Source organism: Pseudoalteromonas sp. Cn5-37, assembly GCF_021532495.1.
GTDB lineage: Bacteria > Pseudomonadota > Gammaproteobacteria > Enterobacterales > Alteromonadaceae > Pseudoalteromonas > Pseudoalteromonas simplex.
Genome location: NZ_JAKGBA010000004.1, coordinates 115,344 through 173,014, shown reverse-complemented (window position 1 = coordinate 173,014; position 57,671 = coordinate 115,344). Strand labels below are relative to the sequence as shown.

General features: G+C 40.8%; 38 protein-coding genes (2 of these 38 cut by a window edge). 18 read left to right on the top strand and 20 right to left on the bottom strand.

Going from position 1 to position 57,671, the window contains the following annotated elements; translation table 11 throughout:
- The 3 genes from L1266_RS08555 to L1266_RS08545 all read left to right on the top strand — a co-directional run.
- Positions 1–867, top strand: partial view of an efflux RND transporter periplasmic adaptor subunit gene (locus tag L1266_RS08555; RefSeq protein WP_235377308.1) — the 3' portion only. Its footprint begins 219 nt before the window's first position; 867 of the gene's 1,086 nt are visible here — the last part of the coding sequence; its start codon lies off the left edge, out of view; it ends in the stop codon at positions 865–867.
- Complete coding sequence (locus L1266_RS08550) at positions 867–3,938, top strand: efflux RND transporter permease subunit (protein ID WP_199529503.1); 3,072 nt, start codon at positions 867–869, stop codon at positions 3,936–3,938. The genes L1266_RS08555 and L1266_RS08550 overlap by 1 nt, the downstream gene beginning before the upstream one ends.
- Before the next feature lie 732 nt (positions 3,939–4,670).
- Positions 4,671–5,087: a hypothetical protein gene (locus L1266_RS08545; RefSeq protein WP_235377307.1), complete on the top strand. Its 417-nt coding sequence runs from the start codon at positions 4,671–4,673 to the stop codon at positions 5,085–5,087.
- Positions 5,088–5,267: 180 nt separating this feature from the next.
- Here L1266_RS08545 and rluF read toward each other — a convergent pair whose 3' ends face one another.
- The 11 genes from rluF to L1266_RS08490 all read right to left on the bottom strand — a co-directional run bounded on the left by rluF (position 5,268) and on the right by L1266_RS08490 (position 21,895).
- A complete protein-coding gene (gene rluF, locus L1266_RS08540) occupies positions 5,268–6,212 on the bottom strand; it encodes a 23S rRNA pseudouridine(2604) synthase RluF (RefSeq protein ID WP_209328034.1) in 945 nt (314 codons plus the stop codon).
- A gap of 89 nt (positions 6,213–6,301) precedes the next feature.
- The gene (locus tag L1266_RS08535; protein ID WP_235377306.1) at positions 6,302–7,366 is read right to left on the bottom strand and encodes an ABC transporter substrate-binding protein; all 1,065 of its coding nucleotides are present in this window, start codon (positions 7,364–7,366) and stop codon (positions 6,302–6,304) included.
- Between the two features lie 70 nt (positions 7,367–7,436).
- Entirely contained in the window at positions 7,437–8,519 is a 1,083-nt protein-coding gene (locus L1266_RS08530; RefSeq protein WP_235377305.1) for a DUF418 domain-containing protein, read from the bottom strand.
- 7 nt (positions 8,520–8,526) lie between these two features.
- The gene (locus tag L1266_RS08525) at positions 8,527–9,741 is read right to left on the bottom strand and encodes an EAL and HDOD domain-containing protein (protein WP_235377304.1); all 1,215 of its coding nucleotides are present in this window, start codon (positions 9,739–9,741) and stop codon (positions 8,527–8,529) included.
- Between the two features lie 91 nt (positions 9,742–9,832).
- Positions 9,833–11,371 carry a glycogen synthase gene (locus L1266_RS08520; protein ID WP_138599468.1) on the bottom strand — a complete coding sequence of 513 codons (1,539 nt, stop codon included), beginning with the start codon at positions 11,369–11,371 and terminating at the stop codon, positions 9,833–9,835.
- Between the two features lie 123 nt (positions 11,372–11,494).
- Positions 11,495–12,793 carry a glucose-1-phosphate adenylyltransferase gene (glgC, locus tag L1266_RS08515; protein ID WP_054551973.1) on the bottom strand — a complete coding sequence of 433 codons (1,299 nt, stop codon included), beginning with the start codon at positions 12,791–12,793 and terminating at the stop codon, positions 11,495–11,497.
- Between the two features lie 18 nt (positions 12,794–12,811).
- Positions 12,812–15,334 carry a glycogen/starch/alpha-glucan phosphorylase gene (locus tag L1266_RS08510; RefSeq protein WP_138616555.1) on the bottom strand — a complete coding sequence of 841 codons (2,523 nt, stop codon included), beginning with the start codon at positions 15,332–15,334 and terminating at the stop codon, positions 12,812–12,814.
- A complete protein-coding gene (gene glgX, locus L1266_RS08505) occupies positions 15,327–17,384 on the bottom strand; it encodes a glycogen debranching protein GlgX (RefSeq protein WP_235377303.1) in 2,058 nt (685 codons plus the stop codon). The genes L1266_RS08510 and glgX overlap by 8 nt, the downstream gene beginning before the upstream one ends.
- Complete coding sequence (gene glgB / locus L1266_RS08500) at positions 17,374–19,611, bottom strand: 1,4-alpha-glucan branching protein GlgB (protein ID WP_235377302.1); 2,238 nt, start codon at positions 19,609–19,611, stop codon at positions 17,374–17,376. Before glgB ends, glgX begins: the two co-directional genes overlap by 11 nt.
- Entirely contained in the window at positions 19,611–21,587 is a 1,977-nt protein-coding gene (gene malQ / locus L1266_RS08495) for a 4-alpha-glucanotransferase (RefSeq protein WP_166340807.1), read from the bottom strand. The genes glgB and malQ overlap by 1 nt, the downstream gene beginning before the upstream one ends.
- 8 nt (positions 21,588–21,595) lie before the next feature.
- The gene (locus tag L1266_RS08490; RefSeq protein ID WP_054551968.1) at positions 21,596–21,895 is read right to left on the bottom strand and encodes an isoamylase early set domain-containing protein; all 300 of its coding nucleotides are present in this window, start codon (positions 21,893–21,895) and stop codon (positions 21,596–21,598) included.
- A 941-nt stretch (positions 21,896–22,836) separates the two neighbouring features.
- On the opposite strand from L1266_RS08490, the gene L1266_RS08485 reads away from it, so the two are divergent.
- Entirely contained in the window at positions 22,837–24,750 is a 1,914-nt protein-coding gene (locus L1266_RS08485; RefSeq protein ID WP_166340806.1) for a putative bifunctional diguanylate cyclase/phosphodiesterase, read from the top strand.
- A 48-nt stretch (positions 24,751–24,798) separates the two neighbouring features.
- A complete protein-coding gene (locus L1266_RS08480; protein ID WP_235377301.1) occupies positions 24,799–25,725 on the top strand; it encodes a hypothetical protein in 927 nt (308 codons plus the stop codon).
- Positions 25,726–25,759: 34 nt separating this feature from the next.
- On the opposite strand, the gene L1266_RS08475 is transcribed toward L1266_RS08480, so the two are convergent.
- Positions 25,760–26,188: an Lrp/AsnC family transcriptional regulator gene (locus L1266_RS08475; protein ID WP_054554593.1), complete on the bottom strand. Its 429-nt coding sequence runs from the start codon at positions 26,186–26,188 to the stop codon at positions 25,760–25,762.
- A gap of 204 nt (positions 26,189–26,392) precedes the next feature.
- Between L1266_RS08475 and L1266_RS08470 the strand changes: the two genes are divergently transcribed.
- The 6 genes from L1266_RS08470 (at position 26,393) to L1266_RS08445 (ending at position 32,551) form a co-directional block, all read left to right on the top strand.
- Positions 26,393–27,598, top strand: coding sequence for an aspartate aminotransferase family protein (locus L1266_RS08470; protein ID WP_138616543.1), 1,206 nt, complete (start codon positions 26,393–26,395; stop codon positions 27,596–27,598).
- 46 nt (positions 27,599–27,644) lie between these two features.
- The gene (astA, locus tag L1266_RS08465) at positions 27,645–28,679 is read left to right on the top strand and encodes an arginine N-succinyltransferase (RefSeq protein ID WP_062565696.1); all 1,035 of its coding nucleotides are present in this window, start codon (positions 27,645–27,647) and stop codon (positions 28,677–28,679) included.
- Between the two features lie 18 nt (positions 28,680–28,697).
- Positions 28,698–30,170: a succinylglutamate-semialdehyde dehydrogenase gene (gene astD, locus L1266_RS08460; protein ID WP_138616541.1), complete on the top strand. Its 1,473-nt coding sequence runs from the start codon at positions 28,698–28,700 to the stop codon at positions 30,168–30,170.
- A gap of 40 nt (positions 30,171–30,210) precedes the next feature.
- The gene (locus L1266_RS08455; RefSeq protein WP_235377300.1) at positions 30,211–31,014 is read left to right on the top strand and encodes a DUF1338 domain-containing protein; all 804 of its coding nucleotides are present in this window, start codon (positions 30,211–30,213) and stop codon (positions 31,012–31,014) included.
- Between the two features lie 17 nt (positions 31,015–31,031).
- Positions 31,032–31,859, top strand: coding sequence for a hypothetical protein (locus L1266_RS08450; protein WP_166340804.1), 828 nt, complete (start codon positions 31,032–31,034; stop codon positions 31,857–31,859).
- A gap of 260 nt (positions 31,860–32,119) precedes the next feature.
- Positions 32,120–32,551 (top strand): hypothetical protein, encoded by a 432-nt coding sequence (locus L1266_RS08445; RefSeq protein WP_235377299.1) that lies wholly within the window; start codon positions 32,120–32,122, stop codon positions 32,549–32,551.
- Here the strand turns inward: L1266_RS08445 and L1266_RS08440 are convergent.
- Positions 32,548–34,079 (bottom strand): IS3 family transposase gene (locus L1266_RS08440; RefSeq protein WP_442960598.1). Its coding sequence is split into 2 segments (ribosomal slippage): positions 32,548–33,617 and positions 33,617–34,079, totalling 1,533 coding nucleotides; the frame shifts between segments, so codons are not numbered across the junction. The two genes, L1266_RS08445 and L1266_RS08440, sit on opposite strands and share 4 nt — an antisense overlap.
- Before the next feature lie 54 nt (positions 34,080–34,133).
- Here L1266_RS08440 and L1266_RS08435 point away from each other — a divergent pair.
- Positions 34,134–34,976: a type III PLP-dependent enzyme gene (locus L1266_RS08435; RefSeq protein WP_328260052.1), complete on the top strand. Its 843-nt coding sequence runs from the start codon at positions 34,134–34,136 to the stop codon at positions 34,974–34,976.
- A gap of 83 nt (positions 34,977–35,059) precedes the next feature.
- Here the strand turns inward: L1266_RS08435 and L1266_RS08430 are convergent, their stop codons facing one another.
- Together L1266_RS08430 and L1266_RS08425 are read right to left on the bottom strand one after the other, a co-directional pair.
- On the bottom strand, positions 35,060–36,340 hold the full coding sequence (locus tag L1266_RS08430) for a flavohemoglobin expression-modulating QEGLA motif protein (protein WP_166340802.1): 1,281 nt from the start codon (positions 36,338–36,340) through the stop codon (positions 35,060–35,062).
- Positions 36,341–36,418: 78 nt separating this feature from the next.
- Positions 36,419–37,285 carry a TlpA family protein disulfide reductase gene (locus tag L1266_RS08425; RefSeq protein WP_290440872.1) on the bottom strand — a complete coding sequence of 289 codons (867 nt, stop codon included), beginning with the start codon at positions 37,283–37,285 and terminating at the stop codon, positions 36,419–36,421.
- A gap of 201 nt (positions 37,286–37,486) precedes the next feature.
- On the opposite strand from L1266_RS08425, the gene L1266_RS08420 reads away from it, so the two are divergent.
- From L1266_RS08420 to L1266_RS08410, 3 genes are all read left to right on the top strand, one after another.
- A complete protein-coding gene (locus L1266_RS08420) occupies positions 37,487–37,747 on the top strand; it encodes a DUF3081 domain-containing protein (RefSeq protein WP_054554528.1) in 261 nt (86 codons plus the stop codon).
- A 7-nt stretch (positions 37,748–37,754) separates the two neighbouring features.
- Entirely contained in the window at positions 37,755–38,054 is a 300-nt protein-coding gene (locus tag L1266_RS08415) for a hypothetical protein (protein ID WP_138616527.1), read from the top strand.
- A gap of 77 nt (positions 38,055–38,131) precedes the next feature.
- Entirely contained in the window at positions 38,132–39,727 is a 1,596-nt protein-coding gene (locus tag L1266_RS08410; protein WP_135926342.1) for an AbgT family transporter, read from the top strand.
- A gap of 54 nt (positions 39,728–39,781) precedes the next feature.
- Here L1266_RS08410 and L1266_RS08405 read toward each other — a convergent pair whose 3' ends face one another.
- Positions 39,782–49,072, bottom strand: a complete 9,291-nt coding sequence (locus L1266_RS08405; RefSeq protein WP_235377297.1) for an Ig-like domain-containing protein — start codon at positions 49,070–49,072, stop codon at positions 39,782–39,784.
- Positions 49,073–49,196: 124 nt separating this feature from the next.
- Positions 49,197–49,871, bottom strand: a complete 675-nt coding sequence (locus L1266_RS08400; RefSeq protein WP_235377296.1) for an outer membrane beta-barrel protein — start codon at positions 49,869–49,871, stop codon at positions 49,197–49,199.
- A 296-nt stretch (positions 49,872–50,167) separates the two neighbouring features.
- On the opposite strand from L1266_RS08400, the gene L1266_RS08395 reads away from it, so the two are divergent.
- The 3 genes from L1266_RS08395 to L1266_RS08385 all read left to right on the top strand — a co-directional run bounded on the left by L1266_RS08395 (position 50,168) and on the right by L1266_RS08385 (position 53,492).
- On the top strand, positions 50,168–51,145 hold the full coding sequence (locus tag L1266_RS08395; RefSeq protein ID WP_235377295.1) for a Solitary outer membrane autotransporter beta-barrel domain: 978 nt from the start codon (positions 50,168–50,170) through the stop codon (positions 51,143–51,145).
- 72 nt (positions 51,146–51,217) lie between these two features.
- A complete protein-coding gene (locus L1266_RS08390; RefSeq protein ID WP_235377294.1) occupies positions 51,218–52,954 on the top strand; it encodes an amidohydrolase in 1,737 nt (578 codons plus the stop codon).
- Between the two features lie 19 nt (positions 52,955–52,973).
- Positions 52,974–53,492: a protein tyrosine phosphatase family protein gene (locus tag L1266_RS08385; protein WP_138599450.1), complete on the top strand. Its 519-nt coding sequence runs from the start codon at positions 52,974–52,976 to the stop codon at positions 53,490–53,492.
- Positions 53,493–53,510: 18 nt separating this feature from the next.
- Here L1266_RS08385 and L1266_RS08380 read toward each other — a convergent pair whose 3' ends face one another.
- The 3 genes from L1266_RS08380 to L1266_RS08370 form a co-directional block, all read right to left on the bottom strand.
- A complete protein-coding gene (locus tag L1266_RS08380; RefSeq protein WP_054554535.1) occupies positions 53,511–54,017 on the bottom strand; it encodes an Sbal_3080 family lipoprotein in 507 nt (168 codons plus the stop codon).
- Positions 54,018–54,042: 25 nt separating this feature from the next.
- Positions 54,043–56,289, bottom strand: a complete 2,247-nt coding sequence (locus L1266_RS08375) for a carbohydrate binding family 9 domain-containing protein (RefSeq protein ID WP_235377293.1) — start codon at positions 56,287–56,289, stop codon at positions 54,043–54,045.
- A 219-nt stretch (positions 56,290–56,508) separates the two neighbouring features.
- Positions 56,509–57,671, bottom strand: partial view of a DEAD/DEAH box helicase gene (locus L1266_RS08370; protein ID WP_138599447.1) — the 3' portion only. Its footprint extends 139 nt past the window's final position; only the last 1,163 of its 1,302 coding nucleotides appear in the window; the start codon falls outside the window, past its right edge; it ends in the stop codon at positions 56,509–56,511.

Here is a 57,671-nt window from a genome sequence, read left to right as displayed (position 1 = left end):
TTCCCTGCTCTTGCGGGCCAACACGTTGAGAAAGACCAGCTTTTAGCCAAACTCGATCCTGAAGATTTTCAACTGCAATATGATGAGCGCAAAGCACGTTATGAACTTGCAGCGTCTCAACTTGAACGTGTGCAAAAGCTATTTAACCGCTCAATTGCCAGCCAATCTGAGTTAGACCAAGCCCTTGCTAATAAACAGGTTGCTGAGTCAGCGCTTAAAATTGCCAAAACCAACCTAGATAATAGCGAATTACGCGCGCCGTTCGCCGGTACTGTGGCAAAAGTGTTTGTAAAAAACTTTGAAAACATTCAAGCAAAACAAAACATCCTTCGCCTTGAAACCCGCGACCTAATGGATGTGGTTATTCAAGTGCCTGAAAAACTCATTGCACGCATTGATAAAGACGTTCACTACCAACCTGATGTTGTATTTGATGGTTACCCAAACAAGTCATATCAATTAACAGTTAAAGAGTTTGATACCCAAGCCGACCCGATTACTTTAACGTATAAAGTTGTGTTTTCTTTACCTGTGCCAGAAGATTTTAATCTACTTGCCGGTATGACTGGCCGCGTTGATATAGATTTAAGCAAAATCACCAGCTCACAATCACCTTATACATTGCTGCCAGTTGAGGCGGTATTCTCAGAGCCTACCAAGTCTGAAAACAACAACAGCTATGTGTGGCTTTATGACGAAAACACCGGTTTAGTGCACAAACAAGCTGTTGAAGTTGGCCAATTACATCGTGATGGTATCGAAGTACTCTCAGGTATTAAAGAAGGCCAAATCGTTGTGGCTGCTGGTGTGCACTTTTTAGAAGAAGGCATGAAAGTGCGTCCATGGCAAAAAGAGCGAGGCTTATAATGAGCTTTGCAGCACTTGCTATTGAAAGAAAAGTCATTAGCTGGATGTTTGCGCTGTTTTTACTGATTGGTGGAACGGTCGCTTACTTTGGCTTAGGACAATTAGAAGACCCTGAATTCACCCTAAAAAAAGCCATGGTGATCACCCTTTATCCTGGCGCGTCACCACAGCAGGTTGAAGAAGAAGTCACCTTCCCTATTGAAAATGCAATTCAACAGCTACCGTATGTTGATTACGTAACCAGTATTTCATCACCGGGTAAATCGCAAATTACCGTCGAGATGAAAAGCAATTATCGTAAACAAGACTTACGTCAAATATGGGACGAGTTGCGTCGGAAAATCAATGATCAGGCATCGTCTATGCCCTCTGGTGTTTATCCAAGCAAGATTATGGACGACTTTGGTGATGTATACGGGGTGATGTATGCAGTCACTGGCGATGGTTATTCTTACGATGAGCTTAAAGATTACGTTGATTATTTAAAACGTGAACTTGTTTTGGTTGATGGCGTTAGTAAAGTAACAGTGGGTGGCGAGCAACAAGCACAAGTCATGGTTGAGATTTCAACCCGCAAGCTTGCCCAGTTAGGTATTTCGCCTAATCGTATTTATCAACTTTTACAAACTCAAAATAGCGTGTCGAACGCTGGTAAAGTGCGTGTTGGCGATGAATCAATTCGCTTACACCCAACCGGTGAATTTAAAGACGTAAAAGAGCTCGAAAATTTACTTATTTCTAAGCCTGGTGAAAATGAGCTTATTTACTTAGGTGACGTTGCCACCGTTTTTCGTGAGTACGCAGAAGTCCCTAACAATATTATTCGCTATAACCAGCAGCAAGCACTACTGGTAGGTGTGTCGTTTAGCACTGGCGTTAACGTTGTTGATGTAGGTGCAAATATTGATGCCCATTTAGCGTCACTAGAGTATCAACGACCACATGGTATGGAAATTAACAGCGTTTATAACCAACCAGAAGAGGTTGAGAAGTCAGTTAGTGGCTTTATTATCAGCCTACTTGAAGCTGTTGCCATCGTTATTATTGTACTTTTAATATTTATGGGCTTTAAAAGTGGCGTACTGATTGGTGTAATACTGCTACTGACCGTATTAGGTACCTTCATTTTCATGAAGTTGTTTGCCATTGATTTACAGCGGATTTCGCTTGGCGCCTTGATTATAGCTTTAGGGATGCTGGTAGATAATGCCATTGTAGTAACCGAAGGCATATTAATAAACCTCAAACGCGGTCAAACAAAACTGCAAGCGGCGACTAACATCGTTAATCAAACCAAGTGGCCATTACTGGGGGCTACGGTTATTGCAATTACTGCCTTTGCGCCGATTGGCTTGAGTTCAGATGCCAGTGGTGAGTTTGCTGGCAGCTTGTTCTGGGTGTTGTTTATTTCCTTGTTACTAAGCTGGATCACCGCCATTACCTTAACGCCTTTTTTCGCTGATTTAATGTTTAAACAAGCCACTGAAAAACAGCCGCATCACGATGAAGACCCTTATCAAGGTGTTATTTTTAATGTTTATAAAGGCGTGTTACATACAGCAATGCGGTACCGTAAAACTACGCTACTGCTGATGGTGATCATGCTTGTTAGCTCAGTTTATGGCTTTAAATTTATCAAGCAGTCGTTCTTCCCAGCATCGAATACTCCTATGTTTTATGTTGATTATTGGCATACACAAGGCGCTGATATTCATACCACTATGGATGGTGTTGCAAAGCTCGAAAAATTCTTACAAGCCGACCCACTGGTTGAAGAAATAACCACAACGGTTGGTCAAGGTGCACCGCGTTTCATGCTGACTTACGCACCTGAGAAATCATACCCAGCCTATGGGCAATTGATTATTCGAGTAAAAGACCGCGAAGCTGTTACAACCATGATTAAAAAAGTACGCGATTACCAACATGAACATGTACTTGATGCTCAGCTTAAAGTTAAACGTATGGAAATTGGCCCATCAACAGATGCAAAAATTGAAGCGCGCTTTTCTGGTGCTGATCCTGTGGTACTTCGCCAATTAGCAAAAGAAGCGAAAGACATTCTGCATCAAGATGCGGGGGCATTTAATATTCGTGACGATTGGCGTGCTCGCTCGAAGTTAATTCGTCCACAATTTAACGAGCAAAAAGCCCGTCGTTTAGGGATTGCTAAATCAGACCTTGATCAGCTGCTGTTAACTAGCTTATCGGGTAAACAAGTGGGCGTATATAAAGACGGCACGCAAATGCTGCCTATTATTGCTCGCTCACCTGCTGAAGAGCGCTTAAACGTTGAAAGCTTGCGCGACTTACAAATTTACAGCCCAGTGTTAGGAGTGTTTGTTCCGGTGACACAAGTGGTTGATGATTTTGTTGTTGAGTGGGAAGACAGCTTGATCATGCGACGTGACCGTAAGCGTACCATCACTGTAATGGCCGACCACGATGTTATTGGCGATGAAACTCCAGCGAAGCTGTTTGCACGTGTTCGCAAAGACATAGAAGCTATTGAACTACCTCGTGGCTATGAATTGCAATGGGGCGGCGAATATGAGTCATCAACAGATGCGCAAAAAGCGATTTTTGGCTCATTACCTCTTGGTTACTTAGCCATGTTCGCTATAACTGTATTGCTGTTCAATTCAGTTAAAAAGCCTCTAGTGATTTGGGCAACAGTGCCACTTGCCATTGTGGGTGTATCAGCTGGTTTATTACTAATGAATGCAGCATTTAGCTTCATGGCATTGCTTGGCTTACTGAGCTTAAGCGGTATGCTCATCAAAAACGGCATTGTATTAGTTGATCAAATTAACCTTGAACTTGATAGCGGCAAAGCCCCTTACAAAGCAGTATTTGACTCAGGTGTAAGCCGTGTTCGCCCTGTAGCGATGGCAGCAATTACCACCATTTTAGGCATGATCCCACTGCTATTTGACGTATTCTTCCAGTCAATGGCGGTAACCATTATGTTTGGTCTTGGTTTTGCGACAGTGCTAACACTGATTGTTGTGCCTGTGCTCTATACCATGCTGTTTAAGATCAAAGTACCTAAACAGCGTCACGCCAATTAATACAGATTGACTCTCAACCAAAAGCCCTACCAGCAAACTGTTAGGGCTTTTTCTTTATTACCTATTATTTTAAAAGGTAATAAAATCCGCCACAGCCAGCAAATAAAAATAAGCAACACCAAAAATAAAAGCGCACTGGTTCTTGGTGCTTATGGGTGGTGCTAATGCTCCCTGTATAGCTTCGGCTACCTATACGAATGTTATTCGTAAGTAACCCCAACACCCCATATCCAACAAACAATAGAGATGTAATAAAGATAAATACATTCTGAAAGCTAGCCATTGATAACCCAGTTTATTAGTCGTGAAACATTGGTCAGCTATCAATCATTAACTTATTTATTATTCTCGGTAAAGTCGGGTGCCGAGAGCTCGCCAGTGTCTAGTATAAATTTTTGTTATTTAAGGTGGGTTAAGGTGGGTGTCTAGTTAACGTTATTTAAGATGGGTGTCTAGTTACTTTTAAAGTGGATTTCCATTTAAAGTGGGTGTCCATTTTTGGGGAAGCGCACTAGCTTTCGTGAAATTTATTTAACGTGGCTGTCCATTTTGATGATCTGGTTATGGCTCTAAATAAAGTGGGTGTCTATTTAATGATTTTTTGATGATCTTGTTATGGTTATTAATAAAGTGGGTGTCTATTTAATGCTTAACCTATCAGCTTGTGTGCTAACCTATTTCTGCTGATTTAGTACTTGAAGAATTAAGCTGTTTAGAAGTGGTTTTTACTTATTGATTGCAATACTCAGTGGTACTTTAAGTGCCAATGAAAAAGCATACTATCAGCATGAGTCTAATGTGGCTTTTCACGTTGCCGTTGAAAGTTTATCCGATGCTGTTTTAGCAATTGAAGGACAAAATGGATTGATATTTAACTCAAGATGGATTTTTGGGGAAATAGGCACACCAGTCGCAGATATTTGTGAAGGGCAACAATCAGCCGATTTTGAGTTCGGGTGTGATTCTGTTTCAAACCGCGCTGTTGAATCTCATTACGACTTTCCACAACACAGTCAAATTGCTCTGTATTTTAGACCTAACTTGATTGTGAATGGACTCAAATTGATTGAAGCAAGTGTTAAAAACAATAAAGTAGCGCTATTACATTACTATTTGAAGATGACCATACAAAAGAGCTATTCTTTGTAATAAAACATCAACTTATCGATATTATCGCGAAAAAACTCACTAAAAAAGAATTTAAACAGAAAAGAGACCGTCTTGAAGCTGATGCCATTGCCCCTAATAAAGGCTAGGGTTGAAATCAGTATCATTTAGAACCCTGAAGGGAACCAGTAAAGACTAGTCAGGGCTCTAATGTGCTGAAGCTTACTTTTTCAGACTTAATGTGCCGGTGCGTTTAGTACTGCTTCGCTTCGTTTGATTTGGTTTTGATGAGTGAGAATTGCCAGCCTTTGCTCTTGATTGACCTTGCTTGGCATCACTGCGTGCTTTTTTCACGTATTTAGAAAAGTCGCGCTTTTTTTCTTCTTCATTGCGTGGCTTTTGCTTAGCACGAGCTTGCGTTGGCTGTTTGTTTTCATCAATTGAACGCTCTTCCGTTTTACCTGAATCTGCAATTGAGTTATTGATCTCAGCCATTTCTTGTTCGGTTAAGTGACGCCACTGCCCTACTTTTAAACCCTTTAGGGTCACGTTCATAATTCGTGTGCGCTTTAAAGTCACCACTTCATAGCCTAAATATTCACACATACGACGTATTTGGCGGTTTAAGCCTTGTGTTAGCACGATGGTAAATTGCTGCGGGCCGGTTTGTTTAACCTTACACTTTTTAGTAACGGTATCGAGGATAGGAATGCCATTTGCCATCTTATTCACGAACTGGCGATTAAGTGGTTTATCAACCGTTACTACGTATTCTTTTTCATGATTATTACCAGCGCGAAGAATTTTATTAACGATGTCGCCTTCGTTAGTTAAGAAAATTAAGCCTTCTGAAGGTCTATCTAAGCGTCCAATTGGGAAAATACGCTCGGGGTAATTAACTGCTTTAACAATATTGCTTTGGATTTTTCGCTCAGTCGTACAAGTAATACCAACAGGTTTGTTATAGGCAATATAAACCAGCTTAGGCTTTGCTTTTAAAGGTTTGCCATCAATAAGTACATCATCGGCGTCACTGACTTTTACGCCCATTTCAGGCAAGCTGCCGTTAACAGTAACACGACCTTCTTCAATATATTTATCTGCCTCACGGCGTGAACAAAAACCTGTTTCACTGATAAATTTATTTAATCGCTTTAACTCTGTCATGGCACACTTCTGTCTGGATTTTAAAGCCGCTAGTTTATACCAGAAGCCTTTACCAAGCTAGGTAGAATCTAGGCTCTTTGACTACACTTTTAGTGTTGCGCTGCGTTTTTGGGCTTTTCGCTCAATAAACTATGTAGCGTATCAAAATCGAAGGCGTACTCAGTGCTTTTACTGTTTTGCAGTAAGAAGGCTTCAAAAGGGATAACCGACCAATCTTTGATATTTCTCAGCCAGCGATAACTTTGAATATTGTGCTTTGTGATCACCCCAAGCTGAAACTTAATCGCATCGTGATTTTGCCAATAAGGGTTGCCATTATGATGATCGACCACGCTAATTAGTGCCCACGCTCCCATCATAAAATGCCCGCCAACACTGGCCGTGAGTTTTTGTTGTTCAATTAAGTCTAAATTATCATCAAGCCAGTCTATGCCACCTATGAAATAGGCTTTATCTGTTTTACCTTTCACAGCTTCTAGGGCGCCTTGCGCCATTAAATCAGATGCACACCAAATCACATTGCTATCAGGGTGTCGTTGCAATAATCGGCTTACTTTATTCGCAGCCTCCTGCTTACTCCAATTTGCATAGACAACTTGCTCAAGCTCAACATCTTGTTTACGTAAATAATGAACGAGGCCATCACTGCGGGTGTCAGATTCAGTACCATAATGGCCATTAATAGCAACAAAATGAGGCGTTTGCTTTGTATTTATTGCCTCATCAAGTAAGGCTTTGCCAAGTTGCTCACCGGCTTTGAAGTTATCGTGAAATACTTCACCTAACCAATACTTAAAGCGCTGACGGGGTTTACCGACTTCGTCTCGCTCTACGCCAACAATCGTTTCTTCAAGGGTGATAAATTTAATTTTGTGCTGCTCAAGCAAGGTCATTGACTGCTCTGCACCACCTGGGTAATTAATTAAAATTGCGTAGTCGGGTTTAGCGTTATATTGCAGGTATTGTTTCAGCTCAGCTAATTGAATGTGGCGATTTCCACCGCCATAAATTGTTGTAAGGGCGACATTATTTTGCTTGGCAGCAACCTGCATCACATTAGTCACTCTTTGCCAAAATAAATCACTTTTAACTGAGGGGTTAACTAACAGCACAGAGAATTGCTCGCCAGCATAAAGTGGTGAACAGCAAAGCATTGTAAAAACCAACAAGCAAACTCGCATTACCACTCCGCTTTGTTTTTCTTTGATTGTAGTATACGAGGAATTATCTAGACAATTTTCGCCAAATTAATTCACACGGACCATGTGTAAAGTACTGACTATACACTTTACAAAAAAACAATTGAAAAACAAGCACAAAAGCAATCACCAACCAATAATCTAAGCGATCAAAATTAAGTGCTGCGGTTGGGTATGCGACTTTAAAAAACAGGATAAAAATCACTGTTTGCATTAGATATAGCGTTAATGACATGCGTCCAGCTTGCTGTAGTAGTAACCAGTTACTTGGGGAATTTTTAACTATTTTCACAATGATGTGGCAATAACAAATGGCCATAGCTAAAGCAGCAAGCCAATTAATCGGTTCAGCAATCGCGTACATGAATACACTTTGGTCAGGCTCTATCATCAACCTCAGAGCCGTAAAACTGATCGCTGCAGCAGTAATCAACTTAAGCTGAGAGTGTGTTAAACCCTGAACAAATACCCCTTGTTTATATAAATAAACGCCCACCAGCATTAACCCAGCAGCCATCCACACAGTGATAAGCGGTACAGCAATAAGCATTATGATAAATATCAAAAAGTTACTGACGAATCCTGCGAAGTAAGAAGAATACGCTGCATCATACGCCATTAAAAAGCTCTCAGAGCTTCTCGTTACAGGGTTAAAATCTGGCTCTACAAAGGCAAGTAAGAATGAAATAAAGGCGCCGAGAAGTAAAAACAACATACCCATACGCAAGTTTTTTTCTTCATCTTGCTGACTAAATTTAAGCGTTAACCAGCCTGCACAAGCATAAATAAACAAAATATCACCAGCCCATAATAAAAAACCATGGGCAAGGCCTATAAATGCCAAAACTTTTAGCCGTTTATGTTGTTTTTCAACATTTTGCCAAAGCTGCCATTGAATAACTAAAGATGCTCCGAATAACAAGCAAAAAAGGCTTCTAAAACGCCCATCAATAAACACGGTATTAATAGTGAAAATTAGCGAGTCTGAAAAGGGTGGCGTAGCACTTGGGGTATAGTCATACTCAAACACAGCAAAGGTGTAGATGTTCATAAACATCAAGCCGAGTACCGCAATACCCCGTAACACATCCATATTTATATTGCGCATAAATCCCTTATAGGTTTTGCCTGCAGCTATCACTCCAATTTACTGCATTTTCGTATATCTTGGGAAGATCTGCGCTTTCAATACTTAGATAGGCAACAGCCTGTTCAAGCGCCCACCAGCTACCAGTTTCGTACGCTTTAACCGTTTCAAGTATGTAATAGAGGATATTTTTTTCTTGCATGAGAGCAGCATGAATTTCGTCAGGAAATGGCAATCTATCCAATAACTTTTCCATAGGTTGATCTAATATGGCATCAAGTAATGAAAATAGCCCTGTTAAAAATGCCTCACCAGTTTGCTGTTTAGCAACACGCTGAGCGATTAATTCACAAAAACGGGCTCTTACAACACAAAGCCGAGTCAACTCGGCTGGTTTTGACTGGGCACTGTGAGCAGTAATAATTAGGCTAACAAACTTTTTAAGTCGTTCATGACCTAAATAAACAAGCACTTGTTTTAATGAGCCAATTTTACTCTTTATAGGAAAAACACCGCTATTTATTAAACGTAACAGTTTATAAGCAAGTGCAGTATCTAAAGAAAACAAACCAGCGATTTCACTGATATCTGGATCTGGGCGCATGACTTGTGCATAAATCGATAATACCAGCGCATAATTGTAATCAATATCACGATGCTGAATCATCTTCGGTTTAGCAAAAAAATAACCCTGAAAAAAATCAAAGCCCATTTTATGCGCTTTTTCGTAATCATCAGCTGTTTCGAGTTTTTCAGCTAATAGCTTTATCTTTTGATACTTTTTTAGTTTATGAACAATCGGGGCCAATTCTTCAAAAGGGGTTTGCTGAACATCAAACTTTATTAAACGAATAAGTTTTAAAAAACGGTCCCATTCGGGTTGGTAAACAAAATCATCCAACGCTAATTTATAGTTGTTATGAAATAACTCACGGCAATATTCGTAATTTTCGTCCGTTGGCTCAATGGTTTCAAGTAACTCAATCACGACATCATTTGTTGGCAAAAATGCGCAAAGGTCCAGCTTCAAAGACTCTGGACCAATATTAATCAATGCTTTTTTACCCGACGTTATATGACGAGTACCTAAATTGAGCTGGTTTTCCATAATTAGACGAGCCGTTGCCGTGCTCTCTGACACATCAGGAAAACTATTTTGTAAACTATCTCTAAATAGTAGCTCATAGGCGACAACTTGTTGACGACGATTAAAGACCGCTTGCCTAGCAACAAATACAGCCACTTTACCTACTTTTCTTATTTTATATCACACTAAGTAATTAATAGCTGAAATTGGTAAAAAAGTCACCTAATTACCATGAATCACTTACTTTTTATTGATATAAGCCAGATAAATAGCCTTCTGCAACGGATTGCCACGTAAAACGGGCATTTCGAGCCTGTTCACATATTGAGCACCATTTTTCTGGTTGCGATTTTTTAAGCTCAAGCGCATCACTAAAACTAGTAACAAGTTCGTAGCTTTGTGATGCCAAACTCTCGCCTTGGAAACTAAAACCACTCACATGATGTTCTACTGTATCACGTAAACCACCTACACCATGTACTAAGCACGGCTGTCCTGCTCGCATTGCTAACATCTGGCTAATACCGCACGGCTCAAATGAACTTGGCATTAAAAATAAATCGCCTAAGTGGTACATGTATTCACCAACATAATGCGCATAACCTTTTAAAAATAGCAGGTTATCTTGACGTGCCATAACTGATGTCATGATGTGCTCAAGTTCAGTATCCCCTGAGCCTAAAATAACCATGTAGCCGTTATGTTGTTTTAAACGCTGACATAACTCATCTAACACAAGCCCTTTATCATAAGGCTGACGAAGTAACAGTGCTTTTTGGTCCGTTAAACGACCCACACTGGTTACTAATGGCCCTGAAAACGGCCGTGTTTTAAATTGAAGTAATCGTTGATGCGCTATGTAATAGCTTGAATCTAATACTGGGCTTTTTGCCATCCATTGAAATAACGCATTTTCGGCATGTTGATAAAGACTCGCTAAGCTGATGTTTTCAAGCTTCATTCCTGGGTACTCGCAACCATTAAGAATGCCCACTACACGCCCTTGTTCATAGGCAGCCTGCAAGTCAGCTTCAAGTCCCTCACCACCAAAAAAGCCTTTTTCAGCATCACTTGGACGCAGTACTTCTTGGCAATAAGTTGGCGAAACAAGGTGTACTTTATCAACCAGGTTAATAGCAGTACGCATTGGGTTAAAGCAATCAAAATAGCGCGGATCGCATAACCTTTCGCCGTTATAACCTAAACTTGGGAACCAGGCTTCTAGGCTTGAGCTATCACCTTTGAAAGGACGTATCCCTTGCAATGCAAGGTTATGTACTGTGTAAGCTAAAAATAAGTGCGCTAGTTTTCTATAGCGGCTATCTGATTTAAGTAATAGAGCAACACAAGCACTGTGCCAATCATGTAAGTGAACAACATCCGGCGTGCGAATAAGCCCTTGTAATAAGGCTTCGCAAACAGCAGCGTTAAAAAGAGCAAACTTACTTGCATCGGTTGCAAACGGACGGCCCGGTTCATCATTACAATAAACAGCGCCGTTATGGCGGCTAAATTCCCAATGAGAAATAAGCAGTTGCGTTATACCTTCTTCACTTTTAGCAAGCTTCCACACATCCAGTTTTTGCATTTGACCTGCAAAAGGCACGTGCACTACACCTATGTGATGCCGCTCTAAATACTCAAAGCCATAATCTGGGATCACCACATCAACACTAAGGCCTTTTTCTACTAACGCTTTAGGGCAATCTCTAACAACATCCGCTACACCACCGACTTTTGCATTCGGTAATGCATCATTCTCTGCAGCTACCATCAATACATGCATGCTTTGCAGTACTCCATAAAACTTTTATACCAATTGGCAATAATACTTAATTAAGCAAACTGGTATTATTCAAATATAAATAAAGGAGGGACATGCCCTCCCTTTTTGTCTTAGCGCGATTGCTTAAGCAAGGCGTTTATTATCTTGCTCTTGTTGCTCTAACTTCTTTGCAAGCTCATTCAACATATCACGAGTGACCAGCACAATCCCTTTTTTCGAGACTCTAAAGCCATTTTCTTTGTCGACTTTGTTATCGTAACCGATTTCAAGTCCTTCGGGGATCTCACAATTACGGTCAATAATAGCACGCCTAATCTTACAATTTCGGTTGATCTTAACACCTGGTAATATTACGGATTCTTCGATTTCACAGAATGAATGAACATATACATTTGAGAAAAGTAGTGACTTCTTAACTTTAGAACCAGAAATAATACAGCCACCTGATACTGTTGAATCAACAGCCATACCACGTCTGTCATCATCATCAAAAATGAATTTAGCAGGTGGTAACTGCTCTTGGTAAGTCCAAATTGGCCATTTTGGATCATAAAGGTCAAGCTGTGGCTGTGGCATTACCAGCTCCATGTTGGCTTCCCAGAATGAGTCAAGTGTACCCACATCGCGCCAGTATGGCTGACCATCATGTACATCTCTAAACGGGTATGCAAATACGTTATGCTCTTCGATGATAGCAGGGATAATATCGTGACCGAAATCTCGGCCAGAACCTTCAGTTTCTGCGTCTTTTTTCAATTGTTCAAATAAGAACTCAGTATTGAAAATATAGTTACCCATTGATGCTAAACAGGTCCCTGGCTTACCAGGCACAGAAGTAGGCTCAGCAGGTTTTTCATCAAAACGACGAACACGATTGCTTTCATCAACTGTCATTACACCAAATGTATCTGCCGCTTCTTCGCAAGGTACCTCAATACAACATACCGTCATATCAGCACCTGTCTCAACGTGTTTAGCCAACAAACCACCGTAGTCCATACAATAAACGTGGTCACCCGAGAGGATCATCACATACTTAGGCAGCTCATGGCGGATAATATCCATATTTTGGAATACCGCATCAGCTGTACCACAATACCAGTCATCTCCATTTCGCTGAGAGGCAGGAAGTATTTCAACTGATTCTCCCAATTCTTTTTTGAAATGGCCCCATGCACGATTTACGTGACGAATTAACGAGTGCGACTTATATTGAGTAGCAATACCAACTCGACGAATACCTGAATTTATACAGTTCGACAGTGGAAAGTCGATGATTCGGTGTTTGCCACCAAAATAGACTGCTGGTTTAGCACGCCAGTCTGTTAATTCATGTAAACGTGAACCTCGCCCTCCTGCTAGGATGAGGGCATACGTTTCTCTTGTTAAACTACTTATATATCGGTTTGCATAACTTGGCATAACTCTCTCCGTCTTAAGCTAGCTGCTTTTCTTCTGTGTGTTTTGCTGTGCACTAGTATCCATTAATGGCTCCAAATGCCAGATGTCATCACTGTATTGACTAATGGTTCTATCGCTCGAAAACATGCCACTGGCTGCAGTGTTCAAAATACTCATTTTTGTCCAGTGAGCAGTATCTAAGTAGGCTTGTTCAACTTGCTCTTGCGCTTCTACAAAGCTGGCAAAATCATGAGCGACTAACCATGGATCGTGCGGGCTCTTAATCGCCGCAATAATGTCGTCAAATAAATTAGGCTCAAACAGGTTAAAATGACCGCTCTCAAGTAATTGCATTACTTTATAGAGGCTGTCAGTTTGGTGAATAATCTGCTCAGGATTATAGTGTGCTTTGATATCGTCAATTTGCTCTGCACGTGCACCAAATAAGAAGAAGTTATCAGCACCCACTGCATCACGAATTTCAATGTTAGCGCCATCTAACGTACCTATAGTCAAAGCACCGTTCATCATGAACTTCATGTTACCTGTGCCAGATGCTTCTTTACCTGCTGTAGAAATTTGCTCAGATAAATCAGTTGCTGGGCAAATAGTTTCCATGGCTGTTACGTTGTAGTTAGGTAAAAAAGCAACTCTTAAATACGGTTTAGCAAGCGGATCTTTATTGATCACTTCTGCTACGTTATTAATTAATTTAATAATTTTCTTCGCCATGTAGTAACCTGGTGCAGCTTTACCGCCCAGTAGCACGCAACGAGGAACAATGTTTGCTGTATCGCCTTGGCGAATACGATCGTAAAGGTGAATAACGTGCAGTACGTTTAATAGCTGACGCTTATATTCGTGAATACGTTTAACTTGCACGTCAAACATCATTTCAGCGTCAAACTGTACACCACAGCGGTTTTTTACTAATTCAACAAGGCGTTGCTTATTAGTGTGCTTTACAGCTTGCCATTGTTTATGGAATTTAGGGTCGTCATATAGACGGCGTAACTGGCTAATTTTGCTAAAGTCAGCAACCCATTCATCACCAATGTGTTGATTAAGCAGTTTAGCCAACTCTGGGTTACAATGTGCTAACCAACGACGCGGTGTTACACCATTGGTTTTATTATTGAATTTATCTGGCCATAGCTGATAAAACTCGTTAAATAAGCCAGCTTTAAGCAGCTCAGTGTGAAGTGCAGCCACACCATTAACCGAATAACTACCTACAATCGCTAAATATGCCATGCGAATTTGCGGCTCAGGGCCTTCTTCGATAAGCGATAGCGCACGCTGTTTTTCAACATCACCAGGCCAAGCTAACGCAACTTCGGCTAAGAAACGCGCATTGATTTCATAAATAATTTCTAAGATACGCGGTAGTAATCGGGCAAATAAAGATACTGACCACTTCTCTAATGCTTCAGGAAGTAAAGTGTGGTTTGTATAAGCCATGGTCTTAGTCGTGATAGACCACGCTTCTTGCCAATCTAGCTCATACTCATCAACCAAAATACGCATAAGCTCAGCAACAGCAATACTTGGGTGCGTATCGTTTAATTGAAAAACATGGTAATCAGCAAAGTCAGAGAAGTCTTCGCCATGTTTGCTAACCCAGGTATCAATGATGTCTTGTAGACTCGCCGATGATAAGAAGTATTGCTGACGTAAACGCAGCTCTTTACCGTTCTCGCTACTATCATTTGGGTAAAGTACCATTGTGATTTGTTCAGCTAAGTTTTTACGCGCTACAGCTTCTGAGTAACTACCCGCATTGAACTCGCTTAAATCAAATTCGTCAGTGGCTTCTGATTTCCATAAACGTAGGGTGTTTACAATATCGTTCTTGTAACCCGGAATCGGCACATCATAAGGAACAGCTAACACATCATGAGAATCTAGCCATTGACGGTGTTCACGACCCTGTTTATCAGTATAGCTTTCAACATGACCGAAGAATTTTACGCGTTTTGATTGCTCAGGTGCACTCAGCTCCCACGGGTGCCCTTCGCGTAACCAATTATCTGGTTGTTCAATTTGATGACCATTTTCAATAGCTTGATTAAACATGCCATATTCATAACGAATACCATAGCCAACCACTGGTAATGCAAGACTTGCACAGCTATCTAAAAAACATGCAGCTAAGCGCCCTAAGCCACCATTACCTAGACCTGCATCATGCTCAGCCTCCGCAACTTGCTCAAGTTCGGTGCAGTATTCTTGCAACGCCTTAGCTACTTGCTCATCTAAATCTAAGTTTAAAATCGCATTGCCAAGGGCGCGGCCCATTAAAAATTCAAGTGACAAGTAAGCTGTTTTACGGCGTTTTTGTTCATGAATTTGCTGTTTTGTTATTCGGCAACGAGCAACTAATCGGTCACGAATAGTTAATGCTAATGCATGGTATAAATACAGTTGTGATTTACCTACTTTGTCACGTCCAAGGGTGTAATAAAAATGGCGTGATAAATCATCGTCTAAGGTACTTTCATCAACTGTAGGCGCATCCTGCCAGCCCTTAACAACACATACTTGATCGGCATTTTTAGCCATGATTAAGATCCTCTGAATTGGCGGTAAAAACCCAGCTGCTCATTGCAGCAATCTCGTGTTCCTTGTCAACAAACTGAGTTGACATTGGATGAATGCTGGTCAGCGCTAACTGCCATTTTCCTTTATCTAAGTTAGGAAGTTGGCAAGTTACAGGCTCTGATCCTGCATTTAATATGATCAATAAAGCTTGATTTGTGTGCTTGTCAGTCAGGCTGTATATCAGCACCTGGCGATCGCCTTGATGCCAATCATCTTGTTGCATATTGGTGCCTGATTCAGTGAACCACGCGACGTCATAACGCGGGTCATTGTCGTGAACAAAAAAGCGGTGTTTAAAAATGCTGAACTGCTTACGAATGCGCAAAACATCGTCAATAAAACGTGTAAGAGGATGACTAAATTGTGAGTCTTTCCATGCAAGCCAACTTGTGCGATTGTTTTGACAATAGGCGTTGTTGTTACCACCTTGTGAGTGTGCCATTTCGCTTCCTAATGAAAGCATAGGCACGCCTTTAGAAAGCAACAAAGTTAACAGCATATTTTTTTGTTGCTGTAAGCGTAATTTGCTCACTTGTGGGTCATTGGTAAACCCTTCAACGCCACAATTGAATGAGTGATTGTCACTGTGTCCATCACGATTTTGCTCGCCATTGGCTTCGTTATGTTTATTCTCGTAACTAACTAAATCAGCAAGCGTAAAACCATCATGACTAGTGATAAAATTGATACTGTTAAGTGGCCCACGTAGGTTATGCTCAAACAAGTCAAACGAACCATGTAAACGTTTTGCAAGCTCACCAATTACGCCCTGTTCTTGTTTCCAAAAGCGTCTTATCGTATCGCGATATTTATCATTCCATTCACGCCACGGTGCCGGAAAAGCCCCTAATTGGTAACCTCCTGGGCCTATATCCCAAGGCTCTGCAATGAGTTTAACTTGGCTTAATACAGGGTCTTGATTAATCGCTTGGAAAAACGCATGCGCCTGATTAAAACCATTCGGGTTACGCGCTAAAATGGTTGCTAAGTCAAAACGAAAACCATCAACCCCCATCACTTCAACCCAATAACGCAAGCTATCAAGTACCAGCTGTAAAGAACGAGGCGAATCAATATTTACCGTGTTACCACAGCCGGTATCATTAATATAATGCTGAGGTTTGTCAGCAACAGTGCGGTAATAACCTAAATTGTCTAAACCACGTAGTGATAAAATAGGCCCATCTGTGCCCGCCTCTGCAGTGTGGTTATAAACCACGTCGAGTATTACTTCTATGTCCGCTTTGTGAAGCGCTGCCACCATTTCTTGAAACTCACTAATATCATCATTAACGAGATACTCTTTATGTGGAGTAAAGAAATTAAGTGTGTTGTAGCCCCAGTAATTTTGTAAACCTTTAGCGGTAAGAAACTGCTCGCTGATAAATGCATGAATAGGTAATAATTCTAGGCAAGTCACCCCAATAGTGCGTAAATGCTCAATAAAGCTAGGATGGCTTAAACCTATAAACTTACCTTGTAACGATTTTGGGATCTCAGGATGACGACAGGTTGCACCAACTACATGACATTCGTAAATAACCGTTTTACCCCAGCTGTGATTCGGCTTTTTACCTGTGTAAGGTGACAGCTCCCGGACTCGAGATTTTGGCATATCAATGGCATTATTAACCTGACTTAACTTTCCTACAGGCATTTGCCCATAGTGACGCTCACTCCACGTAAACTCGCCATATAAATCACGCGCATAAGGGTCTAACAGCAATTTGTGATTATTAAAAAATAGTCCTTTTTCGGGTGCGTACTCACCATCAGCGCGAAAACCATACAAGGCGCCACTTTTCAGAGGGCTCACTTTTAGTGTCCAGATACCGCCTTCGTTCATATGCATCGCTAGGGTGAGAATTTCTGAATGACCACTGCTATCAAATAAGCACAGAGACATATGTTGTGCTTGTGGTGCGTACACAGCAAAGTTTACGCCCTCACCAACAACAGATGCCCCTAAAGGCGAGCTCACCCCAACTTCGAGTTCAACACTATGACTCATCGCTCACCTTCTTAAGGTAAATTGTCGCAAGACCAGGCAAAGACACACTGATGCTTTGATTAAAGCCATGGCTTTCAATCGCTTGGCTTACGATGATTTGCTCTGCGTGACTAGTTGCATCAACGCCAGAACCAAAATAGTCCGCTTTATCTGTGTTCAAAATAACTTGATAAGTACCAGCTTTTGGCACACCTATCACGTAGTCGTGATACACCTGTGGCGTTAAATTACATATCACAACCACAAAATCTTCTGCTTTCTTTGCATAGCGAATAAAGCTAAACATACTTTGCTCAGCATTGTTGCTGTCTAGCCAAGCAAAACCTGCTGGGCTGGTATCTTGCTCGTATAAAGCTGGCGTACTAGTGTAAACAGCATTTAAATCTTTAATCGTTTGCTGCATGCCACTGTGGCTAATATGCTCAAGTAAATGCCAATCAAGCGATTGGTCATGATTCCACTCTTTACGCTGGGCGATTTCAGCACCCATAAACAATAATTTTTTACCTGGATGCGCCCACATAAAGGCATAATATGCACGTAAGTTTGCAAACTTTTGCCAGTCGTCCCCTGGCATTTTTTCAATTAATGAGCCTTTACCATGCACCACTTCATCATGGCTAAGCGGTAAAATATAGTTCTCGCTGTAGGCGTAAACCATCGAAAAGGTCATTTCGTGGTGGTGATGCGAACGGTAAAGGGAATCGCGCTGCATATAATGCAAACTGTCATTCATCCACCCCATATTCCACTTATAACCAAAACCTAAACCATCATGGTCAACTTGGCGCGTAACACCCGGCCACGCAGTTGACTCTTCAGCCACCATCATAATGCCCGGATTTTTTGCATAGCAGCGCATATTGACTTGTTTTAAGCACTCAATAGCGCCTAAGTTTTCTCTGCCGCCGTATTGATTTGCAACCCACTGCCCTTCTTCACGGCTGTAGTCTAAATAAAGCATTGAAGCAACCGCATCCACACGTAAGCCATCAATACCAAATTCATGTAGCCAGTACATTGCATTCGCAATCAGAAAGCTACGAACCTCTGCGCGGTCATAATTGTAGATATAGGTATTCCAATCAGGGTGAAAACCTTGTCTCACATCAGCGTGTTCGTAAAGATGGGTGCCATCAAAACGATGTAAACCATGAGGATCACTTGGGAAATGACCAGGTACCCAGTCAAGAATAAGGCCAATATCGGCTTCGTGACATTGCTCGACGAAGTAAACAAAATCTTCAAAGCTGCCATAGCGACTGGTCGGGGCAAATAATCCAACGGGTTGATAACCCCAAGAACCATCAAATGGGTACTCGCTGATTGGCATTAATTGTAGATGCGTAAAGCCAAGCTCTTTTGTGTAAGGAATAAGATTATCAGCAAGTTCACGCCATGTGAGATAGCGCTCGCCGTCATCTCGCCTTTGCCAAGAACCCGCATGCACTTCATAAATACTAACAGGCGCATCAACACTGTTTCGTTTTGCACGATTTGCTAACGCCCTTTCAGAAAGCTGAATACCCGTTTTTAGCTTTTGCAGTACTGACGCCGTACCCGGTGCTTGTTGCATCTTAAACGCAAATGGATCGGCTTTATCAAGCACTTCTCCTGTTAGAGTGGTGATAGCAAATTTATAGCATTGATGCTCTTTAAGCCCAGGAATAAATAACTCCCATACCCCACTGGCAGGATGAAAACGCATAAAATGATGATTACGCTGCCAATAATTAAATTCACCAATAACCGATACACTACTGGCATTCGGCGCCCACACTGTAAAGCGAACACCATCAACCCCTTGTTGAGTCACAAAATGTGCACCAAAATGTTGATAAGCATGCTCTAAACTGCCTTCATTAAACAGATACATTGCCTGTTCATCTAAGCTGCTTTCAAAGCTATACTCATCATATTGTTGATGAGTAAATTCATTGCTATAGCTAACATCCAGCTGGTAGTCAGGTTTCGTTTTTGATTTGATATTTGCGACAAATAAATGACTATCACCTTGTTGCTGAGCAACGATTTTTTCTGTGCCAAGCAGAATCGAAACACTGCTTGCGCCAGGCAAAAAGCAACGAATTTCATAGCTTGTAGGGCCACTTTTATGCGCCCCAAGAAAGCTGAAAGGATCTCTAAAACAACCACTGGCTAATGCATCGATTTGTTTTTGATAAATAACAGATTGTGCACTTTGCTCTTGACGAACACGACTTCGCATTATTGATTCCTTATCGAAATTAAATTGGCTAAGAATGACTGTTGCGCTTCGATAATCTGCGCAGCTGGACGCGACAATAAACGCCGCCAATTTGGGTACTCTTTATCAGTACCGGGGATATTTACAGGCAGTATTTGCTGGTCTAAGTCATCTATTTGAATAGTAAATAGCTTTGCTGGTGCTGCCGCTAATGAGGATGCCAACGCTTCATAAACCGTAAAGGCATCTGTTTCTAACGATAAATGCTGGTGTGACTCTCGTGCGATAAAATTAAGCATACGATGCTTTTCAATGTTTCTCGCATCGAATTGAGCCCGAGTTTGCTCATCATCAAGCAAACCATATTGTTGTTTAATCGTAATATCGTGGCCAATCCACCAGCCTTTGAATGGTGGTACATCATGGTTGGCTATCATTAAAAGGCTATGAGGCGCAAAATGCTCAGCCGCTAAAAACTCGCCTTGATAATCTTTTTCAAAGTAGAACAACCCATTTGAATAGATTGCACTTGCTTTTAATGCTTCACGCACTTCATTAGGTACCACACCTAAATCTTCACCAATTACGACGCATTGATTAAGATGAGATTCAATTTTAAGCACTGCTAATAACTGTTCAAACGGATAATAAACATAACAACCATCTTGCTGGGAATTATTCTCAAAACACCACCAAAGACGGCGAATTGCCATTACATGGTCAATTCTAAGACCACCCACATCTTCCATATTGGCGCGGATAAGTGAGCGATAAAAAGCAAAGTTGTCTTTACTTAACTTTTGTGGATTCAGTGCCGGCAAGCCCCAATTCTGACCATGTTCAGCCCAAGGATCAGGCGGAGCCCCAACATGTGCATTTTCGGCAAATAGCTCATTTTGGCTCTTGAACTCACTGCCATCACCTGCACAGCCAACGGCTAAGTCATTAATAAGGCCAATTGCCATACCGCTATCACGGGCAGCTTGCTGGCAGATATTTAATTGAAGGTGAGCTTGCCATTGTAAATAGCTAGCATAATCACGGTCGCCAACCAACATGGTCGACAGGCTGTGTTTATGGGTTTCACAAAAACGAGCGAACTGCTGTTTTCGCTCTTCTGAAGCAAACTCACAAAATTGTTGATATAAACAGCTAAACACTTGATATTTAAAATCACTAACCGATGTATAATCAATGTAAGTCGCATCGGTTTGCGGTTTATTTGCCAATAATTTATCAAGTGCATTATTATTTTTAGCGTCTTCGCATAATGACACAGCAATATACAGCGGGTTCAATAACGCTCGGCTATTTGGACTATAAGGACTCGCCCTCTCAGGACTGTGTTCAAACAGTAAATGCAGCGGATTAAGCAACACATAATCCATATTGTTAGTCGCGGCTGCTTTAATAAGTTTTGTTAAATCAGCGAAATCACCAATTCCTAACCCCTCTTCATTGCATAAGCTATAAAGCTGAATGGATAAGCCCAAACGCTTTTTATCATCAATAGAAAAGCTTTCTTTAGGTGTGATCCATAGCTGACTGTGAGCTTGCTGATCTGCCACTGTAATGAGTGCGTCATGGTAACCGATTGGCATTTCAGGAACTGGCAATGCAAGCTCAAGATAACGAATGCCGTTTAGGCCGTAATCACCTAGTACAGCTAAACCTTGCAAGTTTTCACAAGTAAAATGAATATCAAGCGAAGGCACGCTTAGAGTACATGAGCGTGTTAATAAACGCTCATCAACGCGTACTTTCAAAATTGGATGGTGTGCCTCAATAATGCTTGTATGAGGCAACAAGTTCAGCCAAGTACCTGCATCTAATGCAAAATTAAGTTGGTTTATTACATCAGAATCTTGGGTATTTATACCGCAACAACTAAGCGCCTGCTTGCGTGTACTTTCATCGAAAATAACATGCTCACCAGTGTATTTAGTATATTCATAGCCTATGCCATGCAGGTAATATAACTGAGATAGTGAGTGCATCAAAACACCTAAGCGCGCTGGGTATTAACAATGCTGTTATCAGTACCAAAACCGTTAGGAATATAACCATCAGCTTGGTGGTCGTTGTCCCATGTCTCGCCATTGATTAGATAACGGAAGTGAAACTCTTGATCAAGTGGTAAACGCTGCTTGCATTTGAAAACTTGCTCTTTTTTATTGAACTTCATTGGCACAGGCTGCCAATCTGTAAACTCCGCAACTAATTGCACATCTTCAGCATCAGGATGCTTAAATTCAAAAGTAACTTCGGTTTCGTCTTTAGTTTTAAAAAAGCGTTTGCTTAGCATAGTGGGCTCCAATTCAACCAATTGGTAAATTAATCCTTGCCACAGTACCGCATTCAACGACTCTATAAGCGGAGGCTGTGCGTTCCAGGTTTCATAAACTTGATTACCAAATCATCAAGTTCATTAAGTAAATCAAACCTATATTTACGCATTATGACAGTGCAACTGTTTATTTTTCGCACCAAGATAGTGCATAAATTAAACAAAAATTACAACAATCATATTGCTGTATTATTACGAGCAATAACTGAACCAAGTTGATGATAAAATACACTTTAATTTCAGTATGTTTTATCTACTCTCGTAATGACTTATAAAAAGTAGATAACAAATTGGGTTGGGTAAAGTGAATTAAATTGAAGTGAACAATTAGAGCAAAAACACTAAAAAGACACTATTTCATTTCGTAAAAAATATAAGCATATAATTTACAAAAGTAAATTACATTGTTTCTGTAAGGTAAATTATATAAATCTATATGAGACATATATAAATCGTTATTCCTTCCAGAAAAAACCTACAAAACAAAGCAAAACCAACCGTTAATTTTTACTACCCAATTAACTTATTTAAAAACTACCCAAGCAGAAAGACAAAAACAATAAGTACAAAATCGTAAATTTAAAATTTAAAACTAGTTATCAAACAAACATCAGACCCAGCTTTAAAATAAAAATAAAAAACCTTTTAAAAATTTAAAACCGGACGTTTTTCCAGTGAAGTAAATTTATTTTACATCGTAAACGCTAAGCGAATATTATTAGCTCACTACCACCCCACAAATAGAGCTTATACTCTAAACAATGTGAATTTTCACATTTTGTACCAATCTAAACACCATTATCAATAAAACGCTTTTGCTAACTTATCTGTAACAATATAATTACTGACATTATAAAGGTGAGCACAACTTATAAAAATGCACCAAAATGGTACTCTAGATGACAAATGCAATACGAACTTCATTCACGATTATTATTACTATAATTGCTTTCGCTTATGGGATGAGTATCTTATTAACAAAAAAAATTAATGATTTAAATTATATTGATAGCGGAATAGAGCTGTACTATTTAACTGGTGTAGAATCGCAGATAACAAAAACGGCTTGGTATAATATTTTATTAAGTGGGCAAAACATAATAAGAAAAGAGAATGAAACCTATATAGTAATAAATTCTGAGCAAGGGCTGACTGTCGCGGCACTTTCATCAGATATAATATTATCTACACTGTTAGCTCCAATAAATATAATTATACTATTATTATTGATAATGGCAGTAAGCTGGATAGTTAATATAAGAGTACAAACTCGAAATGAGAGTTACACTCTCAAATTGCTTAATACTCAAGCATCTGATTTACTTAAAAGTCTCAACTTAGCTACCAGCTCTACAGCTAAACAACCGCATATTGAGCAACTCCGCGTCAACTATGACGCTCTTCGCACGCATATCACTAACTACACTAAAGAGTCTGAAATAAGTATATTTCAAGATAAGCTCACTCACCTGCTTGACCGCCACGCATACATAGAGCATTTAGCCAAACAACTTAGAATAGCAGAGCGACAAAAATATCGTTGCGCATTACTTTTTATCGACTTAGATGGTTTTAAACAAGTAAATGATTCTTTTGGTCATAGTTTTGGGGATGAAATTCTAATGCAAGTCGCATCACGCTTAAGTAGCATAATGCGACACCATAAGTTATCTAACTTATCTCCGACGAGCCAACTAGATCAAAACTTAGCCCGACTAGGTGGTGATGAATTTTCGATATTTATTGACCTTAAAGAATGTAAAAATAGAGCCTTAGATGTAGCGCAAAATGTTTTACACGAAATAGAACGTGACTTCGTTTTAGGTAATAAACTAATAAAAATTAGTGCAAGTATAGGCATTGCGGTTTACCCAGATAGTGCAGCCACACCACAATCACTGTTACAGATGGCTGATGTTGCTATGTATAGAGCAAAAACCGATGGTCGAGGCATTTTTAAAGTCTATTCACCTGATATGGGCAAGAAGATTAGGCGATATCATTATTTACTTGACGAAATGCGTCTTGCAATTGCAAGCGAAAATTTTCATTTATCGTTTCAACCTATTGTTGATGTTGATGACTGCGCCATTGATTATTTTGAAGCGCTTGTTAGGTGGGAGCACCCAAAAGAAGGACTTATTTCTCCTGAGGAGTTTATTCCGATCGCAGAAGAGTCGAATATTATTCTAGAACTTGGAGACTGGATAATGCTCGAATCATGTAGGCAAATGTCGGCATGGTACAACGCTGGTATGAGAAAAGTTAAAATATCTGTAAATATCTCAGGAGTACAGTTAAAGCATTGCAATATCTATGATTGGGTTATGGATAAACTATCAAAAACAGGCCTCCCTGCCCACGCATTAATGCTTGAAATCACTGAATCTACTTTTATTGAAGCAAGCAATAAGATTATTCAAACACTCGAACAATTGCGTGCAGAAGGTATTACTATCGCAATTGATGACTTTGGGACTGGCTTTAGCTCGTTAAGTACGCTTGCAGATCTTCCAATTGATGTTATTAAATTAGATCGTCTATTCGTATCGCAAGCTAAAGATAACGCTAAATACCATAAAATAATGCACTCTGTGAGCGAGCTAGGTGCTAAGCTCGGTTTAAAAGTCGTGGCTGAAGGTGTTGAAGATGTAAAACAATTTGAATTGGTAAAATCTATGGGTATCAACAGTATTCAAGGTTATTTGATAAGTCACCCAGAGTCATCTTTAAATGTGGGGCACAAAGTTTTGCAAGATAACTTAAACTTTATATCAGCCACCGGCCGTGGTGTTTGGAATATACAAAAATAGCATAAACCGCTATAATCCCAGCTATTAATCTGTACTTTTACCCAGTTGATGTTAAAAAAAAGCCTATTAACCATTTTTTTAGTTTCCTTCGCGATCACTAGCCTACTCATTGGTTCATCTATTTACACTCTCTATAGTAAGAAAAGATTGTCTGTAGACCCCAAAGTCAAAGAAATCTCAGGGATTGAATTTGATAAATTTAATCGACTTTGGGCCATAAACGACAGTGGCGATCAACCCAAGTTGTACCGCCTTAATCAAGATGGGTCTATTGCAAAAGAAATCTTGGTAACCAATGCTAAAAACATTGATTGGGAAGATATGACGCAAAATAAATTTGGTCATTTCTTTTTGGGTGATTTTGGCAATAACAAAAACGACCGAAAATGGTTAACCATTTATAAAATCGAAAATCCAATCGATATTAAAGGCGACACCACTGAAGCAGAGATTATCAAGTTTACATACCCCGAAATGGATGGTCGCCCCATCCAACCTGATCAGCGAAATTTTGATTTAGAAGCCTTTGTAGCCTTAGGGCGACATTTGTATCTATTTACCAAAAATCGAACTGAGCCATTTGATGGCATTACTAAAGTTTACAAAGTTGGCGATCATGCAGCTAATTTTGATGCTGAATTAATTGATTCGTTCAAAACTTGCACCACCATGGAAAAGCTGTGTTGGATCACTTCCGCGGCGCTTAGCCCAGATAGAACTAAGTTGGTTCTACTTGATTCCACCAGTATTTGGTTATTTGAGAACTTTCGGGGTGATAAGTTTTTTTCTGGGGATGTATCACGTATTGATTTAGGTATTGTTACGCAAAAAGAAGCCATCACTTTTTACGATGACAACACGATTGTTTTTACAGACGAAGAGTTTAAAGGCATTGGTGGTAATGCCTATGTTATAAAGCTTGATGAAGTCGAAAAGAAGGTCATCCGCAAAGCGCCTCAAGCTGATACAAATTAAGTTCTATAGGCAAAAACTAAATCAAAGGTTAAGGTTAACGCTTAAACTTCGTTTCTAAAATCACCGACGACGTTGTTCGCTCAACACCATCTAAGTTACCAATGTCATCTAACAAGTGGCTTAACTTTTCAAGGTTTTGAGCTTGCACAACGGCGATCAAATCAAATTCACCGCTAATTGCATAGAGCTGTGAAATAGCATCAATCTGCTTTAGTTCAAGGTTCGTTTTGGTGGTCAGTTTTTGTTTCACTTTAATCGAAACGTGGGCTGATACCATTTGGCTCAAATAAGCATCTCCATAGTCTACGCTGTAGCCTTTGATCACCCCTGTTTCTTCTAATTTTAACATTCGGCTTTGAACTGTTGAGCGCGATAAGTTAAGCGCCCTCGCTAGGTCTGAAATACTCGCACGCGCGTTGGTTCTTAAGATAGCTAATAGTTTTTCATCTTGTGAAGTTATCACTTTGACTACTCTTTTCGTTAATTTGCTTTTTATTTTAGTCATTTTTCACAAAATAGCACTGCAAATTTAAGTTCCTAACCCAGATAATAAGAAAAATAGATAAGAAAAATAATCTCATCGTGCTTAATTAGGCAGGAACGGCTTAACTGACCTATTTTTTGCAATTTAACTTTTTTCATACTAAGCCAGATTTAGGTGTAATAAATGCAAGTAACAAGAGAACTTTTTAACGACGTAATGGTACCAAACTACAACCCATCAGAGGTTATTCCTGTTCGCGGTGAAGGCTCACGTGTTTGGGATCAAAACGGTAAAGAATTTATCGATTTTGCAGGTGGTATTGCCGTTAATTGTTTAGGCCATTGTCACCCAGCGCTTGTCAATGCCCTAAAAGAGCAAGGCGAAAAAATTTGGCACTTATCAAACGTAATGACAAACGAACCTGCGCTTCGCCTAGCTAAAAAGTTAACTGATGCTACATTTGCAGATAAAGTATATTTTGCAAACTCAGGTGCAGAAGCTAACGAAGCGGCATTAAAATTAGCGCGTCGTTGGGCATTAGATGTACATGGCGAGCAAAAGAACCAAATCATCGCGTTTAACAAAGGTTTCCACGGTCGTACATTCTTCACTGTTACCGTAGGTGGTCAAGCGGCTTACTCAGACGGTTTTGGTCCTAAGCCTGCTGCTGTTGATCACTGTGATTATAACGATTTAGCTGCGTTTGAAGCACTTATCAGTGACAACACCTGTGCCGTAATGATGGAACCACTACAAGGTGAAGGCGGTATCATTTCGCCAACGAGCGATTTTATCAAAGGTGTTCGCGCATTATGTGATAAACACAATGCTTTACTTATTTTTGATGAAGTACAAACAGGTGTTGGCCGTACAGGTGATTTATATGCATACCAAGGCTTAGATGTAACACCAGATATCCTAACAACAGCAAAAGCGTTAGGCGGTGGTTTCCCAATTGGTGCGATGATCACAACAGCAAGCATTGCAGCGCATTTAAAAGTAGGTACACATGGTTCTACTTACGGCGGTAACCCACTTGCATGTGCGGTAGCTGAAGCTGCTTTTGATACTGTTAACACAGCAGAAGTACTAGCCGGTGTTAAAGAGCGCGAACAGCTGTTACGCGATGGCTTTGCTGCAATCAACGAAAAATACGACGTATTTAGTGAAGTACGTGGTAAAGGTCTATTATTAGGTGCAGTACTTAACAGCAAATTTGAAGGCCGTGCACGTGATTTCCTAGTAGCAAGCACTAAGCACGGTTTAATGAGCCTTGTTGCTGGTACAAACGTTGTGCGCTTTACGCCATCTTTAGTTATTCCATTAGAGGATATCAAAGAAGGGTTAGCTCGCTTTGAAAAAGCGGTTGCAGACGTTGTAAACGGTTAATCCTAGTTGGCGCATGCTTAAAGCATGCGCCATTGGAGTGCACTTAATGCAAGTATTACGTCCTATAACAGCAAATGATTTTGCTGCGTTAAAACAAATTGCTGTTGAATCTGGTCATGGTTTTACCTCGTTACCAGTTGACGACAATTTACTACAAGAAAAAATTGAACGCGCTGAACGCAGTTTTGCAAAAGATATTAATAAACCACAAGACGAAACCTATTTATTTGTATTAGAAGACAGTGAAACGGGTGACGTTATCGGCACAACGGCTATCGAAGCTGCTGTAGGAATGTCGGTTCCTTTATATCATTACCACCAAGGTAAAACTGTTCACCATTCACCTACTCTCAATGTATATAACACGGTTGATATTCTGAGTATGTGTAATGACTACACTGGTTGCTCTGAAATTTGTACCTTGTTCTTACGTGAGCAAAACCGCAAAGGTTTAACAGGTCGCTTTTTATCGCGTTCTCGCTTTTTATTTATGGCCCAGCATAGCGAGCGTTTTGCTGACACCATTATCGCAGAAATGCGTGGTGTAAGTGATGAAGATGGCCATTCACCTTTTTGGCAGTGGTTACAAGAACACTTTTTTAGCATTGAGTTCCCACAGGCTGACCATTTAGTCGGTTTAGGCGATAAAGTCTTCATCAGCGAGTTGATGCCGAAGTACCCTATTTATGCCAACTTACTGAGCAAAAAAGCACAAGCTGTGATTGGTAAGGTTCATGAAAAAACCAAGCCTGCGCTTAAACTTTTGGAAAAAGAAGGGTTTGAGCACCGTGGTTATGTCGACCTATTCGATGCAGGGCCAACGGTAGAAGCAAAGCTTGGCAATATTCGCAGTGTCCGTGAGTCACAAGTTTGCCCTATCAGCATTGGTGAGCTTGCGCATATCAATGAGCAAAGCTCAGATACATTAGCTATTTGCAACCAAGGCGTGAATGATTTTAGAGCCACATTCACCAAGCATGCTCATTATAACCACGCTAAGCACACATTAATCGTCAGCCAAGAAGTGGCAGATGCACTTAAATTAAAACAAGGGGATGCAGCACGGTTTTTCCGTTTGTAACCACTTAAGGAGTTTAAAATGAGTGTCACAACTCAACTTATCGATAACCAATGGCAAGCAGGCCTTGGTCATGATTTTAGTTCAATCAACCCAAGTAATGGCGAGGTTGTTTGGCAAGGTAAAACAGCCACAGCTGAACAAGTCGCTGATGCAATCAAAGCAGCTCGTAGTGCGCAGTTAGGCTGGGCTGATATGACTCTTGAAGAGCGTATCGTTATTCTTGAAAACTTTGCAGCAGAGCTTAAAGAGCATAGCGAAGAATTTGCAACGATCATTGCCCGCGAAACAGGTAAACCGCTTTGGGAAACACGTACTGAAGTAGGTGCAATGACGGGTAAAATCGCCATTTCAATCAGAGCCTATAACGAACGTACGGGTACCACAGAAAACCCAATGCCTGGCGCCAAAGCATTTATTCGTCATAAGCCACATGGTGTTGTTGCAGTGTTTGGTCCTTATAACTTCCCGGGTCACTTACCAAATGGTCATATTGTGCCAGCTATTTTAGCAGGTAATACCGTTGTATTTAAGCCATCAGAACTAACACCACATGTTGCTGAATTCACCTTAAAACTTTGGCTTAAAGCAGGCTTACCAGCCGGTGTCATCAACCTTGTTCAAGGTGAAGTAGACACAGGTATTGCACTTGCCTCTCATCAAGATATTGATGGCTTATTCTTTACGGGTAGCTCAAATACAGGTCACCTATTACATAAGCAATTTGCAGGTCACCCAGGTAAAATTTTAGCGCTGGAAATGGGGGGTAATAACCCACTGATCGTAAAAGATGTCGCAGATGTAAGTGCCGCTGTTCACGACATTATCCAGTCTGGTTTCATTACTTCTGGCCAACGTTGTACCTGTTCTCGTCGTTTATTTATCGAGAACTCGGCAAATGGTGATGCAATTTTAGAAAAATTAATTGCTGCAACAAAACAAATTAAAGTCGCCGACAGCTTTAGCGAAGATCAACCATTTATGGGTGCAATGATCAGCGAAAAAGCAGCACTAGGTATGGTTGCAGCTCAGCAGCAGTTACTTGATATGGGAGCAACCTCTCTTGTCGAACTTAAGCATCTTGAACCGGGTACTGGTTTTGTAAGCCCTGGTATTATTGATGTAACGGCTGTTAAAGATATGCCTGATGAAGAGCACTTTGGTCCTCTTATCAAAGTTTATCGCTACACAGATTTCGATAGCGCGATTAATGAAGCAAATAACACCTCATTTGGTTTATCTGCTGGTTTATTAAGTGATGATAGCGATGACTACCAGCATTTCTTAAAACGTATTCGTGCCGGTATTGTTAACTGGAACCGACCAATTACAGGCGCATCAAGCGCTGCCCCATTTGGTGGTATTGGTGCCAGTGGTAACCACAGAGCGAGCGCTTATTACGCTGCTGACTACTGTGCATACCCTGTTGCTTCTGTTGAAGCCGAAAAAGTTAACTTACCACAGACCCTTGCGCCGGGCTTAATTATTGAATAATTGTTTGGCGGCCTCGCCGCCTTAATCGAAGGAATTAAACATGCACACAGATGTAAACGCCCTATTTGAAGACCTATGGGACAACTATTTATCAGTTACGCCATCGGCGGTAAAAGTACATGAGTTACTTGGCTCAACACAAAAAGATGACGTGATTAACGATCACATTGCTTTACGTACTTTTAACCATGAAAAAATCGGCTTAGAAAAACTAGCAGCGCACTTTTTAGCAGTTGGCTACAAAGAATGCGGCGAGTACCACTTCGAAGCGAAAAAACTATACGCAAAGCACTTCGAACACTCAGATCCTAAGCAACCTAAAGTTTTCATTTCTGAATTACTTGTTGAGCAATGTTCAGAAGAGCTGCAAACGATTGTCAACGACATGGTTGCACAGATTGACGAAAACGCTGTTACAGCCGATAATTTCCTGTATTCAGGTACGCACTGGCAAGTAAGTTCAGACACTTACAAAAAACTGCTCGCAGAAAGTGAATATGCAGCATGGATGTCAGCATGGGGTTACCGTGCTAATCACTTTACGGTGAGCATCAATGAATTGGCTAAATTCGATGATATCGAAAGTGTAAACCAAGCACTTAAAGATGCGGGTTTTGCGCTAAATACATCTGGCGGCGAAATCAAAGGTTCACCAGAGGTATTACTCGAGCAATCTTCAACCCTTGCTGATGACAGCGAAGTTGAATTTAGCGATGGTGTTGTTGCCGTACCAAGTTGTTTTTATGAGTTTGCTTTGCGCTACGCAAAACCAGATGGTGAGCTATACACTGGCTTTGTTGCAGCATCAGCTGACAAAATATTTGAGAGCACCAATGCTCGATAACTAAAAAGAGTTTATGTATGAGGCTAATTGGGTTTATCGTAATTTTATTTACTCTAAACACTGCTACGGCAACAGAAAAGCCTAAGCTAACAATTCTGTCTCATGCATATTTTGCTAATGAATTTGACAAAAATAGTGTCAACCGTCACCTAAATGCTGTAATCAAACCAGCCCTTGCAGATGAATTCGATATAGATGTCGAAATAACAAATCATGCTCGGTTATTAAAACGCTTATCTGGTAACGAAGCTAGTTGCACTTACAATGCCATCAAAACCCAAAATCGATCGAAAGCTATGATATTTTCGACGATACCCACGTACATGCATGTACAGCGTCGTTTATACGCCCTTAAAAGTACCTTAAAGTCAGGTTCGGAGCCTGTTTCTGTTACAGAGCTACTAAAAAGCAAAGCTAGCTTTGGGATTGTTGGCTCAACTAGTTACCGCGAACTTGATAGCATTTTCGCTGATAAAAAATTCAATGTCGCAACGATTTACGGTGAAAATGCTTTTTTGCAATTAAGCCGCCTACTTTTCAGCAAACGTATTGATTACATCGTTGCATACAAACAAACACTTGATGTACACATTCCAGCTCATGAATTAAACCAACTCACATCAAGACGTATTGCTGAATACCCAGAATTTATAAATGGCTTTTTTACATGTAGTAAAAACACTGAAGGTTATCGAGCTATGTCGCTTATAAATGATTATATGCAAAAGGTAGAAATGGCTGCTTATATCAAAGAACTCCACCAGCAAATGAACGATCCTAGCGACGCAGAAGCAATGCTTAAAATTTACACAAACGAATATGGAATACTCTTTCAAAACGACTAAGCAGCCTCTAACTTTTGCATAAAAATAACTCAAAATATTATCAAAAAACACTTGCGCAAATAAAAACGCAGATCTATTATCTCGCCGCTTCTTGATGATAGCCAATCCGAGTACATTACAAACACTGTTTGTAGCAAGGCGATAGAGCAACTATCCAAGAGTGTATTTGATTGCACAGAACATACTGTGCGCTTAATAACACTCAACTGACTCGGACTTCCATTTTTTTCCGAGCAGTTGCTTAATTGCCGGAGAGTAAAATGGCTATTTCAACACTTACACAAGACTTAACAATCAAAGTACCTGCAGCGTCGGTTGCTGCAAACGAACCAGTAGCACAACCATCAAACCAATTTATTGAACAGCTCGTTGAGCAACATGGCGCGCCATTAATGGTGCTTGATTGTGAATCAGTTCGTCATCAATACCGTGCATTAAGCCGTTCTTTGCCTGGCGTTGTTTTACACTTTGCATTAAAGCCACTTCCTCATCCTGCGGTTGTTCGTACGCTTTTAGAAGAAGGCGCCAGCTTTGATTTAGCAACCAGCGGTGAAGTTGACTTAGTCGCCAGCCAAGGCGTACCAAGTGATCGTACTATTCACACGCACCCAATCAAACGTGATCGTGATATTCGTGATGCACTTGAATACGGTTGCGGCGTTTTTCAAGGTAGTTGTCGCCTGAGCTGTTAAGCTGCTTCTTTTTTATTCTCCGGATTTAACTCCACGCTTCCGATCTTATCCCAGTTTCTGGTCTCACCAGACCAACGACTTGGATTTCTCACTTTTGCCGTGGCATATAACTCAGTGCGCTTTGCCAGTATCCGTTGGTCTTCACCTGTGTGTCGCTGCTCTGGGGTAACGAATCTTATGCGGCTGTGGCGATGTTCTGTGTTATACCAGCGGACAAAATCACGCACCCATGCTCGCGCTTCTTCCAGTGACTTAAAGCCTTCACTTGGCCACCTATGGCAGTATTTGATGGTGCGGAACAGAGATTCTGAGTAGGGATTGTCATTACTGACACCGGGGCGGCTACGCGAGCCGATAACGCCCATTTCAATCATCTTTGCTTGCATGGTCAGGCTCTTCATCGGACTGCCATTATCAGAATGTAAGATTATCTCTTCATTCATGCATTTCTCAGACCATAGCGTGCGTTCTAATAGGTTAGCGGCATACTCACCAGACTCACAGTCATATACTTCCCATCCCACGACTTTACGGCTAAAGATATCCATTATCATGTACAGATAAAAGAACCGACCAATGACTGTAGAGGGGCAGTACGATATATCCCAGGTCCACACTTCACAGGGGCCCTTAGCGGTAAACCCATCAGGTTTTGCCAGTGTACCTTTGGGTTTTGCTTTGCCTCTGTGGGTAAGCTGATTATTGGCTTTCAGTATACGGTAAAAGCTCGATTCCGAACCCAGATAAACTCCCTCATCGGCCAACATGGGCACAATCTGACTGGGCGGCAGACTGGCAAACCGCTCTTCATTGCAGATATCCAAAATGGCTTGTTGTTCTACCTTAGTTAACTTATTAGCAGGCGTCGGCCTGACCGCCTCCTGGCGCATATCTGCACAAATCCCATCCGCGTCACGCCAGCGTTGTAACGTGCGCAGGGATAAGCCGATGATGTCACAGGCTTTGTGCTTTCTGGCCCCCGCGCTAACGGCTTCATCAATCAGTGAAACATAGTATTGCCTATCTGAGAACGTGGTTAATTGTCCTCGTCTTCCCCCCAGTAGGCATTTAACTTTTTTCTGAGCACCAGAAGCGCAGCAGTTTCGGCTAACGCTGCGTCTTTTCGCTTTAGCTCTCTCTCCAGCTCTTTAATGCGCTTCTTATCCGCTTTACGTTCCTGGGCCTGCTGTTTACGCTTATCCGTCTCGGATTGATTACCAGAGATACAGCTATGTTTCCATTGCTGAAGTTGCTCCGGGAAGAGACCCTTTTTCCGGCAATATTCACTTACCTCAACTTCCGACATGGCAGCAGTCTCTATCACGGCAGAAAACTTCTGCTCTGCTGTCCAATTCTCTGGCGTATTACTTTTCGTCAAACTGAAATCGGCCTCTGTATACTTATCCCGCCAACCATACAAAGTAGACAGGCTAACACCTTCTCTTTGTGCGAACTGGCGTAATGATAAACCGCTTTCAATCAACTTACTAACCACTGCCTTTTTATGTTCTTCTGGATAATGTCTCACTCATACCTAACTTCCGCCTCCTGTTTAATGCTATGAAAAACTGAGGCGACAACTATCCTGACACAGGGGGGTTGTAATGTGTTTGTGGTTGATAACATCAACGAATTAGAAAAGTTCATTGCATACAAAGACCAGGTTGAGTTACTTGTTCGCTTAAGTTTTCGTAATGCGGAAGCATTCGCAGATTTATCGAAAAAATTTGGTTGTAGCCCAGCAATGGCTATTGAAATCATTAGCTATGCGCAACAATTAGGTATTCGTATCAAAGGGTTGTCGTTCCATGTTGGCTCGCAAACAGCAAGTCCAGCTAAATACGTCACTGCCATTGCTGCATGTAATCAAGTGATTAACGACGTAGCTGCATTAGGATTACCTGCGCTTAGTACGCTTGATATCGGCGGTGGTTTCCCTGTGCCTTATCACAAAGACGTGCTGCCAATTGAGGAATTTTGTGCGCCGATTAATGATGCCTTAGCACAGTTACCAGAGACAGTTCGCGTAATTGCTGAACCAGGTCGCTTTATTGTAGCCAGTGCGGTTACCAGCGTTGCATCGGTAATGGGTCAAGCAATACGTGATGGCAAGCCTTGGTACTATTTAGATGATGGAATTTACGGCTCATTCAGTGGTTTATTGTTTGATGAAGCTTCATACCCTATCGACTCGTTCAAACAATCAAACGAACGTGTTGAGTCCGTGTTAGCAGGCCCGACTTGCGATAGCATCGACGTAGTAAGTGAATCAATCATGCTACCAAAATTAAACAATGGCGATTTAATCATCAGCCGTATGATGGGTGCTTACACATTAGCAACTGCAACAGATTTTAACTTCTTCAAACGTGCAGAAGTTATCGTACTGAATGATGTAGTGCAGGTTGACGCACTCACCGGTTAATCGTTTCCTCGACTAAAAGCATGTAAGGCAACATGCTTTAACTCTTAAAATGCAGCTGCTCATTCCAGCTGCATTTTTTTTGCTTAAAGAAACAGTGGTTTGTAGTCGTTTTCTAATTGTTCAAACGACAAGTTACCAATAAAACGGCCAAAGCTTAGCCACGTTGCTAGACCTCGTAAGTCTTTAAAGTGTGGTGGTATAAATTTAGGGTCTTCAATCACACCTAAATCATGTAATTGCGATATCAGCCTGAAATCATCAATTGAGATTTTACCGACTAATAATAAGTGCAATTGATCAATTCGGCCTAATTGAATGGCAACCCGAATAAGGTTATACACCAACACGAAACCTTTGATATAAGCGATGTCTTTGGTAAAAGGTAAGCCTGTTGCTGTGCTGCCTCTAAACACGCGTTGAGTAAGTGTATAGCTTTCGTCTTTACTCAACCCTTGCGCTACATAATCACGATAAATATCAACAAATTCTGCGCCATCAATGACTTTAGTAATACCTTGAATACGGTTCACTAATTTTGCTAAACGTCGCGGCGTTGACTTTAAGGTAATAATTTCGGTCAAGACAGCAAGACCTTCTTGGGTGACCGTAGAGCTCGGAGTGCCTTTACTTAAGCAAGTTAAATATGGCTGTGCAAGACCATTTTGCGTGGTCCCAACATGGATCCAGCCTTCATGCACCTCAAGAATATCTAGCTCTCTTTGAGAAAATTTAACATCTTGATTAAGTTTAATATTATTTGCACCTGCCGCAGCATCACTCACAATACCATCACTCAGAATAACCTCAACATCAATGCCTGGCATCGTTTGAGCTACTTGTGATGCTAAAATTTTTACTGCATCTTCTGCATCAATGTTTTTTGGATCATCAGGCAAGATATCAGCATCAAGCATACTTTTTAGCGGCTGCTCAAGCATGGTTGCAAGTTCAGAAAGTGAAGGCTCTCCAGCATGGAATAAATCTTTTGGATGACCAAACAACTCAACTGACAAATCATGAAATTCAGGAGTACCACGATATTCAATCATACTGAGTACGGTTTTATATTCAGTACACATCTTGCTCATATATTGCGCAATTGGGTTTAATTGCCCTAGCTGGCTGATGATATCGCGATTTAAATCAGAAAACGCACGACGTAACTCACTTGGTACAAAACCAAGGTCACGCTGTTGGTAATAGGCTTGATCAACTGTTGGGTTCTTTTGGCACTTATGCTTAAAAAACTCTTCTTTGATTTGTTTATCCCAATTAATCGCATCAAGGATACGAATGGGTGTTTGCAGTGCGATTAATCGGTCAGATAACTCGCGTGTTTTTGCTAATAATGCCTTATCTATCATGCTCTAGGCTCACTGTGTAATGAGCCTAGAGCATAGGCTAAATTTGCATAATTACAAAGCAAAATTACGCTGTTTTAATTAAAATTTAGCTTTTTTAGAGACTAATTTTCCGTCGTTGTAGAGAAGTAAACTGGGTACCGAATTAATGCCATTTTCGATAAATAAATCATTACCATAATCGATTGAAACTGGCATGGTTGCAGAGAATTTATCAACATATTCTTGTACAGCACTTTGATCGGTCCACAGTTGACTCACTTTAACCTCGACATCAACTCCTTGCTCTGCCAACTGATTAACATGTTGCTGTGCTAATTCACACTGTTTTGCCATTGCAGGACGCGTGTCAGCTAAATACCAGTCGCACCATGTTGCGGTGAATAGCACGGCTTTTTTGCCTTGTTTCGGAATAAGCAAAGGAGTGGCTTGGCCTTGCTTTTCGTTTAATAAGCGCGCTTCATCAACTTTGCCATTGTGTGATAACAAACGTAATGTGTTATCAAGCGGTTTATCAGCTTCGTGGCCTTGAAAAATCACCTTTTTATCACTATCAATCAATACATGAAAAGGGGTGCCCATAAATTCATAATGTTTAGCAACTTGCCCTGTGTGATCAGTAAAAATTGGCATAGTAAGTGAAAAACGCTCTTTAACCTTAGCAACAGCGTCTGCATCATCATTGAGATCAATATTAATAGCCACAAATTGAATTTTATCGCCATATTGCTCATATGCATGCTGAAAATGTGGCATTTGCTCCATACATGGCTTGCACCAAGTCGCCCAAAACTTTAAGTAAACGGGTTTCTTGCCTAAGTAACTGTTAAGCTTAACTATTTGCCCTGCTTCATTTTCTAACATCAGGGGGGCTGTATTTGCTGATATGCTTTTGCTTACAAGTAACAAGCCTGCTAGTAGTATCAGGGGTATAAACTTATATTTCATTGTGCGTCCCTCAAATAAAATCTATCTTAAGTTTAAGGTAAGAGAAAATATTGTAAATTTTCGACATCTGCTATCTAAATGTGATTTTAGTGATTTATCGCAAAGTAAGGTTTTAAAATTCACAACTCGTTTAATGCCTACATAAAATAACACTAAACTTTTTATAGGTTTGAAACGTATTACACAAAAAAAGGAGTCATTATGAAAAATGAACTAGACGGTAAATTGATCCTCTCAGTGTATGAAAAAATCATTCAACACGGTGAAGATCATGAAGATGGAAAGCTGTATGAGGGTATTTGCGCTTTTTCGGATATCGATGGTTATACGGTCTATCTAAAAGGCAGTGGCGTGTTACTACGCTTTGGCTTTCATAATACTTATCACCTTGACTATCAGCATGAAAAGAACAAAGAGGACTTTTTAAAGAAAGTGCTTTATATCGCAGAACAGGAACTGTAAAGAAGTAATGAAACGACGGGTAAAAGCTGAGTCAAAGCAACAGCAAGCGTTTATTAACCAAGTTATTAATGAGCTTAAATCTAACCCAGCTAAGTTAGATATCATTCGCGAAAACCTTAGTTACTATCGTGAACAACAGTTCCTCAAGCGTGGCTTTTTGCTTGCTATTGAGCGTTTTGATTGGGTATTTGAAGCAAGTAACGATGTAGAGCAAATCTGTGCGCAAATTCTAGCCGATGATTACATTGGCAAACGTTTGCGCCGCTATCCCTTGCTGTACAAGGGCATTTTGGAACGTACCTATTAGTTCTCCCACCGCTAAAACATGATCTGTCCGGTAAAAAATGCTAGGTTAGCGCCATTTTGAAATAACGAGAACTGGACATGTCAAAAACTATAAACTCTCACAACACCCATGAAGGTGGCAATAATGGGTTGTTTAACCGATTTTTAGCAACCGTTGAATTTTTGGGTAATATGCTCCCCCACCCTATCACTTTATTTGCAATGTTCTGCGTTGCTATTATCGTTTTTAGCGGCATTGCCGATTGGTATGGTTTAAGCGCTATCGACCCACGCCCTGAAGGCGCTGCGGGTCGTGACCCTGATGGTGTTATTGAAGTTGTCAGCCTACTTAGTGCCGAAGGCCTGCAGCGTATCGTTACTGGCCTTGTTACAAACTTCACCAGCTTTGCACCACTTGGTACGGTATTAGTCGCTTTATTAGGTGTAAGTGTTGCAGAACACTCAGGTTTACTCTCTGCAGCTATGCGCGGCATGGTAATGGGCGCATCTAAGCGTTTAGTTACTTTCATGGTGGTGTTTGCTGCGATTTTATCAAATACGGCGTCTGAACTTGGTTACGTCGTACTTATTCCATTAGCAGCCATGATATTCCACAGCCTTGGTCGTCACCCTCTTGCCGGTCTTGCTGCGGCATTTGCCGGTGTTTCAGGTGGTTACAGTGCCAATTTATTGCTCGGCACCATCGACCCCCTACTTGCTGGTATCACCACGCCTGCAGCACAAATGATTGATCCAAATTACCAAGTTGGCGCTGAAGCAAACTGGTATTTCATGATGATTTCGGTATTTTTAATTGCCATTTTAGGCACATTCGTTACCGAGAAAATCGTTGAGCCACGTCTTGGTAAGTACAACCCTGATGAAGCAAGCAACGATTTGCCTAAAAATGATATTGCCGGTTTAACCGATAAAGAAAAGTCAGGACTAAAATGGGCGGGTGTGTCACTGTTAGTGGTGTCACTATTACTTGCTTGGACAATTGTTCCTGAAGACGGCATTTTACGTAATCCAGAAACAGGCCTTGTGGCACATTCACCATTTTTAAAAGGCATTGTGGTATTTATCTTTGTGACTTTCGGTATTCCGGGTTTTGTTTACGGCCGCGTTGTTGGCACCATGAAAAACGATAAAGATGTCATCGATGCCATGAGTAAAAGTATGAGCTCGATGGGTATGTACATTGTGCTGGTTTTCTTTGCAGCACAGTTCGTTGCCTTCTTTAAATGGACCAACCTAGGCACAATTTTAGCCATTAACGGTGCTGCTCTTTTACAAGCATTAAACCTAACTGGCCCTGAAGTATTCGTGCTATTCATTTTAATGTGTGCATTAGTAAACTTAAGCTTAGGTTCTTCATCTGCACAATGGGCTGTAACGGCCCCCATCTTCGTACCAATGTTAATGCTAATCGGCTATGCGCCAGAGACTATTCAAGCGGCGTACCGAATTGGTGACTCGGTTACTAACCTTATCACCCCGATGATGAGTTACTTTGGCTTGATACTGGCTGTTGCGACTAAGTATAAGAAAGACATGGGTATTGGTACATTGGTTGCGACTATGCTTCCTTACAGCATGATCTTCTTTGTTGGTTGGGTTGCGTTATTCTATTTATGGGTATTTGTTCTGGGCTTCCCAGTTGGCCCTGAATCACCGATTTACTATCAGCCTTAAAGCGCTTCTTAAAGGTGTAAAAAAGCCAAGCTTTGAAGCTTGGCTTTTTAATGTTTATCGATATGTTCGATAATAACTGCGTCTTATAATTGTCAATGCGAATAATAACAAGATTAAGCTCATTGGCAGCGTACCACCGCCACTGGTTTTATGTTCTACACTCACCTGCTTATACGCTTTAACAACCACATTAAATTGTCCTTGTGTTGTTCCGCCATCACCATCTGAGATAACAAAGGTGACTGTGTCAGTACCTTCAAAACCTGCATTTGGAGTATAGGTAATCGTCCCATCATCGTTAATGACCACACTGCCATTCTCTGCTGTGGCTGAAATTATAGAGAAGTCATTATTATCTTCATCTGTCACATTTGCCAAAATATCAATCGTGACTGGACTTTGATCATCGGTGCTAACATCAATGATGGCATCTATCATCGGCGCTTCATTGGCTACGACGTCAACTATCACTGTCGCAAAATCAGCCCCTCCCTGACTATCTGAAATGCTATAACTAATCGTTGCAATTCCTAGGTGCTCTGCTTGCGGGACAAAATAAAGTAAATTATTAACAATACTTACTTCACCAATGTCTACTGCTGCGGATGTCAGAATTAACGAATCATCATTCGCATCTGTGTCATTCGAGAGTACATCAAGGTATGTACTAATGTTGCGTTTAACCCTAACCATATCATCTTCAGCAACCGGTTGAGTATTTGTACTCATTGTACTGGCAATACCACTTGGATCTTCGATGATACGATTTACTTTTCCGTCGGCGTCATTTGGGCCACCGTCTTCAATAGTAAGTTGAACACACCAATGTCCTTCAGTTAATCCTTGGGTATACTGAGCATCATGTGGTGGTGGACAGAAACCTTCTGCACCAGGTGCTGATGCAATGCTATTGCGACTATCTACGACAAACTCAGTCCATCCGGTATGCATTAGCTTACGATATACAGCATTGCTCGGAATGGGTGCAAACTGAGCTATAACAATGCCGACTGACTGACCCGCTACGGGGATTTGGCTAACGTTAAAGTCAAAGACTCCGCTAGCATAATCAAATCCAGCATCTGCTGTGGCACCTGAACCATAATTCCCGTAATGCATTACTTCTTGCTCTGACACTCCGGTATTGGTGCCATGTGCTACAAACGCTACATGACCTAGGCTAAGTTGCAAACCTGGCTCGGTTTCCATTAAGAAAAATTCACTTTCGTTCAGTTTTTCTTGTACAACGTTGAGCGCTAACGAATCAGCATCTAAATAATCAGGTATGCCATCATTATCAGCATCCCCGTAACCTTCTTCATTATCAGGAATACCATCAAAGTCAGTATCTTCAGAAGATAATTGAGGCATTGAGTCAACAATAGTCAGTTCTAATAGTGAAGATCCCGCTTGTTGTCCGTCAAACACGCCGACTTCAAATTGATACGTCCCTAGCTCAAGAAGTTGTGGATCAAAAGTAAAACTCTCTTCAACACTGTCAGTATCGACAATGGCACTATCAGACGTTAACCAACCATATATGTGTGTATCGGTTAGGTTTGCATCCGTTACTAGTGTCGTTAACGTTACATCACCACCTTGTCTATTTATGATTCGCGTCACTATCCCTTGCTGATTTGCAAAGACCTCAATGCTTGGCGCAACATTCCCTTCTTCGATGGTAAGAGTATGCTCACCTAACGGACCGACAACAGCATTCTCAGGCGTTGAAAACTGAAGAACCAGTGTTTCAGACCTCTCATCAATGTCATCAGATGACACGTTAACAATCAGACTCGCTTCACGTTGCCCTTTTTCAAATCTAAATTCACCTTCAACTAGGTCATGGTCTGCACCCTCTAGCGCATCTCCAGATACTGTATATGGCACAACCACTGGGTAGTTAACGGCATCACCATTGAGAATTGCTTTAATAGAAACGGCCGTCCCCTCAGTTGCAGTTTGATTTTTACTAAAGTTAACCTGAGGAATAACATTGATTAACTGCGTTGCAGAAACTTGATCATCGCCTTCCCCGGCGCTCCAAATAACAGTGTGAGTCCCCGGTGCAAAGAAACCTTTTGAGCTTGCGGTGACACGAACTGGGTTACCCAGTGCATCCTTCGCAATAGCAGTGCCCATATTCACTTTGGTGAAAAGACCTTTAGATGCAATTGTTTTGTCTTCTGGTGCTGTAATCGTAATTTCAGCTGCCGTAGACACAACAGATACCACCAATGTGACTTCAACCACTTCACCATTTGAATCTTTAATTTGATAAGTAATTACAACATCAGCATTCAAGCCAACTGGGGCTAAGTACTCTAGTTTGTTATCGACAATGCGGATCGTGCCAGCACTCACGGTTGCCTTAACAAGAGTAAGTTCATCACCGTCAACATCAATATCGTTTGCGAGCACATCAAGCACCACATACTCATTTAAATCCGCATTGACGGTAAAGTTATCTGGCATAGACACTGGCGCATCATTGATTGCGTTAACGACAATAGTCACTGTCGCAATATTAGAGTTCAGCATGCCATCCGATACGGTGTAACTGAAACTATCAGTACCATTGAAGTCAGCGTTTGGTTGATACACCAGATGGTTTGCATCCATTAACAATGTACCATTACTCACAGGTGTCACAAGATTAAGCGTAACCTCATCACCGTTTTCGTCGAAATAGTTTAGCGAAAAGGTAATGCTTTCATCTTCATCCATGCTGAACTGTTCGTCATGGGTAACCGGTGCAACATTCGCGATAATGACAACACTGGTTGCATCTGAGGTAAAGGTTTCTGTATTACCATGGCCATCAACATAGGTTACGACAACTGTGATTGTCGCGCCAATATCAGCTTCGGTTAGCATGTACTCTGCAAGCGTTGCACCAGTAATGATTTCGCCGTTACGCATCCATTGGTAGGTAAACTCACCTACGCCATCTGGGTCTTCGATTGTCGACTCAACAGCTAAGGTTTCACCTTCTTTTGCTTCACCAGTAATACTGATCCCGCCCGTGGCTTCATCGTTAACATCGGCCACTGTGATAGCAAAGGTTTGAGTATCGGTTAATCCTCCTGCATCAGTGGCAACTAAGTTGATACTATGAGTACCTACATCATCATTACTCGGCGTACCGCTTAGCTCGCCTGTTGTAGGGTCAAAATCAAGCCAACTTGGCAGCTCTAGCGCACTTAATTTATAGCTATCTGCACTGTCTATATCTTTAACAGTAACAACATAACTATACGCTTCATCTTGTGTCGCCGACGTGACTGGGTGAGATTCAATAACAGGCGCATCATTGACTGCTAACACGGTGATGGTCACTGAAGCTGTGTTTGACTGTGCACCTTCATTATCAAGTACAGAGTAAGTAAATGAATCAAAGCCCACATAATTGCTAATAGGCGTATAAGTAACTGTACCATCTACATTATTGGTAATATGACCAAATGCAGGGTTTGTTACAATATTCACTGAATCCTCATCAAGATGACCATCAATGTCTGAATCATTCTGCGTCACATCAATAATCACGCTCTCATCTTCATTGGTCTGGATCACATCATTATTTGCCAATGGTGCATCGTTAACAGCTGTCACCGTAATGAACACCTCTGCATGATTTGACCAAAGGCCTAAATCGTCTTTAACACGATAAGTAAATGTGTCTGCTCCATAACTATTACTATCTGGTGTGTAACTGAACACGCCATTGTTCACTTGTACATTACCGTGTTCAGGCTGTGTAACAACTTCTAGACTCGTCTTATCAAGGGTGCCATCAACATCGCTATCGTTACCTAACACATTGATATTATGAGATGTGTCTTCAAGTAATACGGCGGTGTCATTTTGTGCAACTGGCGCATCATTCACACTATTTACCGTTAAAGTGACTGTCGCAATATTTGACATTAAAGACTGATCATCTTTGACACTATATTCAAAGCTATCAGTACCAAAGAAATCTGAATGTGGTGTAAAGCGGATTGTGCTTAACTCTTTATTGACAGTTAGCTCGCCATGCTTAGGGGCTTTCGTGATCGTCACATTCTCTGTAAGCAACTCACTATCAACATCAATATCGTTGTCAAGAATAGACAACTCAATTGATGTATCTTCTTCAAGTACACCTAAATCATTGGTCGCCACTGGTGCATCATTAACTTCACCGATAGTCACTAAAACACGTGCAATATTTGACACTGCACCTGCTTTATCTGCAATACGATACGTAAATGTATCGCTACCATTAAAGTTAGACGCAGGCGTGTAAACAATGCGCTCGTTTTGGACATTTGCTTGACCATTTTCAGGTGCAGAAACGACTACTAAGCTTGATAAGTCGAGTGAGTCTCCTTCGTCAATATCAGCATCGTTTAGTGCAACATCAATTTCAATGGCCATGTCTTCTTCGGTCATCGCGCTATCGCTATTTGCAAGAGGCGCGTCATTAACAGGATTAATAGTAATGGTCACCGTCGCCACATCTGAACGGCCATGCTCTATGTCATCGACTGTATAGCTAAATGTATCGGTCCCGTTAATATTCTCATTCGGCGTATAAGTGATCACACCATTCGCCGTATTCAAGCTAGTTTGACCTTGTGTTGGCGGTGTAACAATCATCACGCTTGCTGGGTTTAGCTTACTATCGACATCACTGTCATTGGCAAGAATATCAATCGCAACACTATTATCTTCATCAACACTGGCGATGTCATTTTGCACATCAGGTACGTCATTCACGTTCTCAACCGTAATAGTGAAAGTTTGCTCAACCGTTGCATTGGCACTGTCAGTGACGGTTAGCGTCACAGAGTGCACACCGACATCATCATTGCGAGGCGTACCAGTAAGCACACCTGTTGAACGGTTAAACACCATCCAGTCAGGGTAGTTTGTTGCTCCATACTTCAAGGTATCATCTTTATCGACATCGCTTGCATTCAAAGTATAGATATAACGATTATCCTCCGTTGCCACTGTAATTGGCGTTGAAGAAATCACCGGCTCGTCATTCACGTTTACAACCGAGATAGTGAATGATTGAGTATCAAGTGCATTAGCACCGTCTTTGACGCTCAAAATCACAGCATGCTCACCCACATCATCATTGCTTGGTGTTCCAGAAAGTACGCCCGTTGATGGGTTGATCGTCAACCAATTAGGGAGCTTCGTTGCCGCATACGTTAGGGTATCACCTTTGTCAGCATCCTTTGCTGTTAACGTGTAACTATAAAAACTGTCTTCGGTTGCCGATGTGATTGGCACAGAAGAAATTTCCGGCGCGTCATTCACATTTTCAACCGTGATAGAGAATGATTGCGAAACAGATGCGCCAGTACTGTCAGTAACAGTTAAAGTAATGGCATATGTACCAATGGTATGCTTATTTGGGGTACCATACAGTTCGCCCGTAGACCTTGTAAAGCCTAACCATCCAGGGATCTTCGTTGCTGTATAAGTCAACGTATCGCCTTTATCGATATCGCTCGCAACAAGGGTGTAGCTGTATGGCTGGTCTTGTGTTGCTGCTCTAATCGGCGTGGAAGAAATCACAGGCTTGTCATTCACGTTTTCAACCGAAATCGTGAATGATTGAATGTCACTTGCATTTGCCTGATCGGTCACTGATATAGTCACCGTATGATCACCTACATCATCATTAGTCGGTGTACCCGCTAGTAGGCCGGATGGGTTTAGCGATAACCAACTTGGTAATTGGGTCGCTCTGTATGTAAATGTATCGTCTTTATCAGCATCAGATACTGTTAGTTGATACGAATAAAGCGTATCTTCTGTTGCTTGATTCACCGCAATTGATGAAATGCTCGGCGCGTCATTTACACCAATCACCGTAATCGTGCCATTCACTGGCGTTATACTATTGCTGCCATCAGTTAAGTTAAATGTAATACCCAGTGAGCCAGAAAAATTAGCCGCTGGTTTAAATGATAAATTTGCAAGTGTAGTGGTGACATCCGCGAGGGATCCACTGACTGTTAGTGTCGCATTGTCATTATTATAATTAACGACGGCACTACCACTCGCCGCGCCTGCTAGTAAGCCAGATGTGTTATTAGCAAGTGTAATTGTCAGGGTAACATCATCACCTTCTTCATCGGTGATTTGATAATTATCGAATAGTAAGCTTGCGTCACTGTCTTCTGCTACAGAGAGCGTATAGCTCTCAAATGCTGCTCGGCTGGATTTCATCGCCGAAGCCTTAAGATCATTAATAAAATCAGTGAAAGAAATATATAAGCTGTCGTCACTCGCAATAGCGAGTGTAACATTAACTGCTCTATCTGATGTAGAGCCTGACTGAGTCATCGAATGCCAACCTGTGCCATTAAATCTCATCACTGTAGCTTTTCTGTTTTCTTCATAGTCTGTAAAAGCGACATAAAGGTTATTATTACTATCAAACTCAATATCGAGTTGACCAACTCTTCCTTTAGATATGCCTGCTTCGCCTAAGAAGACCCAATCTGTCCCATCGAATGTTCTTACTGAAGGAATACGTGCGTTGGAATTGTAAGCAAGGTAAGGGATATTATTATTAAAAGCTAAGTCAAGATTAATAACATCTTCAGAGAAGTTCACAGGCCCTACTTGTTCCCAATTATTATTGACTAACTTTTTAACATTGCCGCTATCAGACTTACCATGATCAACATATGCAAGGTAAGGTGTGTTACTGTCATCAAATGCAAGTGAGAGATACCTTGGATCACTAGGTGTAAAATCAGTGCCACCCAAAGTAAGCCAATTTGTACCATTCCATTTTTTTACAATAGCTTTATTAGAATAACCAAAATCCTGATAAGCAACATATAGGTTGTCTGCACTATCGATTGCAATTGCAGTATGCTTTGCTTGATCTAGACTAACAGGCCCCTCGCCTACAACTAGCCAACTGCCGTTGATAAACTTTTGTACAACAGTTTTACCTCCAAGTGATCTATCCTGATAGATGATATAAGGGGTATTGTGACTGTCTATCGCAATTTTATGATGGCCGACAGACCCCGCTGAGAAATTTCGAGGCCCTACATATTGCCAAGAATCACCCTCTAATTTCATTACAGTCACACCGGTTTTATCATCGAGATAATCCGCGAAAACCACATAAGGAACATCATTATTATCTAATTTAACTTCAATTTCTTCGGCATACGCTTTAGAAAAAGCCGCATTACCCACAAAATCCCATTTGAGCTTATTGGTCATCACTGGCGCATCATTCGTTAATGAAATCGAGATAGCAAAGTTTTGATTTGTAACTGGTTCAACCCCATCTTCCCCACCATCGGCTAGGTCAAATGTAAAGTTATCAGAGGTAGTCTCCGAGCCATTGTGTTTATAATAAAGGTTTGAATCATCCAGCGTTTGTTGAGTAAACGTGTCATTTACAGCAAGCTCTTCGCCTGAGTCTAAGCTGCCATTATTATTCGTATCAACAAACAAACTACCATTACTTGGCACAGATTTAAGCGTAAATATAAGTCCTGTACCAGAGTCATCGGCATCTGTAGCGGATAAGTCAAGCGCAGAAATTAGTTTTGTAGTACCTTCATCGATTGAAAGGCCTTTATTAGTGCTAATAGACGGCGCTTTATTAGGTGTAACTACGTTATAAGTTAAAGTTACCGGCGAGGCGCTCTCTGTGCCATCAGTCAACTCATTAGTGAATGTGAATTCACCTGTGTAGTTACTATCAAGAGTAAAGGTTAAGTTATCAATCGTTGCCTTTACATCACTAACACTTCCAGAGACTGTTAATACACCGCTGCTTGGCTCGTAGTTATAATCAGCCCCACCACTTGCATTACCTGAAAAGCTCCCTGCGTTGGTATCCGAAAATGTAATCGTTAACACCACATCGTCAGCGTCTTCGTCTGATATCATGAAATCAGCAAAAGGATCTCCTATTGAGTCTCCTTGAGTAACTATTCTAGATGAATCTGAGAATGTTGTTGTTGCATATTTCATTACACTGGCAAAAAAAGTTGAAGTACCCTCAAAATAAATAACATATGGTGTATTTTGGCTATCAAGGGCAAAATGGCTGTAGGTCGTAATTCCTGGAGCAAACCCTCTTCTCCCAACAAACTGCCAAGCATTATTTTCGAATGTTATAACGCTGCCCCCATATGGATCGGCTTCATGATCTATGAAAAATAAAAATGGTATGTCATTCTCACCAAATTCAAGCTTAGGGAAACCTGCACCACCTCCTGATACATCCTCAACAACTAAAGACCAACTTGTTCCATCAAATTTATAAATACCGAGCCCGTTAGCAGAGCTACTATTTTCAGTTCTAGTGCTTAAAAAAATATTGTCATTACTATCAATTGCTATTGACGGTTCAATTGCACTGGTATCTGAAATACCTGGTTCGCCGACATATACCCAAGATGAGCCATTAAACGACATCACTGAAGCTCCAGTACTAGAGTGAGAGTAATCTCTAAATGAAACGTAAGGCGTATTTGAGCTATCAAAAGCAATTTCAGTATAGGTTGCCTCTGATGGCGTAAACCCCTCTATACCAACACTTACCCAGTGATTACCATCATATTTTTTTACAACAGCTTTACTTCCAAAATTTGCATTGTTATAAACAATATGCAAAACGCCATTATTATCAAATGCTAAATTATTGTATAAAATATGCCCACTTGAAACAGGTGAGCCAACATCCACCCAAGATGTTCCATCAAAACTTAGTACTTTTAATCCTCCGTCATCAGTGAAGCAAATAAACGGGGTGTTATTATTATCAAAGATTATATCCGAGTAATGAACAATACTACTTGTAATATCTGTGTTACCGACATGTTCCCAATCCGTACCATTAAATTTTAATACCCTTAAAGGTGAATCTGAATTTCCCGAGAAAATTGCCCAGGGTACATCATTAGCATCCATGCTAATGTTTATACCCACAGGAGAGTATCCACCTCTTGTGAACCTAGAGTTACCAACAAATTCCCACCCATTACTTGAAAAACTAGGCGCTGTATTTTTCTTTGTAACTGTTAATGTATCATCCTTTTTGACGTTTCTATCTGACAAAGAAGGATTATCATCATCCAACACAGCGGTACCGCCCTCAACACTTTGAGTAATGACCACTCTGTCATACGGGATACTCGTTTCATCGCTTATTAATTGTCGTAGAGTACCAATACTGTCACTGGGCTCTACATCAAGCGTAAACGTTTTACTAGGAGCGATAATTGTAATTGGCATAGCCAATATCGACATGGGCGCAATAAGTGCGACTAAGTATAAATATTTAATAATTGTTGATAACATGGCATTTTAATCCTGTAGACACTTCAAGCTGTTTGCTAATTCACGATGAGTGGTTTAGTAAGTAGACTCAGCTATTCCTTGAGATAATTAAAAATGTACGCCCCCTGCATACATTTGGAGTTGATTAGTTAAACTGATACTTAGCGCCAATAGAAAACATTGACGTTGAGTAATCATCTAACCTAGCTTGGTCGTAACTTAAGAAAAGTAGAGTCTTTTCAAATATTGAATAGCTGATTTCACCGCCAAAAGTCACACTATTGCCGCTGCGTTTCGCTTTAAAAACATCTGATGTATTGATTTGGTATTGGTAATCTTGTTGCCAATCAAGGTACCCAAGTTTACCTGTTAGTGATAGGTCATTTGTTAGAGGCCATGATGCTAAAACAACTAGGTGTGGCCCCTTTGCAGATTCAGGGTAAGTTGCTTGCATTACATCATGAAAATTGTCTAAATCAGTCACCTCTCCTGTTAAACGAAAATTTCTATCGCCAAAATCTAAATAACCCAGTTGGACTGAAAATATAGAATCTAGCTGATATCCAAATCCTAGTTGATAACCTACGTCAGTATCTTTCACTGATAAGTTTTCATAATTGACACTCTGTGCAACAAGCTCATTTTTAACAGCGTCTGCCTTAAAATCAGTCGAAGCGTGGCCTATTTGGCCATACAAATACCAATTATTTTCTTTAGCTTGCCCATCTGTACTGAATAGTGCTCCACCAGAAAAAAGAATCAGTATAAAAGCCCATGAAAAACAACTAGAACTTTTAGTTAAAAAGTATTTATGGTTCAAAATAAAGCACTCTCTTAATCTAATTAAACGGGCACAGAATTGATTTAAATACAATAATATGTAGATTTAAAAGTCAGAATATCAACTCTGCATTTATGTTTTACATTAGATGAAAAGATGAGTGATCCGAATCAGAATCTTCCTAAATTTATGAGCTTGTGAAATTTCCGACAGACATTGTTATTAGTTATTTGGTGATTTTGAATAATTGACAAAAAATCAATTCTAAATAACTAGTCATAGTTTGAAATAAATGGGCTATTATTATTCATAAAATAATGATTCCCGCTTTATTAATGAAAAATAGCTATAGATTTAAATTTATTTTTTATACCCCTATTATTTTCTGTATCTGCTCAGCGGTTTTTGCAAACCCGACTAAGCAGCTCGAATCGGCCTTTGCCACGTCGTTGGTTTTAACCGATGGTGATAGTCTTACCTTGGGTTTTGGTGATTTTGATCCACAAACACTGTTTGACTCGCAACATGCCAACAAAGATGAAGACAGTATTGCGCTTAGAAAAGAACTCAAACTCTACAGTATTCCTTACACTTGGCAGCTTGATGAGCCTGTTTATCAACACAAACTAAGCCTGACCAGCAAAGTAAGCTATTTAAATCAATCAGATTTCATTTCGCTTTTTGATAATGTGACTGACGACTATATTTCAGAAACAGTGTATAACGGGATGATCGGTTTTAATGCCGAAAAAGCACTTGGCTCTAAATGGTCATATCAATTTGGTTTTAATACTCACTACTTACATTACAACAATGATTATGAGTACAACTCTCCCGAGTCTAGACGTAATTTTAAGCCTTTAGCTGAAAATCTTTACACCAACCTCAATAGTAATGCACTGGTGTTAAACCCTAATGCGACCATGATCTATCGCTTACCTAGGCATTGGGGCTATTACGAGTACAAACTTAACTTTAATTATTACTATGGCTGGGCACTCTCTCACCCTGATGGAATAAATAATGCGGCGCCTGAGACATGGCGCACACTCAATGGTATTAAAGCTAAATTTAACATGTTCAAAATCGGGTTTTTTGAGCAAGCTTTTTACATCAAAGGCCAACGTATCGATTTAGGCGGCGATAGTCGGGTAGCATTTGGGACCGATCACTTTTATGAATACGGTATTGGCTTTTTATGGGATAGCAGAAAATGGACGTCATGGTTCGATAACTTTGGTATTGGTATCAACATTCATAATGGCAGTAGCCTAGATGGCGCTGCTATTGTCTTGTACTTTAATGAAATTTAAGTCCAATATAAAAACACAAACTGAGCAAACAGACTATATTATTAGACATACTTAGAATTCAAGGAAGATTATATGAAACATCACCTCGCAATTGCATGTTCATTGCTTGCCTTAACGGCTTGCGATAAAACCTCTGAACAAACAGCTAAAACGCTTCCACTGCAAGTGAGTGCAGCAGATACCATTTATTATGGTGGTGATATTCTTACAATGACTGGCGATGAACCAGAGTATGCGCAAGCAATCGCAACGCAAGGCGACAAAATTATCTTTGTGGGTGATAAAACTAAAGCCCTTGAGCATAAGTTTGGTAAAACGAAGCTGATTGATTTACAAGGCAAGACCCTAATGCCTGGCTTTGTAGATGGCCACAGTCATGTGTACGCGGTAGGCTTACAAGCCATGGTAGCCAATGTATTACCTAGTCCAGATGGTGATGCTAACAGCGTTGAGCAAATCGTTAATATTCTCACAGCTGCACAGAACAACCCTGATTACACCACTTTTATTGAAAAAACCGGCGCTATCTTAGGATTTGGGTACGATGATGCTGAGCTTGATAGATACCCTACAAAAATGGACTTAGACCGAGTTAGCACTGAAAAGCCTGTGATCATCATTCATACCTCAGGGCACTTAAGTGTGGCAAACACTAAAGCGTTAGCCATGGCTGGCATCGATGAAAACACAGAAAATCCTGATGGCGGGATAATTCGTCGCATGACAAACTCACAAGAGCCCAATGGGGTGCTCGAAGAAAACGCGCACTTTGGATTACTGTTTAAACTTATGAAATCTGTTGATCCTGATTTACAAGATTTAATGCTGCAAGAAGGGCAAAAACTCTATACAAAATACGGCTACACAACGGCCCAAGAAGGACGTGCTACCCAAGAAGCTTATGACTCGATGGTAAGAGCATCAAAGGCAGATAAATTCGTGATTGATATAGTTGCCTATGCCGATATGGCCACCAGCAGCGGATTTATGGACTCAGCCTATAACAGTAACACCTACACAAATCATTTTCGCATTGGGGGTGTAAAGCTGAACTTTGATGGCTCACCACAAGGGAAAACCGCTTGGTTATCTCAGCCATACTTAAAAGCCCCCGAAGGCCAAGAGCAAGGTTATGCAGGCTACCCTACTTTTAATGATGAGCAAGCTTATCAGTATATTGAAACGGCCTTTGCCAATGACTGGCAGGTAATGACGCATGCAAATGGTGATGCCGCCATTGAGCAGTTTTTAAATGCCGTTGAAAGTGCCAATAACAAGCTCGGCAAAAAAGATCGCCGCCCTGTACTCATTCATGGTCAAACAATTCGACAAGATCAGGTAAATCGTCTTAAAGAATTAGGCATATTTCCATCGCTCTTCCCAATGCATACTTTTTATTGGGGCGACTGGCATGTAAATTCAGTGCTAGGTCACCCCCGTGCCGATTTTGTTTCACCCACTCAAGCTGTTCGCAAACAAGGATTAATGTTTAGCACCCATCATGATGCACCAGTCGCCCTACCTGATGCACTACGTGTATTAGATGCAACTGTTAACCGCACAACCCGTACAGATCAAGTATTAGGGCCAGAGCAACGTGTTTCTGTGTATACTGCACTACAAGCAATGACGACATGGCCTGCGTATCAACACTTTGAAGAAAACTCTAAAGGGCAATTAAAACAAGGGATGCAAGCAGACTTGATAATTCTTGATAAGAATCCGCTAAAGATAAAGCCTGTAGAGCTACATAACTTACAAGTGTTAGAAACCATTAGTCGTGGTGAAACCGTCTACAGCAAAAATTAAACACACTTTAAGGAGTAAAATGAATAAGTTCATACAATTAGCCTGTGCTGCGCTGCTGTCTTTTTCTGCATTTGCAGCACAAACCGTTACTACAAAACTGGATATTTTAAATCTTAAGGCGCAGTCTGAGAATGTGCTAACTTCTGGGCAGCCAAGTCAAACGGATTTTGCCAAGTTAAAACAACTTGGTGTTCAGAACGTCATAAACCTTCGTGGTGATAACGAAACGAATTGGTCTGAGCAAGAGTTAGTCACTGAGCTTGGTATGAACTATTACCATATTCCTGTGCAATCTAAAGCTGATATTACCATTGAAAATGCTACGAAACTTCAGGCCTTACTCAATAAACAGCAACAGCAAACTACCTTACTTCATTGTGCGAGCAGCAACCGTGTTGGCGCTCTCGTTGCGCTTTATAATGCAGTCACCTTGAAAAAGCCAATTGATGAAGCTGTTGAGATTGGTAAACAATGGGGCTTAAAAAGCCTTGAAGGGGTGGTAAGAAGCAAAGTTAACGAAGAGGTTGGTCAGCCATAAGCTGACCAACATATTAGTTTATATTGCTTTTTTCTGACTCTCTTGTTGTTTCTTGGCTTCAACTTGCTGGAACATTGAATCCACTAATTCGATAATTTTATCGTTTGCATCAATAAATTTATCCAAACCACCACCCGTTCGATAGCTTGCTTGCGCAATTGTTTTAGATTGGTCAACATTAGTGACCCAGATATTGGCATAGGCCATATAAAGAGCTAAATCCCAATGCCAGTTCGCAACATAAAATGCAATTGCATCACAACCGTTTGTGTTAGCAGTTGAGATGTCTGTTTGATACGCTTGGTGTTTCATAACATAGTTAGCCGGTATCACGCGTGTTTGCACGTTATGTTTTGCAAAACCTGTTTGCAATGATGTTACAACACCTTCTTTAACTGCTTGATGCTCTGCAATACACACTGTTTTTGGTTTTTCCGCTTCAAAACGACTTACATCTTGTTTCGCCGCACATCCAGCAAGGATAGTTACCGCAGCAGCAACAGCTGACATTTTTAAATATTTCATTATGATTTTCCTTTTTTATAATTACTTAGAGCTGCCATGCATAGCTTAGTTTAGTGAAGAAGGTACGCTCGTCACGCTCAAGACTTTTCAAAGAGTCGTCTTGATATCCTTTGTCTGAATAACCTAAGTAAAACAGCGTCTGAGAGTTAATTTTGTATGAATACACCAGCTGACTGCCATAATCGCGGTTAGTTTGACTGACATCAAATCGATAAGCTTCGTTGTTTCGATCGACATCTTCAAACTGCAAAACGAGTTTTAGCATTGAGCGCATATTAAATTTATAATAAACACGTAAATCAGTTAAATTTGCAGTATAAACACGATCATTTTGTTCGTTATCTAGATAGCTGTAACTGTGCTCTAGTTGAACCTGCCAATGATCGTTAATATCCCATGTCATCTCAGGTTCAATACGAACCATGGTACCTAAAGCTGCATTACTGTAATCAATTTTGCTGCCATATTGAGCATACAATAAGAATCGCACATCACGAATAGGTCTAAAACCACCGTAGATATAGCCTATATTTTGATTAAAGAACTCGCCGGCATAAAACTCATTACGATGAATAAAGCCAATTTCTGTTTGCGACTGCATCTTACCTTTAAAAGTAATAAAGCCATCGTATTCTTCTTCGAGTAAGTCGCCATTTTGTGCCCACGTTTTATCCCACTCAACATTGTAGCTGTACTCTGTGATTGCATCATCAGCATCACGATACCAAGTTTGCCCACCACCTAATTGTACTTGTTCGTAATCAACTTTAGCTTGGTAGCCTAAATCAGAGCGGTATTCTTTACCTATATTTTCGTAATTAGCGTAGACTTCGTAATCACGCTTAGTTCTAGTAAATTCAATAGCATAAGCTTGATCGGATTGATTCTTATCAACGCCATAATAATCAACTAAAAATTCTGAATTAGTGGTATCTGTGCTTGCAACTTGATACTGCAAACTATCTGATTGGTTAAACCAGTAGCTGCCATCTAAAGATAACACGGTATTATGGTAATCATCATTTTCACGGTGAGTGCTCATCACACCAATTGTGCCTTTTTGGCCAATATCAAATTGATAACGCCCCGCTACTGCTTGCGTTTTATCTGCCAGATTAGCAAAGCCCGATCCTTGATTTGTCGGAAGTAAAACACTGGTATTCTGATCATCAGCGTACATAAAGCCATAGCTGTGCGCGCCGGTTTTACCTGTTAATTTTAAACCTACATCAGGTTCAGCAATCATTCGCGTATATAAAAGCTCTAGTTGGCTGGTATTAAAATAAGACGCACCATCTAAAAAGAATGGACGCTTTTCAGCATAATAAATTGAGTAAGTAGTATTTACATCAAGTTCAAGTGAATCTGCCTCGACTTGCGAAAAGTCAGGGTTAATGGTGGCATTAATAACCGCATCTTGCGTCACACCCCAACGTAAGTCTAAGCCTGCTTCAGTATCAATATCGCCATTCTGCCAATCACCCGGCACTGTGTCTTTGCTATCATGACGAAGCGCAGTTAAAGTGGGTGTAAGCTGAATATTTTGGCTTTCTGTCATGTTGGCAAAACCTGTGAGTTTATCAAACTGACAAAAGCTACATTTTACATCTCGGTCAAAACCAACGTTGGACATTTGATAATACACATCACGCGGGTAATTTCGCCATACTGCAAAACTCCACGTTAATTCGGCCTGGTCTTTTGGAAAGCGAAGTGCAGTGAATGGAATACGCATTTCAACAACATAGCCGTCCTCTGTTATTTGCCCTGCGCTATCCCAAATAGCATCCCATGATGGGTCTTCCACCCAATCATCAATATCTGTCATGCGCATATCACCTTGCGCACCCAATGGATTTACATAAAACTCATAGCCAGTTCGTTCATCATTAAAAGTATCAATCATCAAGGCAACATTGTCGTCTTGCCAAAGTGTGTCGCGATCTCGAAGAGCGGCACGAATTTGCGAAGGATCATTATCTTTTGCAATAAAACCCACATACAAGTACTTGCCATCTTCGTACATGTAAGCATCGGTTTGCACGAGCGGTGTGCCTTTTTCGGTTGGTTCGTTCTGATATTTTAATGGCACTTTAGTGGCGTATTGCCAGTGTGGCTCATCCATCACACCATCAGCGCTAATAGACTCTTTAATATGGGCAAGGGAGAACTCAGCCTTATCAAATGCATTAGCAGAAAAAGGCACACTAGCAACACTGAGTAAAAAAGTAGGGGCGATTATTTTATTTATTATTCTTTTTATGTACTGCATAAACATCCATTTAGACACTAACGCGTTAGAAACGCTACTTGACTGATTTCAAAGCGATTGTAATTCATCAAGGTACATTTGTTAATCTAATTTTGCATTTAACTGTATAAAAATTAACAAAATACTCCATTTGTACGATTAGCAGAGCCAAAAAAGCCCCATTGCCAAACAGCAATGGGGCTTTTTATAGAAGCTCTTATCGTTTGTTATCGAAATTCATTACTTTTTAAGGCTTAATTTATTGCCTTTCAAAGATTTGCGAACATTTGCGATACGTGAACGATTCTTCGCACGCGCTTCCCCCGTTGCCTGACCTGAAGCCTTATTTGTACGGCTACGGCGTAAATGCGACGGCTTTTTACCTATTTTATCAATCAGTACTTCACGGCTGCTTACTTCATAACCTGGTAAAACAACACGCTTGATGCGCTGTCCAATTAGCTTTTCGATATCGAATAAAGTGTTTTCTTCCTCACGGCTCACAAACGAAATAGCTTGGCCCGGCTTACCAGCACGACCTGTACGGCCGATACGATGCACGTAGTCTTCTGCAAGCCAAGGTAAGTCGATGTTAATCACACGTGGTAACCCTTCAATATCAATACCACGGGCAGCCACTTCGGTTGCGACTAATACGCGAACTTTACCTTCTTTAAATTCGCGTAAAGCGCGGCGGCGGTTACCTTGGGTTTTATCACCATGACAAACAACAGCTGGAATACCGTCAAGGTTAAGCTCCTTTACAAGCTCATCGGCAGTTTCTTTCATGTTTACGAAAACAAGTACTTGCTGCCAGTTTTTCTTTCCTATCAATTCAGATAAAAGCTCTTGCTTACGGCGCTCTTCTACAGGATACACAACATGTTGCACTGTTTCTGCAGTACTGTTTGTTTGATCAACACGAATAATTTCGGGCTGCTTTAGTACTTTACTCGCAAATTGTTTAATTGCCGCCGGGAAAGTGGCAGAGAACAATAAGATTTGACGCGCTTCATCACAGCCATTAATAACCGTTTGCATATCGCTGATAAAGCCCATGTCTAGCATACGGTCAGCTTCATCAAGCACTAAATGCTTAACATTAGCTAAGCTGATGTTACCTAAACGAATATGATCAAGTAAGCGCCCTGGCGTTGCAACTACGATGTCAACACCTGCTTTCAAATCGTTAGCTTGACCCGCTAGATTAATACCACCAAACAAGCACACTGTTTTTAATTCGGTGTATTTTGCAAACGCTTTAAAGTTATTAGCAATTTGCTCTGCTAACTCGCGAGTAGGTGCAAGCACTAGTGCACTTGGTGCATTATTTTCGCTAACAGCTGATTCTGATAATTTTTGGATAAGTGGTAAAGCAAATGCAGCGGTTTTACCCGTGCCGG

What these genes read in the sequence shown, in the direction of transcription:
- L1266_RS08550 (WP_199529503.1), top strand. Translation starts at nt 867, where the DNA reads ATGAGCTTTGCAGCACTTGCTATTGAAAGAAAAGTCATTAGCTGGATG.
- rluF (WP_209328034.1), bottom strand. Translation starts at nt 6,212, where the DNA reads ATGACAGAGTTAAAGCGATTAAATAAATTTATCAGTGAAACAGGTTTT.
- L1266_RS08535 (WP_235377306.1), bottom strand. Translation starts at nt 7,366, where the DNA reads ATGCTTTGCTGTTCACCACTTTATGCTGGCGAGCAATTCTCTGTGCTG.
- L1266_RS08530 (WP_235377305.1), bottom strand. Translation starts at nt 8,519, where the DNA reads ATGCGCAATATAAATATGGATGTGTTACGGGGTATTGCGGTACTCGGC.
- L1266_RS08520 (WP_138599468.1), bottom strand. Translation starts at nt 11,371, where the DNA reads ATGCATGTATTGATGGTAGCTGCAGAGAATGATGCATTACCGAATGCA.
- glgC (WP_054551973.1), bottom strand. Translation starts at nt 12,793, where the DNA reads ATGCCAAGTTATGCAAACCGATATATAAGTAGTTTAACAAGAGAAACG.
- L1266_RS08510 (WP_138616555.1), bottom strand. Translation starts at nt 15,334, where the DNA reads ATGGCTAAAAATGCCGATCAAGTATGTGTTGTTAAGGGCTGGCAGGAT.
- glgX (WP_235377303.1), bottom strand. Translation starts at nt 17,384, where the DNA reads ATGAGTCATAGTGTTGAACTCGAAGTTGGGGTGAGCTCGCCTTTAGGG.
- glgB (WP_235377302.1), bottom strand. Translation starts at nt 19,611, where the DNA reads ATGCGAAGTCGTGTTCGTCAAGAGCAAAGTGCACAATCTGTTATTTAT.
- malQ (WP_166340807.1), bottom strand. Translation starts at nt 21,587, where the DNA reads ATGCACTCACTATCTCAGTTATATTACCTGCATGGCATAGGCTATGAA.
- L1266_RS08490 (WP_054551968.1), bottom strand. Translation starts at nt 21,895, where the DNA reads ATGCTAAGCAAACGCTTTTTTAAAACTAAAGACGAAACCGAAGTTACT.
- L1266_RS08485 (WP_166340806.1), top strand. Translation starts at nt 22,837, where the DNA reads ATGACAAATGCAATACGAACTTCATTCACGATTATTATTACTATAATT.
- L1266_RS08480 (WP_235377301.1), top strand. Translation starts at nt 24,799, where the DNA reads ATGTTAAAAAAAAGCCTATTAACCATTTTTTTAGTTTCCTTCGCGATC.
- L1266_RS08470 (WP_138616543.1), top strand. Translation starts at nt 26,393, where the DNA reads ATGCAAGTAACAAGAGAACTTTTTAACGACGTAATGGTACCAAACTAC.
- astA (WP_062565696.1), top strand. Translation starts at nt 27,645, where the DNA reads ATGCAAGTATTACGTCCTATAACAGCAAATGATTTTGCTGCGTTAAAA.
- astD (WP_138616541.1), top strand. Translation starts at nt 28,698, where the DNA reads ATGAGTGTCACAACTCAACTTATCGATAACCAATGGCAAGCAGGCCTT.
- L1266_RS08455 (WP_235377300.1), top strand. Translation starts at nt 30,211, where the DNA reads ATGCACACAGATGTAAACGCCCTATTTGAAGACCTATGGGACAACTAT.
- L1266_RS08450 (WP_166340804.1), top strand. Translation starts at nt 31,032, where the DNA reads ATGAGGCTAATTGGGTTTATCGTAATTTTATTTACTCTAAACACTGCT.
- L1266_RS08445 (WP_235377299.1), top strand. Translation starts at nt 32,120, where the DNA reads ATGGCTATTTCAACACTTACACAAGACTTAACAATCAAAGTACCTGCA.
- L1266_RS08430 (WP_166340802.1), bottom strand. Translation starts at nt 36,340, where the DNA reads ATGATAGATAAGGCATTATTAGCAAAAACACGCGAGTTATCTGACCGA.
- L1266_RS08425 (WP_290440872.1), bottom strand. Translation starts at nt 37,285, where the DNA reads ATGAAATATAAGTTTATACCCCTGATACTACTAGCAGGCTTGTTACTT.
- L1266_RS08420 (WP_054554528.1), top strand. Translation starts at nt 37,487, where the DNA reads ATGAAAAATGAACTAGACGGTAAATTGATCCTCTCAGTGTATGAAAAA.
- L1266_RS08415 (WP_138616527.1), top strand. Translation starts at nt 37,755, where the DNA reads ATGAAACGACGGGTAAAAGCTGAGTCAAAGCAACAGCAAGCGTTTATT.
- L1266_RS08410 (WP_135926342.1), top strand. Translation starts at nt 38,132, where the DNA reads ATGTCAAAAACTATAAACTCTCACAACACCCATGAAGGTGGCAATAAT.
- L1266_RS08405 (WP_235377297.1), bottom strand. Translation starts at nt 49,072, where the DNA reads ATGTTATCAACAATTATTAAATATTTATACTTAGTCGCACTTATTGCG.
- L1266_RS08395 (WP_235377295.1), top strand. Translation starts at nt 50,168, where the DNA reads ATGAAAAATAGCTATAGATTTAAATTTATTTTTTATACCCCTATTATT.
- L1266_RS08390 (WP_235377294.1), top strand. Translation starts at nt 51,218, where the DNA reads ATGAAACATCACCTCGCAATTGCATGTTCATTGCTTGCCTTAACGGCT.
- L1266_RS08385 (WP_138599450.1), top strand. Translation starts at nt 52,974, where the DNA reads ATGAATAAGTTCATACAATTAGCCTGTGCTGCGCTGCTGTCTTTTTCT.
- L1266_RS08380 (WP_054554535.1), bottom strand. Translation starts at nt 54,017, where the DNA reads ATGAAATATTTAAAAATGTCAGCTGTTGCTGCTGCGGTAACTATCCTT.
- L1266_RS08375 (WP_235377293.1), bottom strand. Translation starts at nt 56,289, where the DNA reads ATGCAGTACATAAAAAGAATAATAAATAAAATAATCGCCCCTACTTTT.